Source organism: Amycolatopsis sp. NPDC005961 (assembly GCF_040629235.1).
GTDB lineage: Bacteria > Actinomycetota > Actinomycetes > Mycobacteriales > Pseudonocardiaceae > Amycolatopsis > Amycolatopsis camponoti.
In genome coordinates, this window is sequence record NZ_JBEXVF010000011.1 from 111,634 (window position 1) to 167,602 (window position 55,969).

The window sequence follows — 55,969 nt, forward strand, 5'->3', positions numbered from 1 at the left end:
CCCGAGGAAACGAGCACGCCTTCGTTGACGACTTCGCGCACCAGCGGCGCCAGGTCGCGGCTCATCCACGCCCGCAGCGGCGCGCTGAACAGGCCCTTCGGCCGGTGCACGATCTCGCTGGGCAGGATGTTCAGCGCCGCGTTCTTCAGCGCCACCTTGCCCGCGCGGCCGACGATCTTCTTGTCACCCGGGATCTTGAACGCCGCGCGCACGACCTCGACGTCGACGAACGGGGTCCGCACCTCGGTGGACGCCGCCATCGTCGAACGGTCGGTGTAGGTCAGGTTCAGCCCGGGCAGGAACATCCGCGAGTCGGCCAGGCACATGCGGTTGACGAAGTCGTCGAGCGCCTGGTCGTTGTAGGTGTCCGCGTGCTCGGTCAAAACCGAGTCGACGTCGGCCGCGAAGTCCGGGTTCACCAGCGAGAGCAGCTCGGCCTGGTCGTACATCGTGTAGCTGCGCCGGAACGCCGTCTCCTCGGGCAGGCCCGCGAAGGACAGGAACCGCTTGGCGAACCGCACCGACCGGTACCCGCGCTTGGCCGAGGCCACCGGCAGCCGGTCCACAATGGACTCGACCGGACGCCGGACCGCGCCCGGCACCTTGTGGTAGCGCAGCGCGATCAGGTTCGCGAGGTGCTTGCGATAGCCCGCGAACAGCTCGTCGGCGCCCATCCCGGACAGCATCACCTTGACGCCGGCCTCGCGCGCGGCCGAGCAGATGAGGAACGAGTTGATCGCCGCCGGGTCGCCGATCGGCTCGTCGAGGTGGTAGGTCATCTTCGGCAGCAGGTCGAGCACCTGCGGCGCGATCTCGATCTCGTGCAGGTCGACGCCGAACTGCTGCGCCACGATCCGGGCGTACTTCAGGTCGTCCGGCATGGCCTCGAACTTCGCGTCCTCGGCGCGGAACCCGATGGTGTAGGCGGAGATCCCCGGCTGCGACCGCGCGGCCAGCGCCGTCAGGTAGCTGGAATCCAGGCCGCCCGAAAGGAACGTCGCGACCGGGACGTCGGAGAGCAGGTGCTTGGCGGTCGACTCGGAGATCACCTCGTGCAGGTCGACCTCGCCGTCGAAGGCCGCACCTTCCTCGGCGACCTCGCGCAGTGACCAGAACCGGCCGCGGTCGATCCGGCCGTCCGGGCGGCAGCGCAGCCACGTGCCCGGCTGCAGCTTCTCCGCGCCCTGGTAGGCGCAGCGGCTGTCCGGCACCCAGTAGTAGAGCAGGGACGCGATCAGCGCGGCGTTGTCGACCTGCAGCGACCCGCCCAGCTCACCGGCCAGCGCCTTCAGCTCGGAGGCGAAGGCGACGCCGCCGCCCCGCGGCACGAAGAACAACGGCTTGATGCCCAGCTGGTCGCGGACCAGGAACAGCTCGCCGGTGCCTTCCTCGAACATCGCGAAGGCGAACATCCCGCGCAGCTTCGGCAGGCAGTCCGTGCCCCAGCGCCGCCACGCCTGCAGCAGCACCTCGGTGTCGGACGTCCCCCGGAACCGGACGCCGGCCGCGGAAAGCTCGGCCCGCAGTTCGGGTGCGTTGTACAGCTCGCCGTTGTAGCTCAGCGCGAGCCCGTCGAGGACCATCGGCTGGGCGCCGGTCTCGGACAGGTCGATGATCGAGAGCCGCCGGTGTCCCAAGTGGACGGAGCCGCCGCCGACGGCGTGGTCGTAGCGGCCGGAGCCGTCCGGCCCGCGGTGGGCCAGCGTCTTGGTCAGCCGGTCGGTGAGCGGCCCGCCGTCCGGCCAGAGGTAGGTGCCTGCGATGCCGCACATCTCGAGTGGGTCCCCTTCGTCGCGGCGCGGTGGTCAGGAGACCTCCGCGCTCTTTTCTGACTCGAGCTCGGCGTTCAGTTCGCCTTTGTGCGCCGGTTCGCCGTGGTCGCGCTTGAACGGCGTCGGCCGCTTCGGCGGCTTGACCGGGGCGAACTTCTTCGTCGGTGCGTCCAGGTGGTCCGGCACGCTGACCTTGCCGGGCTCCGGCAGCGGTGCCGCGGGCGGCTTGGCCAGCGACGGCGGCGGGCCGACCGGCCGGACCGGCGCGATCCGCCGCGTCGGCGGTTCCGCGACCGCGACGCGCTCGGCGATGCGGGCGGCCAGTTCGTCGATGCGGTCTTCGTGCTCGACGACCGAGACGCGGTGGACGGACGGCGCCGACTTCGCGCGGCCGCGCAGCGCTGTGTGCAGGCCGTCCCACAGCGTGCCGTCGGACTTGTCGCGCGGGTCCGGGTCGACCAGCACCACGCCGACGATCGGGATCTGCTGGTCGGCGAGCTGCCGGGCCACGGTGTGCAGCCACAGCGTGTTCGCGTGCCCGGCCTTGACGACCAGCACGGTCTCCCGGCCGAGGTGCTCCAGGTCCGTCCACGCCGTGCCCGGCGAGACCGTGCCGACGCCGATCCGCCGCTCGGCCGGCTCGGCGGCCGGATCACCGGCGCCGACGACGGTGATCTCGCTCGACGTCTCACCGGCGAGCCGTCGGACGTCTTCGCCCGGCAGGTCGTCGAGGACGCTCGCCTTGCCGTCGGCGGCGAGCTCGGTGGCGATGTCGAGGGCGAGCGCGGCGGCGACCTTCGGTGCGCCGAGCTCCAGCAGCGACACCCGGGGCTCGTCCTTCTTGATCGCGCGCACCAGCGTGGTCGCGACGCGCTGGCGTTCGGACACCGCGCGCGAGCGCTGCCACAGCCGCGCCGGGCCACGGCGCTTCGACGGCAGCTGCGCTATCACGGACGCGCCGAGGTGCGTGGAGATCTCGCGGCGCAGCACCGGCCGGTCGCGCGACACCGCGCCGATGGCGGCGATCGCGATCCCCAGGACCAGGCCGAGCGCGAAGCCGATGCCGGAGTTCGTCGCGGTGGTCTTGAGGAACGCCTTGGGCAGCGCCCGCGGCGCGTCGACGATCTGGGTGCCCGCGGCGACCTGCGGGCTGCCGATGCCGGCCTGCTGGGCGCGGGAGTCGAAGTCCGACACCTGCGACGCGAGGGCGGCGCGGCGGCCGTACATGCCTTCGAGGGTGCTGGCGTTGGCGTTGCGGCCCTTGCCGGTCTCGTCGGCGATCTGCGAGTCGACCTTCGCCAGCTCGTCCTGGGCGTTCTTCCGCTGGTCGAGGATGGCCTTCGACTCCGCGGCCGCGGCGGCCTGGCTGCGCTGGACGTGGTCGGCGATGAACGCGTCGGCCAGCGCCTGTGCCTGCGCCACGGCCTCTTCGTTGCTCTTCGCCTTGACGGTGATCTGCATGACGTTGTTCGTCACGGGCAGGCCGGCGTAGTTCTTCATGAACTCTTCGGCCGACTCGGTGCTGCCCAGCTTCTTCAGCGCGCCTTCGGCAATCTGCGTCGTGGACAGCACGGCGACGTCGGTGCGCATCAGCGTGCCGCTGTCGGTCGGCGAGTCGTCCTGGTGGACCACGATCACCTTGGTGACCGCGGTCGGCGGCGCGGGCAGCAGGATCGCCACCAGTGCCCCGGCGATCAACCCGAGCAGCGCCGTGGCCAGCCACAACCGCTTGCGACGGCGGATCGCGACGAACAGGCGCTGGAGGTCGACCAGCGGTGCGGCCTGAGTTTCGGAGGTAGTCGTCACGCCGAACCTGCCAGGGCTTTCTCGGGGGCGTCTTCCGCCACGGGTTCGGCTTCCGGCCCGGACGACCGGACGGGATGGGAAAGGACCGCGCCGACGATCTCCTGGCCCGCGTCGGAGCAGGCCTCGGCGAGCCGGACGAGTTCCCACGCGGTGCGGGAGCCGGCGCTGAGCACGACCAGGACACCGGCGTCGGGGCCGGCGTCCGGCACCGTCGGCCGGCCGGCCGCGAACTCGAAGATCCGCAGCGGCACGGACAGCCGGTCGGCCAGCTCGGCGAGCTGCCCGGCGGCCAGCTTGCCGGTTTCGTCGTCCTCGGCGACGAGCGCCAGGACGTCGGCGGGGCCGGTGGCCAGCCGGGCCAGCACCCGGCGGTAGCGGATGTCGCGGTTGACGGCGTCGGCCGACGTCGCGATGGGCGGCAGCACCCACGGCCGGTCGCCGCCGAGCAGCCGCCGCAGCTTGCCGTAGAGGCCGGTCGCCGGGAGGCGGTCGCCCTGCGGCGTCGTGACGTCGACGCCGGCCAGGATCGGCGAGCCGAGCGCCGAGGCGATCTCCGGTTCGCCCCGCAGCCGCCGGTCGGCGCGCGCGGCGAAGAGGTGGCCGAAAACGCCGGCGAGGAAGAACAGGACCGCGCCCCCGGCGACGAGCTGCACCAGCGTCGGCGCGGCCGGCCCGGCCGGGCGCTCGGACGGACCGAGCACCACGGTGTTGCCGACGCCGGTCGCGAGGTCGGCCTGGTTGAGGTCGTTGATCGCCTGCTCCAGCGACGTCCGCAGGCCTTCGAGCTGCGTGCGGACCTGGACGCTCTCCACGGTCAGGTCGCCGCCGACGGTCTTGGCGAGGTCACTGATCTTCTGCGTGGTCAGCTGGACCTGCTGGCGCAGCGACTCGCGCTGTTCCTGGGCCAGCTGCACCGACGCGTCCGCGGAGTTGCTGGCCAGCTGGCCCGAGTACTTCACGAACTGCTGCGCGACCTGGTCGGCGAGCTGCTGGGCGTGCTCGGCGGTGTCGGCCGAGACGGTGATCGTCACGACGTTGCCGTTCGCGACCGACGCGGTGACCTGCTTCTTCAGGTCGGCGCCGCTCGGGTGCCACGGCAGCACGGCCGCGGCGCGGTCGAAGACGACCGAGCTGGTCGCGACCTCGGCCTGGGTGAGCAGCTCGTCCGCCTGCCGCGGTCCTTGGAGCAGGACGCTCGAGGACGTCTGGTAGCCGGGCGAGAAGAGCACCGACGCGCCGGCGCCGACGGCCGCGCCCAGGACGGCGAGGGCGACGAGCAGCCGCCAGCGTCTGCGGAGGACCTGCCCGATCAGGGCCAGGCGCACCGTGTCGTCAGTCAACGGCGGTATCTCCATTCCTGAGACGGGTACGCCGAACGGATCCACATGATCGGCCGGTTACCCGATCCGTCGTCGAGCCGAGTGCTTTGGTTACACGTCCGGTGACTTCTTGACCTAACGGCGATCAGGACTTCACGGCGTGCTCATACGCGGCGAGCAAGTTCTTCGCCGAGTTCTCCCACGAGAGCGTGCCGGCGACCCTGGCCTGCCCGAGCTTGCCCATCCGGACCCGCTCCTCCGGGTCGTCGAGCAGCTGCGAGACGAGCTTCGCGAACGCCGCCTCGTCGTTCGCCGGGGCGTAGACCGCCGCGTCGCCCGCCGAAACGCGCGCCTCGCGCAGCTCGAACGAGACGATCGGCTTGCTCATCGCCATGTACTCCATGACCTTGTTCATCGTGGAGACGTCGTTCAGCGGGTTGAGCGGGTCCGGCGACAGGCAGACGTCGGCGGTGGACAGGTAGCGGACCAGGTCCTCGTCGGGGATCCGGCCGGTGAACTCGACCTGGTTGGCCAGCCCGAGCTTGGCCGAGAGCGCGACCATGTCGTCGAAGGCGTCACCGGAGCCGACGAACACCGCGTGCCAGTCGGTCCGCCCGATCTCGTCCCGCAGCTTCGCGAGCGCGCGCAGGGCGTAGTCGACGCCGTCCTGGGGGCCCATCACGCCGAGGTAGGCGAGCATGAAGGGCTTGCCCTTCTTCAGCTCGGGCTCGACGGGGACCTCGTGGAACCGCTCGACGACCGGGGCGCTGCGCACCACGAAGACATCTTCGGGCTTCTTGCCGCCGCGGATCCGGGCGACCTGCTTGTAGCTCTCGTTCGTCGAGATGACGACGTCGGCGGCGCGGTAGGTGGCGCGTTCGAGGGCGCAGACCCCCCGGTAGAGCAGGTCCTGCCCGCGGTCGAACCGCGAGAGGTACAGCTCCGGGCAGAGGTCGTGCTGGTCGAAGATGAACCGCGCGCCCTGGCGCTTCAGCCCCTTCGCGACCAGGTACAGCAGGTCCGGCGGGTTGCAGGCGTGCACGACGTCGACCGGCCCGACCTTCCGCGCCAGCCGCAGCGTGTGCCACAGCGCGCTGCCGTACTCCTGCAGGTAGCCGGCGGGGCCGCCGGTCGCCGCCTTGAGCGGGTACCGGTGGATGTGGACGCCGTCGACGACGGCCTCGGCCTCGGTGTCGCGCTTGGTGCCCTGCGGGCAGATCACGTGGACTTCCCACCCGGCGTCGCGCAGGGTCGTGGACTCCTGCCAGACCCGCCGGTCGAAGGGGACGGACAGGTTTTCGACGAGGATGAGCGCTTTACCAGGCAAGGCCGGCATATCCCTCTTCAAGGCGACGCGTCTCGGCGTCGGGCAGGCGGACGAGGTCGACGATCTCCCGGTCGCCGCCGTGCGGCAGGGCCGCCAGGACGTCGGGGTCCTTGGTGCCGACGAGCAGGACGTCGGCGTGGTCCATCACTTCTTCGACGGACCCGGCGAGCAGCTGGCCGAGGTGCGGCAGGCGCCCCTCGATGTACTCGCGGTTGGCGCCCATCAGCCGCGAGAGGCTGACGTTGGCGTCGTAGATCTTGAGGTCGAAGCCCTTGCCGAGCAGCTTCTCGGCCAGCTCGACCAGCGGCGACTCGCGCAGGTCGTCGGTGCCCGGCTTGAACGAGAGCCCGAACAGCCCGACCTTGCGCTTGCCGGTGCGCGCGACCAGGTCGAACGCGCGCTGCAGGTGGTCGGCGTTGGACGCGAGCACGTGCGACAGGATCGGCACGCTGACGTCGGCGCGGTGCGCGGCGTAGACCAGCCCGCGCAGGTCCTTCGGCAGGCAGGAGCCGCCGAAGGCGAAGCCGGGCTTGAGGTAGGCCGGGCTGATGTTGAGCTTGGTGTCGGCGAGGAAGACGTCGATCACCTGGTGCGAGTCGAGGCCGAGGGCCCGGCAGACCGCGCCGAGCTCGTTCGCGAACCCGATCTTCAGTCCGTGGAAGGAGTTGTCGGCGTACTTCGTCATCTCCGCCACCGGGATCGGCACGCGGAAGACCGGGCCGGGCAGCCCCTCGTACAGCCCGGCGACGGCGTCCCCGCTGGCCGCGTCGATCTCGCCGATCACGGTCTTCGGCGGGTCGAAGAAGTCGCGGACGCTGGTGCCCTCGCGCAGGAACTCGGGGTTCACCGCGACGCCGAAGTCGACGCCGGCCGTGCGGCCCGAGGACTTCTCCAGGATCGGGATCAGCAGGTCCAGGCAGGTGCCCGGCAGCATCGTGCTGCGGAAGACGACGGTGTGCCGCTCGCTCTTCTTCGCGATCGCCTCGCCGATCTCCTCGGCGACGCGCTCGAGGTAGACGGTCGAGAGGCTGCCGTTCGGCGCCGACGGCGTGCCGACGCAGATCAGCGAGATCTCGCTGTCGGCGACGGCTTCCGCGACGTCGGTCGTGGCTCTCAGCGCGCCACTCGCGACGACCTCGGCGGTCAGCTCGCCGATCCGCTCCTCGACCACCGGGGCCTTGCCCTGGGTGATGAGGTCGATCTTGACCGGGTTGACGTCCACGCCGACCACCCGGTGCCCCTGCCCCGCCAGGCACGCGGCGGAGACACAACCGACATAACCGAGCCCGAAGACACTGATCCTCACGCCAAAACCTCCGCTATTCCGCGCGACCCTCAAGTTGGTCGGCCGGGCCCCCTGGATCGTTACCGGGAGGGCGGCGAACGGGGTAAAGCGTGAGGAGGCCGTTAGGCGTAACGGTTTTCCCGTAAGAATCGGATGTCGAATTGCATCTTGCAGTGGGTGGGCAACGCGGTCGACGCGGTTGTCGTCAGGCGGTGCCGAGAAGGGGCCGATCCGCCGGACGCGGATCGGCCCCCCGGGAAAGCTCGCGTCAGTTGTTGTTCACGAAGGTGGTCGCGAGACTCTGCCCCTTGCTCGTCGCGGCCGAGTGGTTCTCGATCGGCGACACCGTCGAGTTCTTGAAGCAGATGTACGTCACACCGGAGTCGGTGCCGCCGTTGGACGGGTCGGGGTTGATGCCGAGGTCCTTCGCCGTCGCGTAGGAGGCTTCGCCGATGATCTGCGTCGGCCCGGTGTCGCCGATGACCGCGTACTCGACCTTGCCGTTGTAGATCACGGCGCAGGAGCCGCCGCCCTTCAGCTGCGACGACGAGTACTTCCAGATGCTGCTCGAGCTGGGCACCACGATGTAGGGCAGCTTCGCGGCGTTGAGCGGCTTGCCGTCGGACTGGTGGAACGCCGTGTCGTCCTGGTAGCAGCAGTCGGTGTTCTCGTTGCACTGCGAGGAGCGCTGGCCGTCGCAGTCGATGTCCATGTCGGCTTTCCAGAACACGGCGCCGTTGGCGTCGCAGACGGCGACGGTCTTGGCCGAGACGTCTTCGTCGGTCTTGTACTTGCCGTTGGAGATCTGCTTGCAGCTGTTCGTCTTGGCGAGCAGCTGGGCCGCGGTCGGGGCGGCCGCGGTGGTCGCGGGTGCCGCGGCCGGGGCGGGGGCTGGCGCCGCCGACGCGAGGGCCGAGGGCATCACGGCCGCGGCGAGCGCCATGGTCGCGAGCAGGATCAGTTTCCGCATTCCTGGTGCTCCCTTTAGTTAGGAAACTTTCCTTACGGCGGCGAGGCGACCAGGATGCACCCGCGCGAGAGCGCGTACAAGACCCCGCGGTGCGGGAATTTCCCATCAGGTGAGCGAAGTTGACGAAAAGGCTGCTCACCGGAGTCCGGGGCGCGGGACGGGGCCCGGGCGGTGTGCCGATGGCCGGGACCGGCCGACTCAGCGGAATCCGGCTTAACGGACACCGCGCCGGAACACGCGGCTCACCCAGTTCCCGGCCCGCCGCTGCCCGGCGACGAGCACGTCGTCCAGCCAGTCGCCGTCGAGGTCGTGCCGGAGCTCGGTCCGCGCCTGCAGCCACTCGTCGTGGCTCGCCGCGCCGCCATCGCTCGTATACACCCGTGTCGCGCCCGCCTGCCGCAGCCGGCTCAGCACCCGGCGGTCGTACGCACCGAACGGCAGCGAGAACCGGCGCACCTGACGTCCGCACAGGTCGCCGAGCAGATTCGGCGCGTCGGTCAGCTCGCGACGGGCGTGACGCTCGTCGAGGTGGCGCCAGTCGCGTGGCTCCCAGCCGTGCGAGCCGATCTCCATCCCCGCGCGCACGAGTTCGCGCAGGCCGCCGCGCTCGAGGTAGCCGCGCTGGCCGAGGCGGCCGGCGAGCGGGAAGAACTCCGCCGTCAGCCCGCGGTCGACCAGCCTCGGCAGGGCGATCTCGACGTCGGACTCGTTGCCGTCGTCGAACGTGAGGTGGACGTCTTCGCGCTCGGCGACGGCCTCGAGCAGCTGCTCGAACTGCTCGACCGTCACCCAGCGCTCGTTCTCGCCCGGGTCGAGCTGACGCGCCGGCCGCCCGATCCCGTGCAGGGCGAGGTTCACCGTCACCACTCCCACCGCCTGCCACCGCGAGTAGTCGATTTGTTACCTCGATTAATCGCCATGGCAAACGGGTGAGTTACAGGATTCGGCGAAAATCAGCCCTTCCGGATTTCCAGGGTGCAGCACTTGGGTCCGCCGCCGGCTTTCCGCAGCTCGGAGATGTCGACGTAGACCGGCTCGTACCCCCGATCGGCGAGGAGTTCACCCAACCGGGTGGCCTCGACAGGCAGGACGACATTGCGGCCGTCGGAGACGCCGTTGAGGCCGAAACACTCCGCGTCTTCTTTCGTCGCTCGCACGGCGTCGGGGAACAGCCGCTCCAGCACGCGGCGCGAGCCGGCCGAGAACGCCTCCGGGTAGTAGACGATCTGCGCGCGCATCGTGTCCGTCGCTTCGGCGAGCACGAACAACGCCGTGTCGAGGTGGTAGTACAGCGGGTCGACCAGGTGCAGCGAGACGACCGGGACGCCGAGGACCTCCTGGGCTTCGGCGTGCGCGGCCGGGTCGGTGCGGAAGCCGGTGCCGGCCAGCAGCAGGGTGCCGGTCCAGGCGAAGTCGCCCTCGGCCTCGTTGATCTTCTCCGGCATGGTGATGTCGCGGTAGCCGTGCTCGACGAACCAGCGGCGGAAGTGCTCGGCCTCGGCGGCGCGCTGCGGCGCGCGGAACCGCGAGCCGAGCACGCGGCCGTCGACGACCGTGCCGGAGTTCGCGGCGAAGACCATGTCGGGCAGGCCGGGCTGGGCGTCGATCTCCTCGACGGTGTGGCCGAGGCGGCGGTAGGTGTCGCGCAGCTCGGTCCACTGCGCCATCGCGACGTCGGCGCTGACCGGCTGGGTCGGGTCCATCCAGGGGTTGATCACGTAGTCCACCGCGAAGTGGCGCGGGGGGCACATCAGGTATCGACGGGTGGTCGGTACGCGCATCGCCTGCATGATTGCAGGGTAAGGGGCACCTAATATCGCAATCAATCGCTGTTCGCTGCGTGTATCTGTGCTAAGTGTTGCGTGTGAACACCATCGACCAGCGAATCGTTTCGTGCCTCGTGGCGAACGCGCGCTCCAGCTACGCGGAGATCGGCAAAGTGGTCGGCCTGTCCGCCCCGGCGGTGAAGCGGCGGGTCGACCGGCTCCTCGAAACGGGCATCCTGCGGGGCTTCACGGCGGTGGTCGACCCGGAGGCGCTGGGGTGGGGAACGGAGGCGTTCGTCGAGGTCACGTGCCAGGGCAACATCACGCCGGCCCGCATCCGCGCCCGGCTGGAGCCGCTGCCGGAGGTGGTGGCGGCGTACACGGTATCGGGAGCGGCGGACGCGATCGTCCACCTGCGAGCGGCGGACATCCACCACCTGGAGACGGCGCTGGAGCGGCTGCGCGGGCTCGAGATCGTGGACCGGACGGTATCGACGGTGGTGCTTTCCCGGCTACTGGAGCGGCCCCCGACCCCGGAGAGCTGAGCGGGCGCGCGCCTCCGGCCCCCGTCTTCCAGCCTAGCGGCGGGGACCGACAGTTCCGGGCGGATGCGCGCGGGGTGCGCGGGGTCGGTCCCCAGGTCGCGGCACTTGTGGATAGGTCCGCGCGCTTTCACACCGCCCCGCGGCACCTGAGGACAGCCGCCGCTTCTTCCACAGGTCGCGGCACTTGTGGACAGGTCCGCGCCCCGGGTCATCGGGGCCGCCGAACTGTCGGCCGTCGCCGATACGCTGGACACCGGGGGCCGGAGGCCTGCTCAGCTCGCGAGGGCCCGCAGGACCAGGGGTGCCTCGTCCGGGTGCAGGCGCAGCTCGGTGCGGCCGCCCGCCGCGTGGAACGTCACCGCCTGCCGGTCTACCGCCTGCATCGTCAGCTCGCCCGGGTCGAACTCCGCCGCTTCTCCCCCCACCGGGAGCCACCGCACCGGGCCGTCGCCCACCGCCAGCCTGCCTCGGCGTTCGCGACCGGCCGTCAGCTCCTCGGAGCGCAGTACGCACGGGATCTCGACTCGCGCGCCGCGCGCGAAGGCCGCGGCCCGGGAACGGCGACGGCGGCCGCCGAACAGCTCCGTCATGTCGATCATCGTCAGCAGGTTGCCCACCAGCACCACCAGCAATTCCCCCATGCACCACTAATACCCTGACGCGATGACCGACAGCATCGTCAGCGAGCACACCGGAGGCGTCGCGCTGCTGACCGTCGACGCGCCCGGCAGCCGCAACGCGCTCACCCTCGACCTCTCCGCCCAGCTCGCGGCCGCCGTCGAAGCCGCGGAACAGGACGAGTCGATCCACGCCGTCGTCGTCACCGGCACGCCGCCCGCCTTCTGCGCCGGCGCCGACCTCTCCGCGCTCGGCCGCGCCGACGAAGCCGGCCTGCGCGCCATCTACGAGGGCTTCCTCGCCGTCGCGCGGTGCACGCTGCCGACCATCGCCGCGGTCGGGGGCGCCGCCGTCGGGGCCGGGCTGAACCTGGCGCTCGCCGCGGACGTCCGGCTCGCCGGGCCGCGCGCCAAGTTCGTCGCCCGGTTCCTCGAGCTCGGGCTGCACCCCGGCGGCGGGATGACGTGGATGACGCAACGCCTGGCCGGCCCCCAGCAGGCCGCGGCGATGACGTTGTTCGGGCAGCCGCTCGACGCCGAGGCCGCCGTGCGGGCCGGGCTGGCCCTCGAGGTCGTCGAAGGCGACCTCATCGCCGCCGCGATGGAGCTCGCCGCCCCGGCGGTCGCCGCGCCGCGGGAGGCGCTGTTGGCCACCAAGCGCAGCCTCCGGACGACCGCCTCGCTGGCCGCGCACGCCGACGCCGTCGACGTCGAGATCGAGCCGCAGCTCGCGTCGCTGGCTTCGCCGGAGTTCGCCGAACGGCTCGAGGCCATGCGGGCGCGGATCCGTTCCCACTCCTGATCCCAGCAGGTGGACACCCCTACGCGAGACACGAGTCACAGCGAGGACAGGGGTTTACCCGTTACCATCGGTTACACGTATTTGTCGGACCAGCGCAGGAGAACCGGTAGCGCAGCAATGAGGTCGCTCCGGACGCCGGGAGTCTAGGAACATCGTGGTCGGGCGCGAGCTAACCTCGTGGTAGGGCCTGGTGATCCGCGTGTCACTGCACCGGGCAGGCGACCGATGGCCGCAACGTCGGGAGAGAGGGAATCCCTGACCCATGAGCACGAGTGCGAACGGCAACGGCGCTGGTCACGGCTCGCTCGCCGCGACCAGGCCGACCGAGATCAGCAAGCTGGACCGGGTTGTCATCCGGTTCGCCGGCGACTCGGGTGACGGCATGCAGCTGACCGGCGACCGCTTCACGTCCGAGGCCGCCGCGTTCGGCAACGACCTGTCGACGATGCCGAACTTCCCCGCCGAGATCCGCGCGCCGCAGGGCACGATCCCCGGCGTCTCGAGCTTCCAGGTGCACTTCGCCGACTACGACATCCTCACGCCCGGCGACCGCCCGGACGTGCTGGTGGCGATGAACCCGGCCGCGCTCAAGGCGAACCTCGGCGATGTCCCGCGCGGTGGGACGATCATCCTCAACACCGACGACTTCATCAAGCGCAACCTGACCAAGGTCGGCTACGCCACCGACCCGCTCGACGACGACACGCTCGCGCCCTACCAGGTGCACCGGGTCGCCATGTCGACGCTGACCCAGGGCGCGCTCGCCGACACCGGCCTCGGCAAGAAGGACGCCGAGCGCTGCAAGAACATGTTCGCCCTCGGCCTGCTGTCGTGGATGTACCACCGGCCCACCGAGGGCACCGAGCGGTTCCTGCGCGAGAAGTTCGCCAAGAAGCCGGAGATCGCCGAGGCCAACATCCTGGCCTTCCGGGCCGGCTGGAACTACGGCGAGACCACCGAGTCGTTCGCGACGACGTTCCAGGTCGCGCCGGCGAAGCTGGCCCAGGGCACCTACCGGCAAATCACCGGCAACACCGCGCTCGCCTACGGGATCGTGGCCGCCGGGCAGCGCTCCGGCCTGCAGATCCTGCTCGGGACCTACCCGATCACGCCGGCGTCGGACATCCTCCACGAGCTGTCCAAGCACAAGAACTTCGGCATCATCACCTTCCAGGCCGAGGACGAGATCGCCGGCATCGGCGCCGCCCTCGGCGCGTCGTACGGCGGCGCGCTCGGCGTCACCTCGACGTCCGGCCCGGGTGTCGCGCTGAAGTCCGAAGCCGTCGGCCTCGGCGTGATGGTGGAGCTGCCCCTGGTCGTCATCGACGTCCAGCGCGGTGGCCCGTCGACCGGCCTGCCGACCAAGACCGAGCAGGCCGACCTGCTGCAGGCGATGTTCGGCCGCAACGGCGAGTCGCCGGTCCCGATCGTCGCGCCGCTGTCCCCCGCGGACTGCTTCGACGCGGCCGTCGAGGCCACCCGGATCGCGCTCAAGTACCGCACGCCGGTGCTGCTGCTCTCGGACGGCGCGATCGCCAACGGCTCCGAGCCGTGGCTGATCCCGGACGTCGAGACGCTGCCCGACCTGCGCGTCGAGTTCGCGTCCGAGCCGAACGCCGACAACGACTCCGGCGAGTTCTGGCCGTACGTGCGCGACCCCGAGACGCTCGCCCGCGCCTGGGCCATCCCGGGCACCCCCGGGCTGCAGCACCGCATCGGCGGGCTGGAGAAGGCCGACAAGACCGGCCACATCTCCTACGACCCGGACAACCACGACAAGATGGTCCGGCTGCGGCAGGCGAAGATCGACGGCATCGACGTCCCCGACCTGGTCGTCGACGACCCGAGCGGCGGCAAGGCCCGCGTGCTCGCGCTGGGCTGGGGCAGCTCGTTCGGCCCGATCGGCGCGGCGTGCCGGCGGGTGCGCAAGCTCGGGATGCCGATCGCGCAGGCCCACCTGCGCCACCTCAACCCGCTGCCCGCCAACCTCGGCGACGTCCTGCGCAGCTACGACAAGGTCGTGGTGCCGGAGATGAACCTCGGCCAGCTGTCCCTGCTGCTGCGCGCGAAGTACCTGGTGGACGTCCACTCGCACACCAAGGTCGCCGGGATGGCGTTCAAGGCCGAAGAGCTGCAGAACCTGTTCTCGGAGATCATCACGAGCATCACTACGGAGGCGGCGAAGTGACCGCGATCGACATCGGGCTTCCGGCCATCGGTGGCCTCGACCTCGTGCCCACCACCGAAGAGCCCCAGAAGGCCAAGGACTACAAGTCCGACCAGGAAGTCCGCTGGTGCCCGGGCTGCGGCGACTACGTCGTGCTCAACGCGGTGCAGTCCTTCTTGCCCACGCTGGGCCTCAAGCGCGAGAACATCGTGTTCATCTCGGGCATCGGCTGCTCGTCGCGCTTCCCGTACTACCTCAACACCTACGGCATGCACTCGATCCACGGCCGCGCGCCGTCGATCGCGACCGGGCTCGCGACCACGCGCCCGGACCTGTCGGTGTGGGTCGTCACCGGTGACGGCGATGCGTTGTCCATCGGCGGCAACCACCTGATCCACGCGCTGCGCCGCAACGTGAACATCAAGATCCTGCTGTTCAACAACCGGATCTACGGCCTGACCAAGGGTCAGTACTCCCCGACTTCGGGCCAGGGCATGGTCACCAAGTCGACGCCGATGGGGTCGGTGGACACGCCGTTCAACCCGCTCTCGCTGGCGATCGGCGCGGAGGCGTCGTTCGTGGGGCGGGCGATGGACTCCGACCGCAAGGGCCTGACCGAGGTTCTGCAGGCGGCGGCCGAGCACCGCGGGTCGGCGCTGGTGGAGATCTACCAGAACTGCCCGATCTTCAACGACGGCGCGTTCGACGTCCTCAAGGACGCCGACGAGGCCGCCACCCGGCTGATCCCGCTGCGCGCGGGCGAGCCGATCCGCTTCGGCCCCAACCAGGAGTTCGGCGTCAAGCGCGGCGAGTGGGGCGGCCTGGACGTCGCGAAGGTCGCCGACATCGGCGAAGACAACGTCGTGGTGCACGACCCGTCGATCCAGGACACGTCGTACGCGTTCGCGTTGTCGCGCCTCGGCGACCAGAGCCTCAACCACGTCCCGACGGGCATCCTCCGCCAGGTCGAGCGCCCGACGTACGACGACGGCGCCCGCGCCCAGGTCGAGCAGGCCCGCGCGGCCCGCAAGCCCGACCTGCAGGGCCTTCTGCGCGGCAAGGACACCTGGACGGTCGCGTAGCTTTTCGCTTCTCCGAAGGCCGCCACGCCTCGCGCGTGGCGGCCTTCGCCGTTTCGGGGGTTGCCAGACTTAGGACACGTGTCCTAAGTTTTGGGTCATGCGACCTTTCGTATTCTTCGACGTCCGGACGTCCGATGTGGACGGCACCAAGCGGTTCTTCGGCGAGTTGCTCGGCTGGCAGACGTCCGGTGCCCTGCTGACCGACGGCGGTGCGCCGTGGGGCGGCCTGACCGAGCTGGCTGCCGGCGACGACCGCGCGCCGCAGTGGCTGCCCTACGCGCCGGTGTCCGATGTGGACTCCGCGGCGGCGAAAGCCGTGGCACTGGGCGGAAAGGTCGTGCGCGAGCGCACCGACCTCCCGGTCGGCTCCCTGGTCGTCGTCACCGATCCCGGCGGCGCGGCCCTGGTCCTGTTCCAGGCGGCCTGAAACGACGAAGGGCCGCCCGGAGGCGGCCCTTCGTCACGGAAAACTCAGCTGAGCGGCCGGAACCCGACCCGCTCGGCGTCCTCGGCGGTCCGGAACCACACCTCGGCCACCATCTTCGGGAACTGCGCCGATTCGTCGGTGCAGTACCGCAACGCCGTCACGCTCGCCTTCACCTCGAACCCGTCACCCGGCCGGCCGCCACCGGGCCGCGGCATCGCCGAACCAGGGCCGAACGGGCCGGGCGGGACCGCGTCGGCGGGCTGCTGCCGCGCGGGCGGGGGCTCCGGTGCCGCGAGGGCGGCCTGGTTGGGCTGCACCGACGGCTCGAACAGCGAACCGCTGTGCCCGCCGGAGTGGTCGGTCTCGCGCCGCTCGACGGTGCGCATCGACGGCTGGATCGGTTGCGGCGTCTCGAATCCGCCGCGCAGCGCCTCCCGGGGCTGCCGCTTCGGCAGCACCTGCGTCGCCTCGGCCGGGGTCTCCGGCGGCACGTCCGGGTCGCCGTCGTCGCCGGCGAACGCGTACTGCGGCGCCTCCTCCGGCTCGTCCTCGTCGACCTGGTCGCCGCCGACCGACAGGTAGCGCGTGCGCTCCATCGGCTCCTCGAACGCCGAGCGCTCCGACGGCGGCTCGTGGTCGAACCAGTCCGGCGCCGGCGCGTCCTCGCCCGGGGGCTGGAACAGCGATCCGGCGGCGGGCTCCGGGTCGAGCGGCTGCTCCAGCCGGGAGAGCGCCGGCGTCACGGGCTCGAGTTCGTCTTCGGGCGCCAGGTACTCGGTGGCGGCGGCGCGGTACGGGTCCTCGGCCTCCGGGTCGGCGACCGGGGCCATGACCTGGGTCTCCGAGGCCCGGTACGCGGCGTCGTCCTCGCGCTCGAGGTCCGGCTCCGGCCGGAAGGCGTCGTCCGGGTCCGGGTGGCTGCCCGGCGGGACCTGCGAGTCCAGCTCGGCGAAGTCCGCGTCGATGTCGTCGTGGACGTCGTCACGGTTGTACGGCGCCGGGGCGACGAGCGTCCCCGGGTAGGAGGTCTCCTGCCGCACGGGCTCCGGCTCCGGGCGCGGCTCGGGCCGCGGCTCCGGCCGGAAGACCTCGGTGCCCGGCGCGGCCAGCCCGGCGGCGTTCGCGGGCGTGCGCGCGGCGTCGGCGTGGGCCTGCGCCAGCGAACTCTCCAGCTTGCGAACGCTCCTGCGGAGCGGCAGCACCAGCACCAGCCAGGTGAGCAGCACCCCGACGAAGAACGCCGCGAGACTCCACAGCCAAACCTGTCCGAAAATGGACATCTCTTTCCTGCCCCTGTTTAGTGCGTGCGCGCGACCAGGTAGTCGGCGACCGACTCGCACGCGTCCCGGGCGGGTGACGCGGGCAACGCGGCAAGCTCGGCTCGCGCGCGCTGAGCGTAGTCGGAAAGGGTGACACGTGCTCGATCGAGTCCGCTACTCGCCCGGAGCAGCTCCAGGGCTTCCTGGACGACGGCGTCGTCGGCGATCGGGCCCGACAGCAGCTCGATGAGCCGCGGGTCCGTGCCCGGGTCGGCCAGCGCGTACAGCATGGGCAGCGTCCGGACGCCTTCGCGCAGGTCGGTGCCCTGCGCCTTGCCGAGCTCGTCGGACGGCGACGCGATGTCGATGATGTCGTCGGAGATCTGGAACGCGGCGCCGATGATGTCGCCGAAGCGCCGGAGCGCGCCGATGTGCTCGTCGGCGGCGCCGGACATCATCCCGCCGAACCGGCCGGAAGTGGCGATCAGCGAGCCGGTCTTCTGCCCGATCACGGTGAGGTAGTGCGCGACGGCGTCGTCACCCGGTCCGGGGCCGACGGTCTCGCGCATCTGGCCGGTGACCAGCTCGCCGAAGGTCTCCGCGATGATCCGCGCCGCGTCCGTGCCCAGGTCGGCGACCAGGCGGGAGGCGTGGGCGAAGAGGAAGTCGCCGGTGAGGATGGCGATGGTGTTGTCCCAGCGCGAGTTGACGCTCTCGGCGCCGCGGCGCATGTCCGCCTCGTCCATGACGTCGTCGTGGTAGAGCGTGGCGAGGTGCACCAGCTCGACCGCGGCGGCGGCGATCACGACGTGGTCGTCCTGCTTCGGACCGAACTGCGCGGACAGCAGGGTGAACAGCGGACGGAAGCGTTTGCCCCCCGCCTCGACCAGGTGCAACGCGGCGTCGTTGACGGCCTGGACGTCACTGCGGACGACCTCGCGCAACAGCTTCTCGACGTCGGCCAGCCCGGTGGCGATCGTGCGCAGCAGGGTCTCGTCGGCGATCTGCAGGCCGACCGACGCGCGCAGGTCCTCGAGGGCGCCACCCGGCGCAGCGGGGAGGGATCCCGCCCCGGGGGCTGGGGAAGGCACAGACACGTCGGCTCCGCTCTACTCGTGCACCGGTCGGGTTATCGCCTTGAGCGTAGTGGCTACCCCGCGCCGCCGTTTACCCGCTGTCCTGCGGAAACGGTGACGAACATGACACCTCGGCGCCGAGTGCCGTCGTCACCCGGAGCGACGGCGACACGGAAGCTGAAGCCGCCGAGGTGGTGACGGTAGGTGAGTGTGCCTTCCGGGTTGAAGGACTGTCCGTCGAGGTCGTCGGCCTGCGCATCGAGATACAAGGGTGTATCCGGATACCGACGGGATTATCCGAAGGGTGGTTCATGATCCACGAAGGGGTGATCAGCGGTTTCAGGCGCAACGGACGTCTCCGGCGGGCGGATATTCAGCTTCGAGGAAGAGCGTCGCTCTCCCCGATCGTCAAGGAGGACGCGACATGCGCAACACCATCGGCGCACTCACCGGCACAGTGATCTTGGCCGGGTTGGCCCTGGCCGCACCCGCCCAGGCCGCGCCCCAACCGGGCGTCGCCCAGATCGGCTCGGCCGACTTCACCAAGGGCGACACGGCGATCAAGGTGCCGGTCCAGGGCAAGTGCTCGATCGACGGCCCGACGAGCGCAACGGCCCAGAAGGTGACGAAGACGGGCATCGTCTTCGGCGGCGGCACCTCGTCCTGCACGACAACGGTGACGGACCCGGAAACGGACGCGACCTCGACCAAGTCCACGGCGACGGGCAAGGCGTTCGAGCTGTCGGCCCTGGTGAGCGCGGGCGGGCCGCGGATCAAGCTGGCGACGTACACGGTGACGTGCACGGCAACCCAGACGCAGACGAACGCGAACTGGAGCTACGGCGGGATGTCGGGCATCACGAACCCGCCGAGCCCGGTCCCGGTGGGCTACACGACGCCGATCAAGAAGTCCAACGGAACGGTGCTGGCGAACGCGGTGTTCAACATCCAGAACCTCCCGGGCGACGGCAGCATCGGACTGACGATGCTGCGGATCGACTTCCTCCCGGCGTCGGGAATCAGCGGCCAGGTGGTGCTGGGCCACACATCCTGTTCACCGACGCCGTAACAGCGATTTCGGGGGCCGCAGCCGGTATGCGGCCCCCGTTTCTTTCCCGGCTTTCGGGGTGGGGGAACCCTGGTAGTCTGCTGGCCGTCGGATACGCAGGGTGCGCGGGGTGAAGCACACTGCAAGCTAGGGGAGAGCTGATGACGACGGGGTTGAGGGATGCCTGAGGGACCGATTTACGACCCGCGGGGTGGGCCGGGGGTACCGGTGGGTCCGGTGGTGCGTGAGGCTGGGTCTTATGGGGGCGGGGCCGGCGGTGCGGGGTTCAGCTACGACGAGGCGACACTTCGTGAGTTGATGCACGAGTGGAACGACTTGGCCAACGAGTTCAAGCTCGATCAGGAGCACGCGATCGTCCTCGCGCGTACCCAGGGTCCTGGTGCCGAGTACGCGAGCGGCGGTAATGCCGAAAGAATCCAGCTTTCGGGGAATGCGCTGATCCAGACACTCAGCCAGCGCGAAGACTACTGCCGGAGTATGGCTGCCAAGTTCAAGGCTGCTCTGGGAAAGTACGCACGTGCCGAGGACGACCAGGCCGCCGAAATCAAGCAGACCGGAGGCAGTCTCTGATGCGCGGCACCATCCTCGTACTCAGCGCATTGCTACTCGCCCTTGCGGCCTGCTCGACCACGAATCCGGGTACCCCGTCACCTGCAGGCGGTACAGCGAGCACGAACACCTCATCTGAGACTGGAAGCAACGTGCCCGGTCCGGGGGTCCCCAAGGTCCCAAGTCCGATCGATATCACAAGATTCAAGCAGAACCCGTGCAATGCGCTGAACGCCAACCAAGTCGCGGGCCTACTGGGATCCGGAGTATCCGGGAAATCCGACTTGCAAGCACCTGCCGGACCCAGTTGCGCTTGGGACTCACCTGACGTATCCCAGGCCGGCATAGCGGTCATCTTCACGGGAGCGGACCAACTTGGCCTGACCAGCGTCTATGCGGCACAGGGCAAGCAGTACCAGTTTTTCCAACCCCTGACAGCCATCGATGGTTTCCCGATTGTGGCGTACGGCGTGAACGACGAGCGAACGACCCGCGGCCGGTGCGCTGTTGCCCTGGGAGTGAGCGACACGCAGGTTGTGGACATCCATGTTTCACAATCTGAGGGCAATATCGGCAAGAAAGACCCCTGTGAGGCAGCTCATGACATCGCTTCACAGATGCTCGGCAACCTCCGTGGAGCGAACTGATGGCCACCGAAGGCCCACTGACGGCAGCCCAAATCTACGAGCAGATCACCGGCGGCGAAGGTATTCGCTCGCTGGGAGATGCTCATGACAGCGCCACCCACCTGACCAATCGGATGATCGAGCGGGCTCAGCGGATCAACTCTCTGCGCGCCAAGACCATGTCGGGGTGGCAGGGTGACGCGGGGCAATCTGCCGCTGATGCCACTCTTCCTCTCGTTCAAGCCGCCGCTGATGATGCTGTTCATCTTGAGACTGCTCGGACTGCCCTAGGTGCTCAGATGGATGCCTTCGGGACCGCCAAGAACTCCGTCAAGCCCGTTTCCGCTCAACCTCCCGAGATCACCGCGGTGGATGTCCTTCACGCCGTCAACGGAGACGGCATTGGCTCCTACAAAACCAAAGTCGCCGGCTGGCAAGCCGACAGCCAGGCCAACATCGATGCCTTCGGTGCCTATCACTCCGCCAGTGGCACCAATGGTGAGCAGATGCCCGCCCGGTACGCGCAGCTCTCGAACTCCGGTTCCCCCATCGGGATGACCGAGGACACCCAGCGCAAGGCCGGCCCCACCGATACCGGTGAGTGGGCTCGAAACCCGCGGCAGCCGCAAGTCCCCGCGCAGCAGAACCGGCAGACCGTCCAACCCGGACAGAACCAGGTTCGCAACCAGGTGCAAAACCAAGTCCAGAACCAGACGCAAAACCAGAACGTCCGGCTGCCCGGCAGCCACGACCCGGACGGCACCCACGCCGACAGCTACGTCCCCAAGCCCGTCGCCGCTCAGGGTGGGTATCAGTTCGGGCCCACCGGGCAGCCCGGGAGCAACGGCGGCAACCTCGGCGGGAACACCTTCGGACCTGGCACCGGTGGCTACACCGGCGGCGGATTCGGGCCCGGCACCGGCGGCTACGGAAGCGGCACGAGCACCGGCTACCGGCCAGGCGGAGGGTCAGGTACTGGGCCAGGCACCGGATCGGGCACAGGGACAAGCCCGGGCACAGGCATGCGTGGCCCCGGACCGAACACCGGTGCCCGGCTCCCGGAAGAACGCCTCCCCAACTCGGCGCCACCCCGCGGAGCCACCGGGCAACGAGGCGCCAACGGCATGCCCATGACCACCCCCGCCGGCGGGCGCAAAGACGAAGACAAAGAAAAGAAAACCGCCGCCTACCTCCGCAACGCCGACCCCGACGAAACCTTCGGCGGCTTCACCGAAAAGCCGATGCCTCCGGTAATCGGCGAGCACCGGCCCAAGAACTAGACACCATGCTCAAAGCCGAACTCACGCTGACCACCCTGCTCACCGCCCTGCGCAACGCCGGCGGCGGCGACCCGCACCCGGTCTTCGCCCAAGGACTCCGGTACGTCCCGCCCAGCGCCGAACGCGGGGTGAATCGCGAAGCCTTCGAAGAACTCAGCCACCACGGCTTCACCCAGGGCGACGGCTACACCCCTGAATTCGAAGACGTCCTCCGCATCATCGACGACCCGGCACGAGAGTTCTTCGCCTACGCCCGCGACACCGAAGGCCAGATCGGCATCCTCGTCGCCGCGCTGAACCGCTCCGCCGTCAGTGTTGTCTGCCGGGGCGAGATCGTCGAACTCAGCGAGGTCTCCCCCGATACCCACCCCGCCGACGCCCTCGTCGCACGACTGCCACCGTGCCGACCCGCGCCGATCAAGCCCTTCTCGCTTCCGCAAAAGGACTTTCAACCGCACGAAGAAAGCGACATCTTCGACGACGCCCCCGCCCGGAGCCGGGAGGCGCAGGAACTCGATGCCTTCTTCCAGCAGCCCCACTTCGGCCTCGGGCAGCTCTACGCCGGAACCACGACGGTCCACTACCTCGATCTCGACGCCGGGCGCGTCGGGATCTCCCTCGCCGACGGCTACATCAGCGTCCTGCCCGGCGAACCGAAGCAACTGAGCCACAAACTGAAGGCCGCCACTCCCGCGTAGCGAGAGTGGCGGCCCGGAAACGAAACACAGCTCAGGAAGCGAACCCGCCCGCGCCGGCCCAGCCGAGGGCGAAGGCCGGGACCAGGCCCAGGATCAGCGTCACCGCCGTGCCCAGGAAGATCGCCGTTCCCGTGCCGAAGCCCGGGACCGATACCGAGGGGCCGTCGGGCGCCGGCTCGGAGAAGTACATCAGGACGATCACCCTCAGGTAGAAGAACGCCGCCACCGCGCTGAACACCAGCGCCACCACGACCAGGGGGGCCATTCCGTCCGACAGTGCCGCCGAGAACACCACGAACTTGCCGACGAAGCCCGATGTCAACGGAATGCCCGCCAAAGCCAAGAGCAAGAACGTGAAGACGCCCGCCAGCAAGGGTGACCGCTTCGCCAGCCCGGCCCACGCCGAGAGGTGCGTCGCCTCGCCCGAGGAATCGCGGACCAGGCTGATCACGCCGAACGCCGCCAGCGTCGTGAAGCCGTACGCCAGCAGGTAGAACAGCGTGCTCGACAGGCCGTCGCGGGTCATCGCGATCGCGCCGATGAGCAGGAAGCCCGCGTGGGCGATCGACGAGTACGCGATCATGCGCTTGACGTCCGTCTGGGTCAGGCCCAGCACCGCGCCGATCACCATCGAGATGATCGCCACGCCCCAGAGGACGCCGCGCCACTCCCAGCTGGTCGAGCCGAACGCCACCGACAGCACCCGCAGGATCCCGCCGAACGCCGCGACCTTCGTGCACGCCGCCATGAACGCCGTCACCGGCGTCGGGGCTCCCTGGTACACGTCCGGGGTCCAGGTGTGGAACGGGCCGACCGAACCCTTGAACAGCAAGCCGACCACCAGCAGGCCGAGGCCCGCGAACAGCAGCGTGTCCGACCGGTCCGAGCCCGCCGCCGCGGCCGCGATGTCCGCCAGCTTCACGGAGTTCGCGTAGCCGTACAGCAGCGCCAGCCCGTAGAGGAAGAACGCCGAGGAGAACGCGCCGAGCAGGAAGTACTTGACCGCCGACTCCTGCGACAGCAAACGCCGCCGCCGTGCGAGGCCACACATCAGGTACAGCGGCAGCGAAAGCACTTCCAGCGCGATGAACATCGTCAGCAGGTCGTTCGACGCGCAGAACGCCATCATGCCGCCGAGCGCGAACAGCGTCAGCGGGAAGACCTCGGTCTGCATGACCGTCGCCGTCTGGGCGCGGTCCTGAACCGTGCCCGGGCGGATGCCGGCCTGCGCGACCAGCGCGCCGCCCGGCTCGACCACGCGGTCGGAGATCAGCAGCACCGCGCCGACCGCCAGGGCGAGCAGCGTGCCCCAGAGGAACAGCGCCGGCTTGTCGATCGAGATCGCGCCGCTGAACGTCTTGACGCCGCCCGCGGGCGCGTCACCCGTGGCATAGAGGATCAGGCTGACGCCGGCCACGACGATCGCCAGCAGGCTCAGCCCGACCTGCAGGCCGAACCGCGAGCGCTTCGAGGCGAACGCCTCGACCAGCACGCTGAGGCACGCCGCGCCGAAGATGATCAGCATCGGCAGGACCGCCGGGTAGTCCACCGACGGCGTCACGATCGCCGGCTCCGGTGCCTGGGTCAGGAGGATGTCGAGCACGGTTACTTGCCTCCCTGGACCGCGGACAGCGTCTGCTGCACCGTCGGGGTGACTGTGTCGAGCACCGGCTTCGGGTAGAAGCCGAGGAAGAGGACCAGCACGACCAGCGGCGCCAGGATCGCGATCTCGCGGCCGTTCAGGTCGCGGATGGCCTTCTTCGCACCCAGCTCCGGCGCGATGGCGGTGCCAGGCCCGCCGCCGACGCCCACGAGAGCGTCACCGCGGACCGGGCCCTGCATGACGCGCTGGTAGAGCCACAGGACGTACGCCGCGGCGAGGACCATGCCCACCGTCGCGAGGATCGTGTACACCGGCTGGTCGACGAACGCCCCGATCAGCACCAGGAACTCGGAGACGAACGAGTTGGTGCCCGGCAGCGAAAGCGTCGACAGCCCGGCCAGCAGGAACAGGCCCGCCAGCAACGGCGTCACCTTGGCCATGCCGCCGTAGTCCGAAATGCGAGTCGACCCGCCGCGCGCGACGACCAGGCCGATCACCACGATCAGCATGCCGGTCGCGATGCTGTGGTTCAGCATGTACGTCGCCGAGCCGACCATCGCCTGCTCGTTGAACGCGAAGATGCCGAGCGAGATGAAGCCGAAGTGCGCGATCGAGACGTAGGCGATGAACCGCTTCATGTCCCGCTGGCCCGCGGCGAGGATCGATCCGTAGAGGACACCGATCACCGAAAGCACCAGCACCAGCGGCGCCAGGGTCTTGCTCGCGTCCGGGAACATCGGCAGGCAGTAGCGCAGGAACCCGAACGTGCCGACCTTGTCCAGCACGCCGACCAGCAGGACGGCGACGCCGATCGGCGCCTCCCCCGCCGCGTCCGGCAGCCAGGTGTGGAACGGCACCAGCGGCGCCTTGATCGCGAACGCCAGGAAGAACCCGAGGAACAGCCAGATCTGGGTGGACAGCGGCGCGTCGCGGACGACCGTCACCAGCGTGGCCCAGTCGAACGTGCCGTGCCCGAGCTTGTCCTTCGCGAGCGAGTACGCCCCGATCGCCGAGGCCAGCATGATCAGGCCGCCGAGGAACGAGTAGAGGAAGAACTTCACGGCCGCGTACTGCCGGTTCGCGCCGCCGTAGCCGCCGATCAGGAAGTACATCGGGATCAGCATGATCTCGAACAGCACGTAGAACAGGAAGACGTCGGTCGCGGCGAACACGCCGATCGTGAGCGCTTCCTGCAGCAGGATCAGCGAGAGGAACCCGCCCGCGCTGCGGCCCGCCGGCAGCTTGTCCAGCGTGCCGAGGCCGCCGACGACGATCGGCACCAGCAGGGCGATCACCGCGATCATGATCAGCGAGATGCCGTCGGTGCCGAACGCGATGTGCACCCCGAAGCTCGGGATCCAGTCGAAGCTCGACGTCATCTGCAGCCGCGCGCCCGAGGGCGAGTAGCTGAGCCAGAACGGGATGATCAGCAGGAACTCGAGGATCGAGAAGGCGAGCGCGGCCAGCACCGCGGCGCGGTCGTTCCCCTTGAGGAACGCCAGCACCAGGGAGCCGGCGAGCGGCACCAGGATGAGGATCAGCAACCAGGTCATCAGGAGAACCTCACCAGCAGGAGAGCCGCCAGAAGCAGGAACGCGCCGCCCAGCATGGAAAGCGCGTAGGACCGGACGAACCCGGTCTGGAGCCGCCTCAGCCGGCCGGAGCCGCCGCCGAGGGAGGCGGCCAGGCCGTTGACCGCGCCGTCGACGCCGCGGTTGTCGACGAACACCAGCGCCCGCGCGAGCCAGGTGCCCGGACGGGCGACCAGCGTCTCGTTGAGGGCGTTGCCGTAGAGGTCCTTGCGAGCCGCGCGGGTGACGAACGAGACCCGCTCGGGCCGCTCGACCGGGACGTCGCGGCGGAAGATCAGGTACGCGATCAGCACGCCCAGCACGGAGAACACGATCGCCGCGATGGAGATCACCCCGGCGCTCAACGGCGAGTTGTGCGCTTCCTCCAGCTCGCCGACCGAGGGGGTCAGCCAGTGGGCGAAGCGGTCACCTAGGGCGAAGAACGCGCCGGCGCCGACCGAACCGACCGCCAGCACCGCCATCGGGATCCACATGACCGCCTTGGACTCGTGCGGGTGGAAGTCGCGGCCGTCGCTGGACTTGATGTCCTTCCAGCGCTCCTTGCCGAAGAACGTCATCACCATCAGGCGCGTCATGTAGAACGCGGTGAGCCCGGCGCCCAGCAGCGCGGCGCCGCCCATCACCCAGCCGCGCCAGCCGCCCTGGCTGAACGCCGCTTCGATGATCGCGTCCTTGGTGAAGAAGCCCGACAGCGGCGGGATGCCGATCAGGGCCAGGTAGCCGAGGCCGAACGTGATGAACGTGATCGGCATGTGCTTGCGGAGGCCGCCGAACTTCCGCATGTCGACCTCGTCGTTCATGCCGTGCATGACCGACCCGGCCCCGAGGAACAGCCCGGCCTTGAAGAAGCCGTGCGCGACCAGGTGCATGATGCCCAGCGCGTACGCGATCGGCCCGAGGCCGACGGCGAGCATCATGTAGCCGATCTGGCTGACCGTGGAGTACGCGAGGACCTTCTTGATGTCGTCGTACGCGCAGCCGATGATGCACCCGAGCAGCAGCGTCACCGTGCCGACCAGCGTGACGATCAGCCTGCCGTCCTCGGTGGCGTTGAAGATGTCCTTCGAGCGGGCCACCAGGTAGACGCCCGCGGTGACCATCGTCGCCGCGTGGATCAGGGCCGACACCGGCGTCGGGCCCTCCATCGCGTCCGGGAGCCACGCCTGCAGCGGGAACTGGCCGGACTTACCGCAGGCGCCCAGCAGGAGCAGGATCGCCATCGCGGTGATCGCGCCCGGCGAGAACTTGCCGTCGGTGACCGCCTGGAAGACCTGCGCGTAGCCGGTCGAGCCCGCGTACTTGAACATGATGAAGATCGCCAGCGCCAGCCCGACGTCGCCGACGCGGTTCATCAGGAACGCCTTCTTCGCCGCGGTCGCGGCGGACGGGCGGCCCTGGTACCAGCCGATGAGCAGGTAGGACGCGAGACCCACGCCTTCCCAGCCGAGGTACAGCGTCACGAAGCTGTTGCCCAGCACCAGGATCAGCATCGAGGCGACGAAGAGGTTCAGGTACGCGAAGAAGCGGTACCGGCCTTCGTCGTCGGCCATGTAACCGATCGAGTAGAAGTGGATCAGCATGCCGACGCCGGTGATGAGCAGCACGAACGTCAGCGACAGCGCGTCGATCCGGAGCCCGAAGTCGATCTGCAGCGCGCCGGCCGGGATCCACGAGTACAGCTTGGTGTCCGTCGTGGTGCCCGTGTTCGCGGTGAAGAACAGGATCAGGCCGTAGACGAAGGCCAGCGTGACGGTGGCACAGCCGAGCAGATGCCCCCACGCCTTCGCGCGCTTGCCCGCCAGGAGCAGGATCAGGGCGCCGAGGGCAGGAAAGGCCACCAGCAGCCACGATGATGCGGTCACTCGGGGGTCTCCTAGTACTTCAGCAGGTTGGTGTCGTCGACCGAGGCCGAGCGCCGGGTGCGGAAGATGGCCATGATGATCGCCAGGCCGACCACGACCTCGGCGGCCGCGACGACCATGACGAAGAACGCCATGATCTGGCCGTCGAGCCCGCCGTTGATCCGGGCGAACGTGACCAGCGACAGGTTCACGGCGTTGAGCATCAGCTCGATGCACATGAACACGACGATCGCGTTGCGCCGCACCAGCACGCCGACCGCGCCGAGCGCGAACAGCAGCGCCGACAGCAGCAGGTAGTACGTCGGGGTCATGCCTTCTCCCCTTCGGATTCCGAGCTGTCCGAGCCGACGAGCGCGTGCGCGTCCGGGTGCTCGACGTCGTCCGCGACGAGCTTGCGTTCCTTCGCCAGCTCGATCGCCGAGGTGGACTCGATGATCGCCGAGAGCGACTCCGGGGCGATCGAGCCGTCCGGCAGCAGCGCCGGCGTCGCGACGGAGTTGGCCGTGGCGAAGACACCCGGGCCGGGCAGCGGCGAGGGCCGGTCGTGCTCACCGCGGAAGCGCAGCAGCACGAGCTCCTTCTGCGTGAGCTTGCCGCCCTTGGCGTGCCGGTCGGTGAAGGCCAGCACCATCGCGCCGATCGCGGCGGTGATGAGCAGCGCCGACGTCAGCTCGAACGGGAACAGGTAGTCGGTGAAGATCAGCCGGCCCAGGCCCTTCGGCCCGCCGCCCGCCGGGGTGGCGGAGTCGAGCGGGATGGCCGGCGTGACGTTCTCCAAGGCCCGGTAGATGCCGGTGGCCAGCAGCGCCGCCAGGCCGATGCCGAGCACCGTCGCGGCCAGCCGCTGTCCACGGAGGACTTCGACGACGGAGTCCGAGCTTTCCCGGCCGACCAGCATCAGCACGAACAGGAACAGCATCATGATCGCGCCGGTGTAGACGATGATCTGCGTGAAGCCGAGGAACGGCGCCGACTGGATCATGTACAGCGCGCCCAGGCTCAGCATCGTGACCACCAGCCACAGCGCCGAGTGGACGGCGTTGCGGGAGAAGATCATGCCGAGGCCGCCGAGCAGCGAAAGCGGGCCGAGGATCCAGAACGCGATGGCCTCGCCGGTCGAGACGCCGGCCGCGGCGCCCGTCGGGGCCTGGGCCAGGAGGGCGGCGATCACTTGACGCCCTCCCCGCGTGCGAGTTCGGGCCCGTTCACGTAGTAGTCCTGCTCGTTCTCGCCCAGCCGCATCGGGTGCGGCGGCTGCTCCATGCCGGGCAGCAGCGGGGCGAGCAGGTCTTCCTTCGTGTAGATCAGCCGCTGGCGGTCGTCGTCGGCCAGCTCGTAGAAGTTGATCATCGTCAGCGACCGCGTCGGGCACGCCTCGATGCAGAGGCCGCAGCCGATGCAGCGCAGGTAGTTGATCTGGTAGTCCGCGCCGTACCGCTCGCCCGGGGAGAACCGGGCTTCCTCGGTGTTGTCACCGCCCTCGACGAAGATCGCGTCCGCCGGGCACGCCCACGCGCACAGCTCGCAGCCGACGCACTTCTCGAGGCCGTCCGGGTGGCGGTTCAGCTGGTGGCGCCCGTGGTACCGCGGGGCGGCGGGGGCGCCGGCCTCGGGGTACTCCTCGGTGGCGACCTTCTTGAACATCATCCCGAAGGTGACGCCGAAGCCCTTGACGGGATCAAGAAACCCCATCTTGCGCTCCTTCCTTTGCGGTACCGACGGCCGCCGGCTTGCGGCGGGCCGCCTTGGCTTCGGCCTTGGCCAAAGCCTTCTGACGCGGGGTGGTCTGCGGAACCTTGAGGTCCAGCGGCGGGACCGGGAAACCGCCGCCGGTCACCGGGATGGTCTCGCTCTCCTCTTCGCGGCCCGACGCGCGGACGTAGAAGAAGAGCGCGATGACGATGAAGATGGCGACCGCGGCGATGATGATCGACGCGGTGTTCCAGGCGATGACCTTCGCGAAGGTCACCATGACGATCCAGACCAGGTTCAGCGGGACCAGGACCTTCCAGCCCAGGCGCATGAACTGGTCGTAGCGCAGGCGGGGCAGCGTGCCGCGCAGCCAGATGAACCCGAACAGCAGGACGAACATCTTCGCGAAGAACCACAGCACCGGCCACCAGCCGGTGTTGAGGACGTTGTTCCCGATCAGCGACAGCGGCCACGGGGCCATCCAGCCGCCGAGGAACAGCGTCGTCGCGAACGCCGACACGATCACCATGTTGACGTACTCGGCGAGGAAGAACATCGCGAACTTCATCGAGCTGTACTCGGTGTGGAAGCCGCCGACCAGCTCCGACTCGGCCTCGGGGAGGTCGAACGGGGCGCGGTTGGTCTCGCCGACCATCGAGATCAGGTAGATCACGAAGCTCGGGATCAGGTAGAGGAACCACGCCGGCTGCTGCTTGGCGACGATGTCGGCCAAGTCCAGCGAGCCGGACTGCAGGATGACCGCGACGATCGACAGGCCCATCGCGATCTCGTACGAGATCACCTGCGCGGCCGAACGCATGCCGCCGAGCAGCGGGTACGGCGAGCCGGAGGCCCAGCCGGCGAGCACGATGCCGTAGACGCCGATCGAGGAGCAGGCCAGGATCACCAGCGCGCTGACCGGCAGGTCGAGCAGCTGCAGCACGGTCCGCTCACCGAAGATCGACACCACCGGGCCGAACGGGATGGCCGCCAGCGCGATCAGCGGCGGCACCACGCAGATGACCGGGGCGAGGAAGTACACCTTGCGGTCGGCCGTGTCCGGGATGATCTGTTCCTTGAACGGCAGCTTGAGCGCGTCCGCCAGGGACTGCAGGTAGCCGTTCGGGCCGACGCGGTTGGGGCCGGGCCGGTTCTGCATCCGGCCGACGGCCTTGCGCTCCCAGACGATCAGCAGGATCGTCAGGATCGGGCCGATCAGCAGGATGACCACGGACTTCAGCAGGATCATCCACAACGGGTCGTCCGCCAGGAGCGCCGCCCGCGTCGCGGCGTCGGGCACACTCCCGACGGCGACCTCGGTGAGCAACGGTGTCACTGTTCACCCCCAGCGAGGTTCACGACGGCGCCGTGCCCGGCACCGAGCGTCTTGAACACGGCGGAGCCGTCGGAGTTGCCCGGCAGCCACACGACGCCGTCGGGCAGGTCCGCGATCTCCAGCGGCAGCGTGATCGCACCGCGTTCGGTGCTCACCTTCACGGTCGTGCCCAGCCCTTCGGCGGTCTTCGCGGACAGCCGCGCGACCGGCTTGCGCTGGGTGCCCTTCAGGTGCGGCTCGCCGTCCTGCAGCGACCCGTTGTCGATCAGCTGGCGCCAGCTCGACAGGACCGCCTGACCGGCGAGCGGAGCCGCCGTGGCGCCTCCGGTCTCGGCCTCGACGTTGCCCCAGCGCAGGGCCGAAGCCGGGCCGAGCTTCTCGAAGTCGCCGCGGGAGGCGGCCGGCGTCTGCGTGAACAGGTCGGCGTCCATCTCGACGGCGAGGGTGTCGAGCACGCGGCAGTCCGGCAGGGCGCCGGTGCCTTCGAGCGTGACGTCGAACGGGCGGGTGCGGCCCTCCCAGTTGAGGTAGCTGCCCGCCTTCTCGTCGGACGCGGCCACCGGGAGCACGACGTCCGCGCGCTCGGTCACCGCGCTGTGGCGGAGCTCGAGGCTGACGACGAAGCCGGCGTTGTCCAGTGCGCGCAGCGCGAGGTCCGGATCCGGCAGGTCGAACGGGTCGACGCCGCCGACGACCAGGCCGCCGAGCTCGCGGGCCGAAGCCGCCTGCAGGATGCCGGTGGTGTCGCGGCCCGGCACGGCCGGGATCGGGACGCCCCAGGCGTTTTCGACGGCGACGCGGGCCGCGTCGTCGCCCACCCGGTGCCCGCCCGGCAGCAGCGTCGGCACGCAGCCGGTGGCGAGGGCGCCGCGGTCGCCGGCGCGGCGCGGGATCCACGCGAGCCGGACGCCGGTGCGCTCCACCAGGTCGTGCAGCGCGGCGAACAGGCCGGGCACCTGGGCGGCGCGCTCGCCGACCAGGACGACGGCGTTCTCGCCGCGCAGGGCCTCGTCGAGGTCCGGCGCGTGCTTGGCGATGCCGTCGATGGCGGCGGGCTCGGTCCCGGGGACGCAGGCGAGCAGCTCGCCGAACGTCTTGTGCACCGACGAGGTCGTCCACTGTCCCAAGTGGACGACGCGGGTGCGGTTCTTGCGGGCCGCCTTGCGCAGCCGCAGGAACACGATCGGCGCCTCGTCCTCGGGCTCGAACGCCACGCACAGGACCGTGCGGGCCCGCTCGATCTCGCCGAAGGTGACGCCGGACTCCGGCGTCACGCCCACGACGTGCGAGGTGAGGAAGGCCAGCTCCTCGGCCGAGTGCGGGCGGGCGCGGAAGTCGACGTCGTTGGTCTGCAGGGCGACGCGGGCGAACTTCGAGTACGCGTAGGCGTCCTCGACGGTCAGCCGGCCGCCGGTCAGGACGCCGACGCCACCGTTGGAACGGGCCGCGGTGAGGCCCTCGGCGGCGGCGCGCAGCGCGTCGGTCCAGGACGCCTCTTCCAGCTCACCGGTCTCGCGGTTGCGGACCAGCGGGCGCCGGATGCGGTCCTCGGCGCCGGTGTAGCGGAAGGCGAAGCGGCCCTTGTCGCAGATCCACTCTTCGTTGACCTCGGGGTCGTCGCCGGCCAGCTTGCGCTGGACCTTGCCGCGCCGGAAGTCGGTGCGCTCGGCGCAGCCGGACGAGCAGTGCTCGCAGACGCTCGGTGCGGACACCAGGTCGAACGGGCGGGAGCGGAACCGGTAGGCGGCGCTCGTGAGGGCACCGACCGGGCAGATCTGGATGACGTTGCCGGAGAAGTAGCTCTGGAACGGCTGGCCGCTGGTGGTGCGGGAGGCCAGGTCCAGGACGTCCGCCGTCTCCGCGGTGCCGATCTGCTGGTGGGCGCCGCGTTCGAGGAGCTCGATGAACGGGTCGCCGGCGATCTCGCGGGAGAACCGGGTGCAGCGCTGGCAGAGCACGCAGCGTTCGCGGTCCAGCAGCACCTGCGTCGAGATCGGCAGCGGCTTCGGGAACGTCCGCTTGGTGTCGACGAACCGCGACTCCGCGCGGCCGTGGGCCAGCGCCTGGTTCTGCAGCGGGCACTCGCCGCCCTTGTCGCAGATCGGGCAGTCCAGCGGGTGGTTGATGAGCAGCAGCTCCATCACACCCTGCTGGGCCTTGTCCGCGACCGGCGACGTCAGCTGCGTCTTGACGACCATGCCGTCGGCGACGGTCATCGTGCAGGACGCCTGCGGCTTCGGCATCGGCCGGCCGCCCATCTCGACCTCGACCAGGCACTGGCGGCAGGCGCCCGCCGGGTCGAGGAGCGGGTGGTCGCAGAACCGCGGGATGACCGTGCCGAGGCGCTCGGCCGTGCGGATGATCAGCTCGCCCTTGGGGGCGATGACCTCTTCGCCGTCGATGACCAGCTTGACGTGGCCTTCGGGGACCGGCGTCGCGGCCGTTTCGGGCTTGTCGGGCGCGATCGTCATGATGCCTGCGCTCCCACGAGTTCGGGCTTGGTCTGTTCGTGCCGGTTCTTCTCGCACAGCGCGAGGAACTCCTCGCGGAAGTACTTGATGCCGCTCTGGATCGGCGACACCGCGCCGTCACCGAGGGCGCAGAACGACCGGCCGAGGATGTTGTCGCAGACGTCGAGGAGCGTGTCGATGTCCTCTTCGGTGCCGTGGCCCTCGACCATCCGCTCGAGGATCTGCGCCAGCCAGTACGTGCCTTCGCGGCACGGCGTGCACTTGCCGCAGGACTCGTGCTCGTAGAACTGCGTCCACTTCATCACGGCCCAGGGCACCGACACCGTCTCGTTGAAGACCTGCACGGCGGTCGTGCCCAGCATCGACCCGGCTTCCGCCGCGCCTTCGAAGTCCAGGGGAACGTCGAGGTGCTCGGCGGTGAACATCGGGGTGGACGAGCCGCCCGGGGTCCAGAACTTGAGCGGGATGCCGTCCTTCATGCCACCCGCCATGTCGAGCAGCTCGCGCAGCGTGGTGCCGAGCGGGCACTCGTACTGGCCGGGCTTCTCGACGTGGCCGGAGATCGAGTAGATCTTCGGGCCGGGCGACTTCTCGCGGCCCATCTCGCGGAACCAGCTGGAGCCGCCGTTGACGATGAACGGCGCGCTCGCGATGGTCTCGACGTTGTTGACCGTGGTCGGCGCGGCGTACAGCCCGGCGGCCGCGGGGAACGGCGGCTTGAGCCGCGGCTGGCCACGACGGCCTTCCAGCGAGTCGAGCAGCGCCGTCTCCTCACCGCAGATGTACGCGCCGGCGCCGGCGTGGACGGTGATCTTGAGGTCGAAACCGGAGCCGAGGATGTTCTCGCCCAGGTAGCCCGCCGCTTCGGCTTCGCGCACGGCCGCGTTGAGGCGGCGGATGCAGTGCAGCGCCTCGCCGCGGACGTAGATGAAGCAGTGGTTGGAGCGCATCGCGTACGAGGCGATGATGCAGCCCTCGATGAGCGAGTGCGGGTCCGCCATCATCAGCGGGATGTCCTTGCAGGTACCCGGCTCGCCTTCGTCAGCGTTGATCACCAGGTAGTGCGGCTTGTCGAAGTTCGGCGGCATGAAGGACCACTTGATGCCGGCCGGGAAGCCCGCGCCGCCGCGGCCGCGCAGGCCGGAGTCCTTGACCACCTGGACGAGCTGCTCCGGCGTCCCGGCCAGTGCCTTGCGGACGGCGGTGTAGCCCTCGAGTGCTTCGTACGTCCCGATCTGCCAGGAGTTCGGGGACAGCCAGCGCTTCGTGAGGACCGGCGTAATGGGATCTGCCATTACTTCTTCTCCACTTCCGGCAAGGGGACATCGGAAGCCACCGGGGCGACCCAGCCGCGGTCCTGCGCGAGCTTCGCGCCCCGCAGCGTCTCGACGGCCTGCGAAGGACCGTCGACGTCCGCGCGGTACTGGCGCTCGTCCTCCGGGAAGAACCCGGCGAGCTGCAGTTCGGCGCCCTTGAAGCTGGACAGCGGCGCCCCGCGCGTCGGGGCCGGCTTCTTGCCCGCCCGCAGCGCGTCGACCAGCGCGACGGCCTTGTCCTCGGTCTGGTTGTCGAAGTACTCGTAGTTGACCTGGATGACCGGCGCGAGGTCGCAGGCCGCGAGGCACTCGGCGTGCTCGAGGGTGACCGAGCCCGGCTCGTTCGGCGTGCCCGCGGTCTCGTTGTGCCCCAGCGGCTTCTCCTCGGAACCGAGGTGCGTCTGGAGCTTCTTGTAGATCGCGTCGCCGCCCATGGCCGCGCACAGCGTGTTGGTGCAGACGCTCACGAGGTGCTCGCCGCACGGCTTGCGCTTGTACATCGTGTAGAACGTCGCGACCGCGCTGACCTCGGCGTCGGACAGCTCGAGCTGCTTCGCGCAGAACGCGATGCCCTCCTGGCTGACGTAGCCCTGCACCGACTGCACGAGGTGCAGCATCGGCAGCAGCGCCGAGCGGGACATCGGGTAGCGCGCGATCAGGTCCTGGGCCCTGGCCACGACACCTTCGTCGAAGATGTCTTCGAGCGGGGTGTCTTCGATGATCCCGGCGGCGACCGCGGGGTCGGGCGCGATGGCGATCACGTCGGTGTCCGGGCCGGCCGCCGCGTGCGTCGTCACGGCGTCGTTGGGGCCCGGCTCGGGAACAGCTGTGCTCATCGGTCCACTCCCCCCATGACGGGGTCGATCGAGGCGATCGCGGCGATCACGTCCGCGACCAGGCCGCCTTCGGCCATGGCGGGCATCGACTGCAGGTTCACGAAGCTCGGTTCGCGCACGTGGACCCGCAGCGGCCGCGTGCCGCCGTCGGAGACCAGGTGCGCGCTCAGCTCGCCGCGCGGCGACTCGACCGAGGTGTAGACCTGCCCGGCCGGCACCTTGAAGCCCTCGGTGACCAGCTTGAAGTGGTGGATCAGGGACTCCATCGACTGGCCCATGATCTTCTTGACGTGCTCGAGCGAGTTGCCCATGCCGTCGCTGCCGATGGACAGCTGCGCGGGCCAGGCGACCTTCTTGTCCTCGACCATGACCGGGCCCGGCTCGAGCTTCTCCAGGCACTGCTCGATGATCTTGAGGCTCTCGTGCATCTCGTGCACCCGGATCAGGTAGCGCGACCAGCAGTCGGCGCCGTTGTCGACCGGGACGTCGAAGTCGAACTCGTCGTAGCAGGAGTACGGCTCGGTCTTGCGCAGGTCCCACGGGAGGCCCGCCGACCGCAGCACCGGGCCGGTGACGCCGAGCGCGAGGCACGCGTCGACCGGCAGGTACCCGACGCCCTTGAGCCGGTTGCGCCAGATCGGCTGCCCGGTGAAGAGCTTGTCGTACAGCGGAAGGCGTTCCTTCATCGTCTTGACGAATTCGGTGACCTTCTCGCGGTAGTCCTCGGGCATGTCCTGCGCGAGGCCGCCGGGGCGGATGAACGCGTGGTTCATGCGCAGGCCGGTGAGGTGCTCCAGCAGGTGCAGCACGATCTCGCGCTCGCGGAAGCCGAGCGTCATCGCGGTGGTGGCGCCGAGCTCCATGCCGCCGGTGGCGATGTAGACCAGGTGCGAGCCGATGCGGTTGATCTCCAGCAGCATCACGCGCAGCAGCTGCGCGCGGCGCGGGGCCTCGATCTGCAGCAGCTTCTCGACACCGAGGCAGTACGCCATCTCCGTCGAGAGCGGGGCCAGGTAGTCCATGCGCGTCACGAAGGTGACGCCCTGGGTCCAGGTCCGGTACTCGCAGTTCTTCTCGATGCCGGTGTGGAGGTAGCCGATGACCGACCGCAGCTGCGTGACGGTCTCGCCTTCCATCTCCAGCACGAGCCGGAGCACGCCGTGCGTCGACGGGTGCTGCGGGCCCATGTTGATGACCATGCGCTCGTCGTGCGCCGCGTCGGCGATGACGTCGTCCCAGTCGCCGCCGGAGACCGAGTAGACGCGGCCTTCGGTGGTGTCGCGGCTGTCGGCCTCGGGAACTTCGGTGGTGTCTTCGTTAATCGTCACGAGTACGACCTCCGCTGGTCCGGCGGCGGGATCTCCGCGCCCTTGTATTCGACCGGGATCCCGCCGAGCGGGTAGTCCTTGCGCTGGGGGTGGCCGTCCCAGTCGTCCGGCATGAGGATGCGGGTCAGCGCGGGGTGGCCGTCGAAGACGATGCCGAACATGTCCCAGGCTTCGCGCTCCTGCCAGTCGGCGGTCGGGTAGATCCCGACCAGTGACGGCACGTGCGCGTCCTCGACGTCGAGGGTGACCTCGAGGCGGATCCGGCGGCGGTAGGTCAGCGACGTGAAGTGGTAGACCGCGTGCAGCCGCTGCGGGACGTCGACGCCGTAGTCCACGCCGGACACCGAGGACAGCAGCTCGAACCGCAGGCCGCCGTCGTCGCGCAGGACCTTCGCGATCTCCGCCAGCTTCTCGCGGTCGACGTAGAAGGTGATCTCGCCGCGGTCGACCGTCGTCTGCAGGATCGCTTCGGCGGGGATCTTGTTGTCCGACAGCGCGGCGTAGAACTCGTCGGCGAACTGGTCGAACCAGCCGCCGTACGGGCGCTCGGCCGGCGCGGGGCTGTAGGCCGGGAGCCGGACGCCGCCGTAGCCGGAGGTGTCGCCGGTGCCGTGGACGCCGAACATGCCCTGGCGTTCGCGGCCGGTGACGACCGGTTCGGCGGGGCGCGTGCCCCGGGGCTCGAGGCCGCCTTCGGGACGGTCGGCGCTGGACTGCTCGCCGCCGGTCTCTGGGGTTTCAGTCATCGCTCTACTTCTTCGCGTACTTGATCGACGACGCGACGAGCTCGGTGCGGGCCCCGCTGGCGGCGCGGATGGCGGCGCGGCGGGCGTTGATCGGCTCGTCCTGGATCTTGGCGTGCAGCTTGAGGATCGCGTCCAGCAGCATCTCCGGCCGCGGCGGGCAGCCGGGCAGGTACATGTCGACCGGCACGACGTGGTCGACCCCCTGGACGACCGCGTAGTTGTTGAACATGCCGCCGGAGGAGGCGCAGACGCCCATCGCGAGCACCCACTTGGGCTCGGCCATCTGGTCGTAGATCTGACGCAGGACCGGCGCCATCTTCTGCGTGACCCGGCCGGCGACGATCATCAGGTCGGCCTGCCGCGGCGTCGCGCTGAAGCGCTCCATGCCGAAGCGGGCGATGTCGTAGCGGGAGCCGCCGACGGTCATCATCTCGATCGCGCAGCAGGCGAGCCCGAAGGTGGCCGGCCACATCGAGTTCTTCCGCGACCAGTTGACGAGACCTTCGAGGCTGGCCAGCAGGATGCCGTTGGGGAGTTTCTCTTCGAGGCCCATGGGTCTAGTTCCAATCCAGGCCGCCGCGCCGCCACACGTAGGCGTACGCGAAGCCGACCGTCGCGATGAACAGCAGGATCTCCACCAGGCCGAACGTGCCCAGCGCGTCCGCCTGCACGGCGAACGGGTAGAGGAAGACCATCTCGATGTCGAACAGGATGAACAGCATCGCGGTGATGTAGTAGGCCACCGGCATCCGTCCGGCGCCGACGAGCGGCTGCGGGGACGGTTCGATGCCGCACTCGTAGGCCTCGAGCTTGGCCTTGTTGTAGCGGCTGGGGCCGACGAGCGGGCCCAGCAGCACCGACAACACGGCGAACGCGAGCGCCAGCACGAACAACAGGACCAGGGGCAGGTAGGGCTTCAGGCTCGGGGCCTCTTGCGCCAGCTGCACCGTGTCGGTTCGGGTCAGCAACGTCAGCACGGGGTCTTCGCCATCCTTTCCGCGCCGATGCGGTTGTGCTTGTGGTGGGGAACCGCTTGGCCTCGTCGGCACCCTAAGGGACCTGGGTCACACCGCCGAGGGTCAGGGTCTCCTTACGGCCCGTGGCTGGACCGGGAGGGAAAACACAGCTCGCTTGTGAAATAGTTCACAAGCCACTCGTCGTGGATGTGAAGGGATTCACAAAGCATGGGGGGAGTCTAGGACGCGACTCACACTCTTGTCCCTAGGCCCCCGTGTTATAAGGGTCGCCTAACTTTTCCCGCCATCGTTGTCACGGCCCGATGACGACGCGCGCACGACCTGCACGAAGACCGGTCAAGATCGGTTGGCGGCCGGACAATCCGGACGTCAGCGTGTGAGCTATCCCACTGGCCGCACGGCCAACTTGCTGGGCCACTCGTGTGTCCGCGCGTGCGAAGGCCCCGGCACGGAAGTCGTGCCGGGGCCCGTGGATCCGGGTCAGCGCGGGGTGGGGGTCACCTTCGCCAGCGCCGAGATCAGGCGGTCGACGCCGTCGCCGCCCTTGGCGTCGTAGCAGCCCGACAGGCCCTTGTAGACCAGCGGCAGGAGCTTGTTGATGCGCAGCCCGTACTTCGTGCACGCGTGCATGATCTTCGGCTTGCCGATGATCTTCGCGAACACGTTCCCCAGCTGGTAGTAGCCGCCCATCAGCTCGCCGACCGCGCGCGGGTACGCCTCCAGCGCCCGCTCGCGCGAAGGCCCTTCGCGGCGGGCCAGCGCCTGCACGACGACCTCCGCGGCGATCTGCGCGGACTCCATCGCCGCCGAGATGCCTTCGCCGTTGAACGGGCTGACCATGCCGCCCGCGTCGCCCAGCAGCAGGAGGCCGTCGCGGTAGTGCGGGGTGCGGTTGAAGCCCATCGGCAGCCCGGCGCCGCCGACCTTGCCGATCGCGTTCTCCTCGCGGTAGCCCCACTCCTCCGGCGTCCCGTCGAGCCACTGGCGCAGCAGCGCGCGGTAGTCGGTGTTCCGGAACGACGCCGACGTCGACAGCATGCCGAGGCCGACGTTCACCGTGCCGTCGCCGAGCGGGAACGCCCAGCCGTAGCCCGGCAGCAGCTTCGGGTCGCGCGGATCCGACTTGTCCCACAGCTCGAGGTGCCCCTCGATGAACGGGTCGTCGTGGCGCGGGCTCTTGTAGTACTGGCGCACCGCCACGCCCATCGGGCGCTTCTCGTTCTTCTGGATGCCGACGCTCAGCGCGAGCCGCGCGGACACGCCGTCGCAGGCCAGGACCAGCGGCGCGCGGTAGTTGACCGGCGTCCGTTCCGGGCCGACCTTCGCCTCGACGCCGACCACGCGCCCGCTCGCGCTGGTGATCGCACCGGTGACGGTCGTGCGCTCGTACAGCCGGGCGCCCGCCTTCACCGCGAGCTTCGCGAGCAGGTCGTCGAAGTCGTGGCGGGTGCGGGAAACGCCGTACGGCGGGTAGCTCGTCAGGTTCGGCCAGTCGAGCTCCAGCGTCAGGTCGCCGGTGAGGATCCGCAGGCCGCGGCTGTGCACCCAGCCCGCGTCCTCGCTGGTGTCGATGCCCAGGTCGATCAGCTGCTTGACGCCGCGCGGGGTCAGGCCGTCCCCGCAGACCTTCTCGCGGGGGAACTCGGTCTTCTCCAGCAGGAGGACGTCGACGCCCGCGCGGGCCAGGTAGGTGGCCACGGTCGATCCAGCGGGTCCGGCGCCGACGACGATGACTTCGGCGTCCTGGTCTGCGGTGCGTCGCGTCATGAACGCGAGTTTATGCAGGCTTGCGCGCGCGGTGGATCGCCACGACGCCGAATGTGAGGTTCAACCACTCGACGTCGGCCCAGCCCGCGCTCGCGATGATCTCGCCGAGCGTGCGCTGGTCCGGCCAGGCCAGCATCGATTCGGCCAGGTAGGAGTAGGCCTCGGGGTTCGACGACGTGCGCTTGCCGACCCAGGTCAGCAGCTTGAGCATGAACCGCCGGTGGATGAACCGGATCGGGGCGAACGGCGGGGTCGAGACCTCGCAGATCACCAGCCGGCCGCCCGGCTTGACCACGCGGGCGATCTCGGTCAGCGCGGCCTTCGTGTCGACGAAGTTGCGCAGCGCCAGCGAGATCGTCACGGCGTCGAAGCTCTCGTCGGCGAACGGCAGGTTGAGCGCGTCCGCCGCGACCATCGGGACGTTGCGGTGCAGCCCGGCGCGCAGCATGCCGAAGGAGAAGTCCGCGGCCAGGCACCAGGCACCGCCACGGGCGTACTCGACGGTGGACACCCCGGTGCCGGCGGCGAGGTCCAGGACCTTCTCGCCGCTTCGGGCGTCGAGCACGCGGGCGGTGGTGGTGCGCCAGCGGCGGTCGAAGCCGAAGGTCATGAACGAGTTCGCCCGGTCGTACCCGTCCGCGACACCGTCGAACATGGCGGCGACTTCGTGCGGGTCCTTGTCCAGGCTTGCGCGTGACATGGCTTGAGATTAGTCGGGCCGTCGGACGAACGTCGCCAGCACCAGCCGGCGAGGTGAAGGCGCGGGAAAAGATTCAGGCCCTAAATGATTACACTGGTGTAATCGATCGTCGCCGATTACCGTCCCGGCCATGGAAGCTCCCCCGTCCGGCAGCGCGTTCCTGCTCGCGCAGGTCGGCGCGCACGCCGCGATGCGGTTCACCGAGCGGATCGGTGCGCTGGACCTGACGCCGCCGCAGGTCGGGCTGCTGCGGCTGGTCGCGTCGCGGCCCGGGCAGAGCCAGCAGGCGCTGGCCAAGCAGCTCGGCACGCCGGCGACGCGGCTCGTCCCGCTCGTCGACGGCCTGGAGAAGCGCGGCCTGATCGAGCGTCGCCGCAACGCCGAAGACCGGCGGCTCTACGCCCTGGAGCTGAGTGAGGACGGTCGTGCCCTGATGGGCCAGGTCGCCCGGGCGGCGGCGTCCCACGACCGCACGATCACCGCGGTGCTCACCGAGGACGAGCGCGCGACCCTCCACGCCCTCCTGACGAAGATCGCCGACGACCAGGGCCTCACCCCCGGCGACGCGCGGGGCCGGCTCAGCTGAACGCCGCCAGCATCCCGGCGACCGACGCGGGCCAGGTGAACTCCTCCGCCCGGGCCCGGGCCGCCGCGCGGCGCAGGTCCTCGGGGCTCTCCAGCAGGTCCGTCACCGCCGTGGCGAACGCGGGCGCGTGGTCGTCCACCGCCGCGCCGCAGCCCGGCCGCACGATCTCGCGCAGCGCCGACGACGCCGACACCACCACCGGCGTCCCGGACGCCAGGGCCTCCAGCGCGGCCAGCCCGAACGTCTCGTGGGGGCCGGGCGCCAGGGAGACGTCCGCGCTGGCCAGCAGCCGTGCGACGTCGCCGCGGCCGGACAGGAACCCCAGGAACGTCACCGGCAGACCCCGCGCCCGCCTCTCCAGCGCACGCCGTCGTGGCCCGTCCCCGGCGACGACCAGCCGGACCCGCGCGCCGGCCTCGGTCAGCTCGGCGACGGTGTCCACGCTGCGCTCCACGTGCTTCTCCGGCGACAGGCGTCCACAGTGGACGAGCAGCGCGTCCGCTCCCCCGGCGAGGCCGGCGCGCCAGCCGTCGTCGCGCATGGCGGGCCGGAACGTCGCCAGGTCGACGCCGAGCGGCACGCGGTGGACGTTCGGCGCCTCGATCCGGTCGAACTCCGCGCGCGCGAACGCCGTCGTGCAGACGACCGTGTCGTAGCTCGCGGCCATCCGGCGGTTCGCGACGTCGGCGACGCGCCGCGCCACCGGCTCGGGCAGCAGGAACTGCTCCAGCAGCCGGTCGAGGCGCTCGTGGGAGATGACCGTGCTCGGGACACCGTGGCGCCGCGCCCAGCCGCCCATCCCCCGCAGCGTCAGCCGGTCCGACACCTCGAGCCGGTCGGGTTCGAGTCTTCGCAGGACCGAGCGGACGCGGTGCGGGTCGACGGCGCGGTAGCCGCCGGTGCCCGGGATCTTCGGCGCCGGCAGGGAAAAGCGGCGTACGCCGGTCGGCAGGACCTCGTCGGCGTACCGGGTGCCGGGCACCACGAGCGTCACCTCGTGCCCGCTCGCGACGTACCCGGCGCCGAGGTGGTGCAACGCCGTGCGCAGCCCGCCCGAGCGCGGCCCGTAGAAGTTCGCGAGCTGAACGATGTGCATGTCAGGCCGCGCGGGCGGCCCGGCCCTGCACGGCTTCGTAGTGCCCCATCAGCTCGCGGCAGATGGCGGGCCAGGTGCGGCCCAGCACCACCTTGCGCGCCTTCTCGCCGAGCCGCGCCCGCAACGCCGGGTCGCGCAGGGCATCGACCTTCTCGACGAGCGCCGGGCCGAACCCCTCGCGGTCCGCGGGCAGCAGGTAGCCGGTGCGGCCGGGCAGGACGAGGTCCTTGGGGCCGCCCGCGTCCGGCGCGAGCACCGGCAGCCCGGACGCCATCGCCTCCTGCACCGCCTGGCAAAAGGTCTCGTGCGGACCGGTGTGGACGAAGACGTCGAAGCTCGCGTACGCCTTCGAGAGCTCGTCGCCGTACTTCGCGCCGAGGAAGGCGGCGCCGGGCAGCTGCTCCCTGAGGTTTTCCAGTTCGGGCCCGTCGCCGACGACGACCAGGCGGACCCCCGGCATCCCGGCGAGCGCGGCGAGGCGGTCGACCTCCTTCTCGGGCGCGAGCCGTCCGACGAACCCGACGAGCAGCTCGCCGTCGGGTGCCAGCTCGGCCCGCAGCGCCGGGTCGGCGTGCTCCGGGGAGAACCGCTCGATGTCGACGCCCCGCGCCCAGCGGTGCACGCGCGGGACGCCGTGCAGCTCCAGCTGCTCGACCGCGTCGCTGGACGGCGCCAGCGTCCGGTCGGCGCGGGAGTGCAGCCGGCGCACCCAGCGCCACGCGGCCCGCGCGGCGATGCCGAAGCCGTACGCGGCGGCGAACCCGGCGATGTCGGTCTGGTAGACGGCGATCGACGGGACGCGCAGGCGTCTCGCGGCGGCCAGCCCGCGCGCCCCGACGACGAACGGCGAGGCCAGGTGCACGACGTCCGGGCCGAACGCGGCGAGCGCGTTGAGCACCGTGCGCGTCGGCACGCCGATCGGCAGGGAGTTGACGCCGGGGAAGTCCAGCGCGGGGATCCGGACGACCGGGGCGCCGCGGTAGGAGTCCGGGCCGGGACCGGGGGCGATGATCAGCACGTCGTGGGCGCGTTCGCGCAGGTGCTCGACGACCCGCAGGACGGAGTTGGTCACGCCGTTCACCTGGGGCAGGAAACTTTCGGTGACTATGGCGACTCGCACGTCTTGGACGATCGCACCCGATCCTGGCGGCGGCGTGACGTGTGAGCCAACGCTGCCGGAACAGATCCGCCACGACATGTCATCTCAAGGTCGTGTCCCGGAAACCAGGGTGACCCAGACTAAGCAGGCATGACCCTCTTGTCCTCCCGGCCGCCGCGGCCCGTCGAGCCCGGCCTGCTGTCGAGGGCGCTCGAAGTGGCCGGACGGCTGGCCAACGACGCCACCGACGTGATCACCGCGACCGCCGGCCGCGGCGCCCACCCGTCGACGCTGGACTCGCCCTTCGACTGGGTCACCGACACCGACCGCATCCTGGAGCGCCACACACGGCGCGTCCTGACGGCGGAGTTCCCGGGCATCCCGGTGGTCGGCCACGAGTTCGGCGCGGACCACGGCGCGGACGTCGCCGAGTACCGCTGGGTGGTGGACTCGGTGGACGGCACGGCGAACTACGTGGCGGGGGTGCCGTGGTGCGCGTACAGCCTGGCACTGGTGGACGCGGCGGGGCCGGTGGTGGGAGTGGTGGCGGACCCGTACCGAGCCCAGATCTACGCGGCGGCGCGCGGACGAGGGGCCCGCGCGAACGGCAAGCCGGTCAAGCTGGTGGACCGCTGCGTGACAGCGGGGGCGCTGGTGTGCACGGAGTTCGCACGGAGGGGCCCCTGGCCGGGAATGGGCGGCTTCATCGAGCGCGCGGCGGCGGCGCACGCGGGGGTGCGGGTACTGGGATCGGCGGCGTTGTCGATCGCCCAGGTGGCGCTGGGCCACGCGGCGGCGGCGGTGCTGCACAGCTACCACGAGTGGGACGTGGCCGGCTCGGTGGCGATGGCGATCGAGGCGGGAGCGGTGGTGCTGGACAAGCACGGAGAGGACACGGCGTTGCCCACGGACGGGCTGCTGGTGGCGGCCCCGGGGGTGGCGGACGAGGTACTGGGCTGGTGGCAGGAGACAGCCGGGACGAGCTGAGTTGTCCACATCGGGTCCGGCTATCCACAGATTCGCCGCATCACCCGTTCGTGAAGCCCTCCACCGATAGACTGGAGCAGGGCACGCCCCCCAGGGTGTGGCGGGGGATTGCCTGGTCAGCAGCGCCCCGACCGCGACCGCCCTAGACCTCCCCCGCCCCTCGTCCCAGCCGCGATCAGCACCGGAGACCCGGGGTCAAGGGTGAGCGAAGCTCATCGCGAAGCGACGCCGAAGGCGCCCTTGAGGCCGGGTATCCGGTGTTGAACAATCGAAGACGAGGAGCGGGAGAACCCCGGAAACCTCCGATCACCCCCGCAAAATCGGCTTGCGACCGCTGTGAGGATCGGAAGATGCCGACCCTCCACACCCAGCGGCTCACCCTCGTACCCCTCGCCGACGAGCACCTCGACCTGGAACACGAACTCGACTCCGACCCCGAAGTCATGCGCTACCTCACCGCCCGGGCCGCAACCCGCGCCGAGACCGAACGAGCCCACCGGCGCCGGATAGCCACCGCGCCCGGGTTCGGCTTCTGGATGGGCTTCGCCGGCACCGACTTCGCCGGCTGGTGGATCCTGCGCCCACCCCAGGGCCCGGACCAGCCGTACGGCGAGGGCGAAGCCGAACTCGGCTACCGCCTGCTACGCCGCCAATGGCGAAAGGGCTACGCCCGCGAAGGCTCACTCGAACTGATCCGCTACGGCTTCGAAGAACTGGGCCTGGACCGCATCTACGCCCAGACAATGGCCGTCAACACCCCGTCCCGCGCGACGATGATCTCAGCCGGGCTCACGTTCAAGAGGGCGTTCACCTCGGCCGCCGACTACGACGACCCGGTCGAAGGCTCCGAGCAGGGCGAAGTCGAATACGAGATCACGCGGGAACGCTGGCTCGCTTGTCCACCCGGCGGATCCACCACAGCACCGGCCCCGCCACCAGCCACGTGAACAACACGAAGCTCCCCAGCGGCAGCAACGTCAACGCCGCCGACCGGCCGGCCACCCGCGCCAGCTCGGGATCGGAAGCGTCGTACTCGATCCGCACCAGCTGACCGGCCGCCAGCCCGTCCGGGTACAGCACTCCGTTCGCCGGGCTGTGGACAATCCCGTCCGGGGTCTCGAAGTGGATGATCGTGCGGTCGAACGCCACCGAGTCCACCGTCGCGTTCGCCGTCCCGAGTTGAGCCTCGATAGCCCCGTCGTTGCGGATCGCCGCGAACAGGAGGCAGACGCACATCACGGTGAGGAGCGAGGCGACGCCGAGGGTGACCCACCACCCGACGCGCCTCACCCGCTCACCTCTCGTGCTCACGCCGCGAGCGTAGCGGTCCCGCTCAGTGCGCGTGTTCGGCGGCGAGATTCCGGTGGTTCGCCTGGATCTGGTCGTACGACTTCGGCTTCACGGACGCCGAACGCGCCGTGAACGCGGCGGGCGAAGCGCCGTTCGGGCCGACCGCCGGCTTGCCCGCCGTGTACAGCCACGTCTGGAACAGGTCGTACAGCGGCTTGCCCGAAACCTTCTCGGCCAGCGCGATGAACTCCTGGATGCGCCCGTGCGACCCGCCCTTCTGGACCTGCCAGGTCTGCAGGATCTTGAAGAACGCTTCGTCGCCGACGGCCGTCCGCAGCGCCTGCAGCGTCAGCGCGCCGCGGTCGTACACGGCGTTGTCGAACTGGTTGTCCGCGCCCGGGTCGGCCGGGACGAGCTTCCACAGGTCGCCGTCGGCCGGGTTGGAGTCGTACGTGTACTGCGCGAGCTCGGCGACCGAACCCTCGCCCTCGTGCTCCGACCAGAGCCACTCGGCGTACGACGCGAAGCCCTCGTTCAGCCAGATGTCGCTCCAGCGGTCGAGCGAGACGTTGTCGCCGAACCACTGGTGGGCGTTCTCGTGCGCGATCAGCGTCGTGTTGGAGCCCGCGCGGAAGTTGCGCGCGCCGTAGGTCGGCCGGGTCTGGTTCTCCAGCGAGAACGTGATGCCGCTGGTCACGACGCCGCCCTCGGCCTCGAACGGGTACGGCCCGAACTGCGTCGCCAGGAACGCGTCGATCTCCGGCGTCCGCTCGACGCTGGCCTTCGCCGCGTACAGCGAGTCGCCCAGGTCGGACCCGTACGCCGTGATGAACGGCTTGCCGTCCGGCGTCGTCGACTGGTTCAGCTCGTACTTGCCGACGATGAACGACGTCAGGTACGTGGCCTGCGGCTTCGTGCTGCGCCACTGCCAGCGGGTCCAGCCGGCGCGTTGCTTCGTGGTGCGGACCAGCGTGCCGTTGGTGACGGCGACGTTGTCGTCCGGAGCCTCGATGGTGACGTCGTAGGTCGCCTTGTCGGTCGGGTGGTCGTTGGCCGGGAACCACCACGCGGAGCTCTGCGGCTCGTCGACGCCGAGCGCGCCGAAGGAGCCCTTCTTCCACGCGTTGAGCCCGTCGACCTTTTCGGTGGACGGGGTGTCCGAGTAGGCGACGACGACGGTCGCGGTCTGGCCCTTGAGCAGCGGCTGCGCCGGCGTGACGACGAGTTCGCCGTTGCCGTTCTGGTTCGCGAACTGCGCGGGGCGGTTGTTGACCAGGACGCTCGACGCCTTGAGCGCGAAGTCCAGGTCGAACCGCGAAAGGTCCTGCGTGGCGGTGAGCAGCAGCGTGGTGGTGCCGGCGAGGACGTCGGTCGCGGGCTGGTAGGTCAGCCGGATGTCGTAGTGCAGCACGTCCGTCCCGCCGTTGCCGGCGTTCGGGTAGTACGAGTCACCGACGCCGGGAGCACCGGGCGTCGGGGCCGCACTGGCGGTACCGGCGAGCAGCACCGAGGCGACCCCGGCCGCGAGCACACCGAGGCCGGTGCGAGTTCTTGCACGCATTCGAATCCCTCCAACGGGTGAGGATCAGCGCGCTCGAACGTAGCCAGCCAAGGAGGTGCCAGGTACAGCCAAAGGAAGGTTCTTGCCTACTGGGATCAAGATCGGAAACCGCTTGACGTGCCGTTTTCCACCGAGACGGCCGTGTCGATCCGTCAGACCGCCGAAACCGCGCTCGACACCGCCGCCCGCAGGCGTCCGTGCAGGTCGCGGTGCCGGGAGCGGTCCACCCGGACCTCGACGACCCGCAGCCCCGGCGCCGGCCGCAGGGCCGCGCGGAACTCCGTCAGCGTCTCCGCCCCCACGTGCGGCACCCGGTAGCCCGCGCACAACGCGCCCAGGTCCGCCCCGTGCGGGGTCCCGAACACCCGCTCGAAGCTCGCCGCGTGCTCCGGCGCGCCCTGCTCCAGCAGGGAAAAGATGCCGCCGCCGTCGTCGTTGCACACCACGATCGTCAGGTCCGGGCGCTGCTCCGCCGGGCCCGTCAGCAGACCCGACGCGTCGTGCAGGAACGTCAGGTCGCCCAGCAGCGCGTACGACGGCCCGCGGTGGACGTACGCCGCGCCGATCGCCGTCGAGACCGTGCCGTCGATGCCCGCCACCCCGCGGTTGCGGTGCACCAGGACGTCCGCGCGCAGCCTGCCGGCCAGCGCCACGTCCCGCGTCGGGTTCGACGAACCCACCACCAGCAGCGAGTCCGGCGGCAGCGCGTCGACCAGCTCGGACGCGACCCGCAGCCCCGACGGCCACGGCTCCGAATCCAGCACCGACGTCACCGCCGACGACGCCGCCGCGTCCGCCCGGCGCCAGCTCGCCAGCCACTCCGGGTCGGCCGGCTTGGTCGGCTCGTCGAACCACTGCCCGACCTGCCGGACGTTGTGCGCGGGCGCCGGCCAGTCCGAGTCCGGGCGCACCAGCAGGACCTCGACCGACGGGTCCGAGATCACCTTCTGGATCTGCCGGAACACCGTCGGCCGGCCGAGGCAGAGCACCTGCTCCGGCTTGTGCTTCGCGATGAACTCCTCGACGCCCAGCAGCCACGCGCCGGACGAGATCGCCGTGCCGCCGGACAGGCCGAGCCCGCCGGTCTCCGACACCACCGGCCAGCCGTGCTGCTCGGCCCACTCGCTGGCCGCCTGGACGCCGGTGTCGCACGCGATCACCAGGCCGTGGCGCGCCGAGGGCACCACGAACGACGGCAGCGCGCCGAAGTCCGGCAGCTCGGTCCAGCGGGAGCCGTCGGGGCGGCCGTCCAGGGACTCGTACCACTCGCCGTCGTCGTCGAGATCCGGCACCAAGGGCTCGCGGAAGGGGATGTTCAGGTGCACCGGCCCGCAGCGCCACTCGCCGTAGGCGGCGTTCCACGCCCGGCAGATCTGGCTGCGCCAGTACGAGTTCTGGCCGGCGCGCCGCTCGGCGACGGCCAGCTCGTCGAAGTAGCGGGCGGCGGCGCCGTAGAGCTGGTGCTGGTCGATGACCTGCGACGCACCGGCCGCGCGCAGCTCGGGCGGCCGGTCGGCGGTCATGACGATCAGCGGGACGCCGGCGCGGTCGGCCTCGAGAACGGCGGGGTGGAAGTTCGCGGCCGCGGTGCCGGACGTGCAGAGCACGGCCACCGGACGGCCGGTGCGGGCGGCGATGCCGAGCGCGAGGAAGGCGGCCCCGCGCTCGTCGATGCGGACGTGGAGCTGGAGCTTCCCGGCCGCCGCCGCGTCGTAGAGCGCGATCGACAGCGGCGCGTTGCGGGAGCCCGGGCAGAGGACGACGTGCGAAACGGTGTTGCGGACGAGCTCGTCGACGATGACCCTGGCCTGCGCGGTGGAAGGGTTCACCGGCAGGCTCCAGACTGATCGCAAATGTCCACAGGTCCTATTCTCCCAAACGTGGATGACGCCCGAGTTTCCGAGCTGTTCGACCCCGCCGCGTGGACCGAGGTCGACGGTTTCGCCTTCACCGACATCACCTACCACCGTTCCGCTGAGGACCGCGGTGGCAAACGCGTGGTGCGCATCGCGTTCGACCGTCCGGAGGTCCGCAACGCCTTCCGGCCGCACACCGTCGACGAGCTCTACCGGGCGCTGGACCACGCCCGGATGAGCTCGGACGTCGGCTGCGTCCTGCTCACCGGCAACGGCCCCTCGCCCAAGGACGGCGGGTGGGCGTTCTGCTCCGGTGGTGACCAGCGTATTCGCGGACGCTCCGGGTATCAGTACGCGAGCGGCGAGACCTCCGACACGGTGGACCCCGCGCGGGCCGGCCGGCTGCACATCCTCGAGGTCCAGCGGCTGATCCGGTTCCTGCCGAAACCGGTGATCGCGGTCGTGCCGGGCTGGGCCGCGGGCGGCGGGCACTCCCTGCACGTCGTGTGCGATCTCACGCTCGCCTCGGCCGAGCACGCGAAGTTCAAGCAGACCGACGCCGACGTCGGCTCGTTCGACGGCGGCTACGGCTCGGCCTACCTGGCGAAGATGGTCGGGCAGAAGTTCGCCCGCGAGATCTTCTTCCTCGGCCGCGAGTACTCCGCCCAGCAGATGCACGAGATGGGCGCGGTCAACGCCGTCGTGCCGCACGCGGATCTCGAAAAAGAGGCGCTGACCTGGGCCTGGGAGATCACCCGCAAGTCGCCGACGGCGCAGCGGATGCTCAAGTACGCGTTCAACCTCACCGACGACGGCATGGTCGGCCAGCAGCTGTTCGCCGGCGAGACCACCCGGCTGGCGTACATGCAGGACGAAGCCGTCGAAGGCCGTGACGCCTTCCTCCAGAAGCGCGACCCCGACTTCAAGGACGTCCCCTATTACTACTGAGCTGCTCCCCGTCCCCCTCGACGGCTCCCCCGAGGCGCTCGAGGCGTTGAAGACGGCCATCGCGGACGCGCTGGGCGGCGGCCCGGCCGTGCTGCCCTTCACCGACCCCGCGCTGCGCGACGCGATGACGCCGGACGAGCCCGTCGAGCCGGACACCGCCGTGATCATCGCCACCTCGGGCTCGACCGGCGCGCCCAAGGGCGTGCTGCTCTCCGCCCGCGCGCTGACCGCGTCCGCCGAGGCCACGCACACGCGGCTCGGCGGTCCGGGGCACTGGCTGCTCGCCACCCCGGCGCACTACATCGGCGGCCTGCAGGTGCTGGTCCGGTCGCTGCTGGCGGGCACCGAGCCCGCTTTCCTGACCGGCGCCGGCTTCCGGCCGGACGACTTCGCGGCCGCGGCGGCGAAGCTGACGGGCGGCCCGCGGTACACGGCGTTGGTGCCGACCCAGCTGGTCCGGCTGCTCGACGACGGCGGCGCCGGGCTGGCCGCGGCGAAGACGTTCGACGCGATCGTGGTCGGCGCGGCGGCGACGTCGGCGGCCCTGCGCGAGCGCGCGGCCGACGCGGGCGTGGCGATCGTGCCCGCGTACGGGATGAGCGAGACGGCCAGTGGCTGCGTCTACGACGGCTTCCCGCTCGACGGCGTCCGCGTCGACGTCGACGGGGACCGGATCCGCATCGCCGGCGACGTCCTGGCCCACGGCTACCGGCTGCGGCCCGACCTGACCGCGGAGTCGTTCGGCGGCGGCTGGTTCACGACGTCCGACCGTGGGGTTCGTCACGACGACGGCCGGATCGAGGTACTCGGCCGGGCCGACGACATGATCAACACCGGCGGCGTGAAGGTGTCCGCGAACGCGATCGAGCGGCTCCTCGGCGAGCAGCCCGGCGTGCGGGACGCGTGCGTCGTCGGGCTGCCGGACGCGGAGTGGGGCGAGGCCGTCGTGGCGCTGGTCGTCCCGGATGGTGAACCTCCCGAAGCGGACGAACTGCGCGCCGCCGTCCGGGCCGATCTGGGCGCGCCGGCCACGCCGAAACGCGTCGAATACGCCGCTGAGCTGCCCCTTCGCGGTCCCGGCAAGATCGACCGCGCGGCGGTGAGAGCGCGACTTCTGTCGGGTTTGCGCGGCTGAATGGCCGCACTTCGTTGACATGTACGGCGTGCACCCGCTTGGCTACTCACCATGACGCGCTGGATCAGAATCGCCTTGGCAGGCACGGCGGTCACGCTGGGGCTCCTGCTCCCCGCGGGCGCCGCGCTGGCCGACCCGCCCGCCGCGGATCCCAACAGCGGCACGCTCACCTGGCAGTTGCCGACCACGGACTGACCGCCGCCCGCTGATCCACATGGCGTTGAATGACGCCATGGCGAGTGTGAGCGAGTGGATCGAGGGGGCCCGGCCCCGGACGCTGCCGAACGCGGTGGCGCCGGTGGTGGCGGGCGTCGGCGCGGCGGTCGCGCTGGACGCGTTTTCGTGGTGGCGCTCAGCCCTCGCGCTGCTGGTCTCCCTCTCGCTGATCGTCGGCGTCAACTACGCCAACGACTATTCCGACGGCATCCGCGGCACCGACGAGAACCGCGTCGGCCCGCTGCGGCTGGTGGGTTCGGGTGTTGCCGCGCCGAAGGCCGTGCTGACCGCGGCGCTGGTCGCGCTGGGCCTCGCCGGGGTGCTGGGCCTGGTGCTCGTCGCCCTCAGCGGGCTCTGGTGGCTGCTCGCGATGGGCGCGGTCTGCATCCTCGGCGCGTGGTTCTACACCGGTGGCAAGAAGCCCTACGGCTACTACGGTTTCGGCGAGATCGCCGTGTTCGTGTTCTTCGGGCTGGCCGGCGTCCTCGGCACGGTGTACGTCCAGGCCGGCCGGGTCAGCTGGGCCGCGCTGGCGGGTGCGGTCGCGGTCGGCAGCTTCTCGACGGCGGTGCTGACGGCCAACAACCTGCGCGACATCCCGACCGACGTCGAGTCCGGCAAGCGCACGCTGGCGACCCGACTCGGCGACGGCGGAACGCGGCGGCTGTACCTGACGCTGATCGCGGTGCCGTACGTACTGAGCGTCGTGCTCGGGATCTTCCACCCGCTGGTGCTGATCACCCTGCTGACGGCGCCGATGCTGCTGAAGTCGGTCCGCGCGGTCGCCGGCGGCGCCCACGGGCGCGAGCTGATCCCGGCGTTGCGGGACACGGGCCTGGCGATGCTTGCCTGGGCGGTGCTGGCCGCCGTCGCGCTGAGCTTCTAGACCTCGATCAGCCGCAGGTCGTGGGCGGCGACGAGGGCCGCCGTGCGCGTGTGCACCCGCAGCTTGCGGAACAGCGCGCCTTGCAGGTTTTCCACGGTCCGCGCCGAGATCCCCAGCTCCGACGCCGTCTGCCGGGTCGTGTGGCCGGCGCCGATGGCCGCCAGGATCTCGCGCTCCCGCCGCGTCAGCGACAACGGGTACGGCCCCGGCAGCTCGGCCGGCGCACCGACCAGGCCGAGCCGGACGGCGTGGGCGACCGCGTGCGCCTGGCTGTGGACGTCGAGCTTCGCGAAGATCTGCTGCTTGTGGTTCTCGACGGTCCGCGGGCTGATCCCCAGCACCGCCGCGGCCTGCCGCGGGGTGTGACCGGCGCCGATGAGGCACAGCACCTGCCGCTCCCGCGTGGTCAGCGCCGGCGTCCGGGCGCCGGCCTGCTTGATGACGTCGAGCAGGACCCGCAGCCCGCTGCCGTACGGCACGACGGCGGCCGTCCCCGCGCTCCTGGGTCCGCCGTCGCCCAGGCCGACCAGCCGGACCGGCGCGGGCAAGGGATCCGAGCCGCCCGCGTCGGCTTCGAAGACGGCGACGTCCGGGATCCGGCCCGCGCACACTTCGGCCAGCCGGGTCCGGGACGGCACGGTCCCCACGACGGCGACACCGGGGACGCGCGCCAGGTTCTCCGCGAGCAGCTCGCGGAACAGGCGGTTGCCGTGCTGCACCACGACGCGTACGGCGGGCTTCGTCGCCATGCCCTACCTCGATCCGGTCGGCTCCCCTCGCGAACCGCCCGTTCGACAGTTTCGCACACCCGCCCGCGAAAGGGTCTGGACCAAATGGTGGTTCTGTCGCCTCAGGTCAGCTCGACGAGCGGGAACGCGCGGTGCCGCCGCGGGGGAACCAGGTAGTTCTGCCGCCGGGTCGCCGTGATGAAACGTTCCAGGCCGTGGTCCTCCTCCTCGAGGCCGAATTCGTCCAGCAGATCGACGGAAGCCTGGCTGCGCCGGAGATCCGCGAAGAAGTCGGCGCTCGGGAAGAACCCGGAGAACTGCAGCTTCGGTGTGTTGCGGCCGCCGCGGACGTCCATCGCGTCGAAGCCGGGGCCGTCGATCCGGAGGTGGATCGGGCGGCCTTCGGCGGTCCGGCCGGTGCGGTGCAGCTGCGAGACGTGCCCGATGCGGGCGAACCGCTCGGCGCTCGTGCGCGCGTAGTCCCGGCCGTTGAACAGGTTCCGCAGCACCGCGCCGCGCATGCCGAGGCTGCGCGGGCCACCGCCGTCGAGGAACGGGTCGGCCGGGTCCTCGGGCACCTGTGCCGGTGACTGGAACATGTACTGCAGCCGCTCGCCGAAGTTCTCGCGGTGGTCGACGTCCTCTTCGGGGTCGCGGCCGTCCACGTAGTACTGCTGGAGGTCGAGCAGGACGTGCGAAAGGTGTTGCACCGCACCGTTGTCGAAGTACCCGCCGGGTTGCGCGTTCGTCAGCCGGATCCCGTGGCCGCCGACGAAGGTGACGTCCTGCGGCGGCGCGCTCGCGTCCACCTGCTGGTCGGCGAACCCCATCCACATCGGGGAGAACGGGTTGACGAACGAGGCGAACGGGAGCCGGTTGGCGTCGGCGAGGTACCGCGGCAGGCCCATCTGCACGAACATCGCGCGGGACGAGGTGATCGTCATCCCCGCGTCGAACCGCGGCGACGCGATCGGGCGGCCGACGAGCCGGCCGCTGCCGCCCAGCCACGCGACGACGTCGGCCACGTAGCTCCAGTCGTCGCCGCGGACGGTGAACAGGACGTCGTTGTTCTCCAGCACGAGCGGCACGGTGAACTCGGGCCGCCGCAGTTCGAGCGCGTGCGCGCCGGGCGCGACGTCCGTGGGGCCCGCGACGGCCCGCTTCAGCACCGGCTGGTTCCCGGCGAGCGTGCGCGGCAGGTTCGCGTTCACGAGCGCCGCGGGGAACCGCGCGAAGTAGGTGTCGCTGTAGGCGACGTGGGTGAACACGCCACCGGGCGCGTACGGGTAGTTGCCTTCGATGGTGCGCAAGGCGGTTTCCATCCGGCCCGCGTCCACTTTGGACGGTGCCCGGCCCAGCCGCGCGGTGACGAAGGTGGTGTGGATCGGCGGCATCCCGACCAGGACGCCGTCCAGCGTCTGCGCGGGCGGCATGAACGGGCCGAGGTCGAACTGGACGTCGGGGAAGGCGGCGTCGCCGTCCGCCCAGGCCATCCGCACCGGCACCCTGGCGAAGCCGGAGACCAGCTCGAGCGTGCCGAGCGCGGCCATCGCGCCGGCGACGACGCCGGTGCGGCGCAGGGCCGTCCGGCGGTCGACCGGCCGGGACCGGATCGGGACGATGCTGACCCCCGCGTCACCGGCAGCACGGCCGGCGTGGTGGGCGAGCGGGCACTTCGACACGGGACGTTCGGGGACAGCGGACACGGCGACCTCCGGGGACCCGCCGCCCCTCGTCGGCGCCCGGCCACGGTAGATCTTCACGCGCGGCGGCCACCATGACGAGAAGAACCTAGGTATGCGCGGAAAACCCTAGGTACTCCACTGTCCACAAGGGATCAGCTCTCCGGGACGAACTTCCCGGTCGTCAGGAACTCCTCGAACAACGCCGCGTGCGGCGCCAGGTCGAGGTCCTGCTGCGCCACCCAGTCGTCGTTGTAGTACGTGTGCGCGTACCGCTCGCCGCCGTCGCACAGCAGCGTCACGACGCTGCCCGCCTGGCCGTCCTCGACCATCCGCGAGATGAGCCGGAACGCGCCGTAGAGGTTCGTGCCCGTCGAGCCGCCCGCCCAGTGCCCGGTGCGCTCGCGCAGCAGCCGGATCGCCGCCAGGGAGCCGGCGTCGGGGATCTGGAACATCTCGTCGATGACGCCCGGTACGAACGACGGCTCGCAGCGCGGCCGGCCGATCCCCTCGATCCGCGACGGCATACCGGTCGCGTAGTCGAGCGCTCCGGTTTCCCAGGCGCCGAAGAACGACGAGTTCTCCGGGTCGACGACGCAGATCTTCGTCGTGTGGCGCTTGTAGCGGACGTACCGGCCGAAGGTCGCGCTCGTGCCGCCGGTGCCCGCGCCGACGACGATCCACGCCGGGACCGGGTGGCGTTCCGAGCGCATCTGCGCGAACACCGACTCGGCGATGTTGTTGTTGCCGCGCCAGTCCGTCGCCCGCTCGGCGTAGGTGAACTGGTCGAGGTAGTGCCCGTCGCACTCGGCCGCGAGCCGCTCCGCCTCGGGGTACATCGCCGGCGCCTCGTCGACGTAGTGGCACTCACCGCCGTAGAACTCGATGAGCGCGATCTTCTCCTTCGACGTGCGCCGCGGCACGACGGTGATGAAGCGCAGGCCGAGCATGCGGGCGAAGTAGGCCTCGGACACGGCGGTCGAGCCGCTGGAGGCCTCGACGAGCACGGTGTCCGGCCCGATCTGGCCGTTGACGAGCCCGTAGAGGAACAGCGACCGCGCGAGTCGGTGCTTCAGCGAGCCGGTCGGGTGGACGGACTCGTCCTTGAGGTACAGGTCGATGCCCCACTCCGGGGGCAGCGGGAAGACGTGCAGGTGGGTGTCGGCGCTGCGGTTCGCGTCGGCTTCGATGATCCGGACGGCCTCGCGGACCCAGCTGCGGGCGTGCAGGC

The 55,969-nt window shown here is 70.3% G+C and carries 53 protein-coding genes (2 of these 53 running past the window's edge); 17 read left to right on the top strand and 36 right to left on the bottom strand.

Annotated features, from left to right (window positions below):
* From asnB to ddaH, 8 genes are all read right to left on the bottom strand, one after another.
* Positions 1-1,772: the 5' portion of an asparagine synthase (glutamine-hydrolyzing) gene (gene asnB / locus ABZ342_RS12890; protein ID WP_360472097.1), read on the bottom strand. It extends 139 nt beyond the left edge of the window; the window shows 1,772 of its 1,911 coding nt (coding positions 1-1,772); its start codon is at positions 1,770-1,772; its stop codon lies beyond the left edge, outside the window.
* 33 nt (positions 1,773-1,805) lie between these two features.
* Positions 1,806-3,578, bottom strand: a complete 1,773-nt coding sequence (locus tag ABZ342_RS12895; protein ID WP_360472099.1) for a Wzz/FepE/Etk N-terminal domain-containing protein — start codon at positions 3,576-3,578, stop codon at positions 1,806-1,808.
* Positions 3,575-4,933: an exopolysaccharide biosynthesis protein gene (locus tag ABZ342_RS12900; protein ID WP_196425866.1), complete on the bottom strand. Its 1,359-nt coding sequence runs from the start codon at positions 4,931-4,933 to the stop codon at positions 3,575-3,577. The genes ABZ342_RS12895 and ABZ342_RS12900 overlap by 4 nt, the downstream gene beginning before the upstream one ends.
* 109 nt (positions 4,934-5,042) lie before the next feature.
* Positions 5,043-6,233, bottom strand: a complete 1,191-nt coding sequence (locus ABZ342_RS12905; protein ID WP_360472102.1) for a glycosyltransferase family 4 protein — start codon at positions 6,231-6,233, stop codon at positions 5,043-5,045.
* Entirely contained in the window at positions 6,214-7,530 is a 1,317-nt protein-coding gene (locus ABZ342_RS12910) for a nucleotide sugar dehydrogenase (RefSeq protein WP_155548796.1), read from the bottom strand. The genes ABZ342_RS12905 and ABZ342_RS12910 overlap by 20 nt, the downstream gene beginning before the upstream one ends.
* Positions 7,531-7,777: 247 nt before the next feature.
* Entirely contained in the window at positions 7,778-8,479 is a 702-nt protein-coding gene (locus ABZ342_RS12915) for a glycoside hydrolase family 75 protein (protein ID WP_360472107.1), read from the bottom strand.
* Between the two features lie 213 nt (positions 8,480-8,692).
* A complete protein-coding gene (locus ABZ342_RS12920) occupies positions 8,693-9,352 on the bottom strand; it encodes a polysaccharide deacetylase family protein (RefSeq protein ID WP_155548794.1) in 660 nt (219 codons plus the stop codon).
* A gap of 80 nt (positions 9,353-9,432) precedes the next feature.
* Complete coding sequence (ddaH, locus tag ABZ342_RS12925) at positions 9,433-10,269, bottom strand: dimethylargininase (protein ID WP_360472111.1); 837 nt, start codon at positions 10,267-10,269, stop codon at positions 9,433-9,435.
* Positions 10,270-10,343: 74 nt separating this feature from the next.
* Between ddaH and ABZ342_RS12930 the strand changes: the two genes are divergently transcribed.
* On the top strand, positions 10,344-10,790 hold the full coding sequence (locus ABZ342_RS12930) for an Lrp/AsnC family transcriptional regulator (protein WP_155548792.1): 447 nt from the start codon (positions 10,344-10,346) through the stop codon (positions 10,788-10,790).
* Between the two features lie 272 nt (positions 10,791-11,062).
* Here the strand turns inward: ABZ342_RS12930 and ABZ342_RS12935 are convergent, their stop codons facing one another.
* A complete protein-coding gene (locus ABZ342_RS12935) occupies positions 11,063-11,431 on the bottom strand; it encodes a hypothetical protein (protein WP_360472113.1) in 369 nt (122 codons plus the stop codon).
* 22 nt (positions 11,432-11,453) lie between these two features.
* On the opposite strand from ABZ342_RS12935, the gene ABZ342_RS12940 reads away from it, so the two are divergent.
* From ABZ342_RS12940 to ABZ342_RS12955, 4 genes are all read left to right on the top strand, one after another.
* Complete coding sequence (locus ABZ342_RS12940) at positions 11,454-12,209, top strand: enoyl-CoA hydratase (RefSeq protein ID WP_360472116.1); 756 nt, start codon at positions 11,454-11,456, stop codon at positions 12,207-12,209.
* Between the two features lie 262 nt (positions 12,210-12,471).
* Entirely contained in the window at positions 12,472-14,397 is a 1,926-nt protein-coding gene (locus tag ABZ342_RS12945) for a 2-oxoacid:acceptor oxidoreductase subunit alpha (protein WP_360472118.1), read from the top strand.
* A complete protein-coding gene (locus tag ABZ342_RS12950; RefSeq protein WP_155548788.1) occupies positions 14,394-15,458 on the top strand; it encodes a 2-oxoacid:ferredoxin oxidoreductase subunit beta in 1,065 nt (354 codons plus the stop codon). Before ABZ342_RS12945 ends, ABZ342_RS12950 begins: the two co-directional genes overlap by 4 nt.
* Before the next feature lie 97 nt (positions 15,459-15,555).
* A complete protein-coding gene (locus ABZ342_RS12955) occupies positions 15,556-15,885 on the top strand; it encodes a VOC family protein (RefSeq protein WP_360472121.1) in 330 nt (109 codons plus the stop codon).
* 44 nt (positions 15,886-15,929) lie between these two features.
* Here ABZ342_RS12955 and ABZ342_RS12960 read toward each other — a convergent pair whose 3' ends face one another.
* Genes ABZ342_RS12960 through ABZ342_RS12970 form a run of 3 tightly spaced genes read right to left on the bottom strand, consistent with a single transcriptional unit; the run spans position 15,930 to position 18,489 of the window.
* Positions 15,930-17,165, bottom strand: coding sequence for a hypothetical protein (locus ABZ342_RS12960; protein ID WP_360472124.1), 1,236 nt, complete (start codon positions 17,163-17,165; stop codon positions 15,930-15,932).
* Positions 17,166-17,182: 17 nt separating this feature from the next.
* The gene (locus ABZ342_RS12965; RefSeq protein ID WP_155549456.1) at positions 17,183-18,235 is read right to left on the bottom strand and encodes a polyprenyl synthetase family protein; all 1,053 of its coding nucleotides are present in this window, start codon (positions 18,233-18,235) and stop codon (positions 17,183-17,185) included.
* Between the two features lie 59 nt (positions 18,236-18,294).
* Positions 18,295-18,489 carry a hypothetical protein gene (locus ABZ342_RS12970; protein ID WP_360472126.1) on the bottom strand — a complete coding sequence of 65 codons (195 nt, stop codon included), beginning with the start codon at positions 18,487-18,489 and terminating at the stop codon, positions 18,295-18,297.
* Between the two features lie 155 nt (positions 18,490-18,644).
* On the opposite strand from ABZ342_RS12970, the gene ABZ342_RS12975 reads away from it, so the two are divergent.
* From ABZ342_RS12975 to ABZ342_RS12995, 5 genes are all read left to right on the top strand, one after another.
* Positions 18,645-19,289: a hypothetical protein gene (locus tag ABZ342_RS12975; protein ID WP_360472129.1), complete on the top strand. Its 645-nt coding sequence runs from the start codon at positions 18,645-18,647 to the stop codon at positions 19,287-19,289.
* 207 nt (positions 19,290-19,496) lie between these two features.
* Positions 19,497-19,859: a hypothetical protein gene (locus ABZ342_RS12980; RefSeq protein WP_360472132.1), complete on the top strand. Its 363-nt coding sequence runs from the start codon at positions 19,497-19,499 to the stop codon at positions 19,857-19,859.
* Positions 19,859-20,485 carry a DUF3558 domain-containing protein gene (locus tag ABZ342_RS12985; protein ID WP_360472135.1) on the top strand — a complete coding sequence of 209 codons (627 nt, stop codon included), beginning with the start codon at positions 19,859-19,861 and terminating at the stop codon, positions 20,483-20,485. The genes ABZ342_RS12980 and ABZ342_RS12985 overlap by 1 nt, the downstream gene beginning before the upstream one ends.
* Entirely contained in the window at positions 20,485-21,744 is a 1,260-nt protein-coding gene (locus tag ABZ342_RS12990; RefSeq protein ID WP_360472138.1) for a hypothetical protein, read from the top strand. Before ABZ342_RS12985 ends, ABZ342_RS12990 begins: the two co-directional genes overlap by 1 nt.
* Positions 21,745-21,749: 5 nt before the next feature.
* Positions 21,750-22,442, top strand: a complete 693-nt coding sequence (locus ABZ342_RS12995) for an ESX secretion-associated protein EspG (protein ID WP_360472140.1) — start codon at positions 21,750-21,752, stop codon at positions 22,440-22,442.
* Positions 22,443-22,473: 31 nt separating this feature from the next.
* Here ABZ342_RS12995 and nuoN read toward each other — a convergent pair whose 3' ends face one another.
* The 16 genes from nuoN to ABZ342_RS13075 form a co-directional block, all read right to left on the bottom strand.
* A complete protein-coding gene (gene nuoN, locus ABZ342_RS13000) occupies positions 22,474-24,045 on the bottom strand; it encodes an NADH-quinone oxidoreductase subunit NuoN (RefSeq protein ID WP_360472143.1) in 1,572 nt (523 codons plus the stop codon).
* 2 nt (positions 24,046-24,047) lie between these two features.
* Positions 24,048-25,598, bottom strand: coding sequence for an NADH-quinone oxidoreductase subunit M (locus ABZ342_RS13005; protein WP_155548780.1), 1,551 nt, complete (start codon positions 25,596-25,598; stop codon positions 24,048-24,050).
* Positions 25,598-27,499 (bottom strand): NADH-quinone oxidoreductase subunit L, encoded by a 1,902-nt coding sequence (nuoL, locus tag ABZ342_RS13010; protein WP_360472146.1) that lies wholly within the window; start codon positions 27,497-27,499, stop codon positions 25,598-25,600. Before nuoL ends, ABZ342_RS13005 begins: the two co-directional genes overlap by 1 nt.
* 11 nt (positions 27,500-27,510) lie before the next feature.
* Positions 27,511-27,810 carry an NADH-quinone oxidoreductase subunit NuoK gene (gene nuoK, locus ABZ342_RS13015; RefSeq protein ID WP_003081840.1) on the bottom strand — a complete coding sequence of 100 codons (300 nt, stop codon included), beginning with the start codon at positions 27,808-27,810 and terminating at the stop codon, positions 27,511-27,513.
* Positions 27,807-28,670 carry an NADH-quinone oxidoreductase subunit J gene (locus tag ABZ342_RS13020; protein WP_360472149.1) on the bottom strand — a complete coding sequence of 288 codons (864 nt, stop codon included), beginning with the start codon at positions 28,668-28,670 and terminating at the stop codon, positions 27,807-27,809. Before ABZ342_RS13020 ends, nuoK begins: the two co-directional genes overlap by 4 nt.
* On the bottom strand, positions 28,667-29,191 hold the full coding sequence (nuoI, locus tag ABZ342_RS13025) for an NADH-quinone oxidoreductase subunit NuoI (RefSeq protein ID WP_086678351.1): 525 nt from the start codon (positions 29,189-29,191) through the stop codon (positions 28,667-28,669). Before nuoI ends, ABZ342_RS13020 begins: the two co-directional genes overlap by 4 nt.
* Positions 29,178-30,527 (bottom strand): NADH-quinone oxidoreductase subunit NuoH, encoded by a 1,350-nt coding sequence (gene nuoH / locus ABZ342_RS13030; RefSeq protein ID WP_155548777.1) that lies wholly within the window; start codon positions 30,525-30,527, stop codon positions 29,178-29,180. The genes nuoI and nuoH overlap by 14 nt, the downstream gene beginning before the upstream one ends.
* Positions 30,524-32,998 carry an NADH-quinone oxidoreductase subunit G gene (locus ABZ342_RS13035; protein WP_360472151.1) on the bottom strand — a complete coding sequence of 825 codons (2,475 nt, stop codon included), beginning with the start codon at positions 32,996-32,998 and terminating at the stop codon, positions 30,524-30,526. The genes nuoH and ABZ342_RS13035 overlap by 4 nt, the downstream gene beginning before the upstream one ends.
* A complete protein-coding gene (gene nuoF / locus ABZ342_RS13040) occupies positions 32,995-34,293 on the bottom strand; it encodes an NADH-quinone oxidoreductase subunit NuoF (protein WP_155548775.1) in 1,299 nt (432 codons plus the stop codon). The genes ABZ342_RS13035 and nuoF overlap by 4 nt, the downstream gene beginning before the upstream one ends.
* Positions 34,293-35,150, bottom strand: a complete 858-nt coding sequence (nuoE, locus tag ABZ342_RS13045; RefSeq protein ID WP_360472154.1) for an NADH-quinone oxidoreductase subunit NuoE — start codon at positions 35,148-35,150, stop codon at positions 34,293-34,295. Before nuoE ends, nuoF begins: the two co-directional genes overlap by 1 nt.
* On the bottom strand, positions 35,147-36,478 hold the full coding sequence (locus tag ABZ342_RS13050; RefSeq protein ID WP_155548773.1) for an NADH-quinone oxidoreductase subunit D: 1,332 nt from the start codon (positions 36,476-36,478) through the stop codon (positions 35,147-35,149). The genes nuoE and ABZ342_RS13050 overlap by 4 nt, the downstream gene beginning before the upstream one ends.
* Positions 36,475-37,224, bottom strand: a complete 750-nt coding sequence (locus ABZ342_RS13055) for an NADH-quinone oxidoreductase subunit C (RefSeq protein WP_360472156.1) — start codon at positions 37,222-37,224, stop codon at positions 36,475-36,477. Before ABZ342_RS13055 ends, ABZ342_RS13050 begins: the two co-directional genes overlap by 4 nt.
* A gap of 4 nt (positions 37,225-37,228) precedes the next feature.
* Complete coding sequence (locus ABZ342_RS13060; RefSeq protein WP_155548771.1) at positions 37,229-37,777, bottom strand: NADH-quinone oxidoreductase subunit B; 549 nt, start codon at positions 37,775-37,777, stop codon at positions 37,229-37,231.
* A gap of 4 nt (positions 37,778-37,781) precedes the next feature.
* A complete protein-coding gene (locus tag ABZ342_RS13065) occupies positions 37,782-38,201 on the bottom strand; it encodes an NADH-quinone oxidoreductase subunit A (RefSeq protein ID WP_155548770.1) in 420 nt (139 codons plus the stop codon).
* 480 nt (positions 38,202-38,681) lie between these two features.
* Entirely contained in the window at positions 38,682-39,968 is a 1,287-nt protein-coding gene (locus ABZ342_RS13070) for a geranylgeranyl reductase family protein (RefSeq protein ID WP_360472160.1), read from the bottom strand.
* Positions 39,969-39,978: 10 nt separating this feature from the next.
* Positions 39,979-40,668 (bottom strand): demethylmenaquinone methyltransferase, encoded by a 690-nt coding sequence (locus ABZ342_RS13075; RefSeq protein WP_155548769.1) that lies wholly within the window; start codon positions 40,666-40,668, stop codon positions 39,979-39,981.
* 130 nt (positions 40,669-40,798) lie between these two features.
* On the opposite strand from ABZ342_RS13075, the gene ABZ342_RS13080 reads away from it, so the two are divergent.
* Positions 40,799-41,254 (top strand): MarR family transcriptional regulator, encoded by a 456-nt coding sequence (locus ABZ342_RS13080; RefSeq protein WP_155548768.1) that lies wholly within the window; start codon positions 40,799-40,801, stop codon positions 41,252-41,254.
* Here the strand turns inward: ABZ342_RS13080 and ABZ342_RS13085 are convergent.
* Positions 41,247-42,350: a glycosyltransferase family 1 protein gene (locus ABZ342_RS13085; protein WP_155548767.1), complete on the bottom strand. Its 1,104-nt coding sequence runs from the start codon at positions 42,348-42,350 to the stop codon at positions 41,247-41,249. The genes ABZ342_RS13080 and ABZ342_RS13085 overlap by 8 nt on opposite strands.
* Position 42,351: 1 nt before the next feature.
* Positions 42,352-43,422, bottom strand: coding sequence for a glycosyltransferase family 1 protein (locus ABZ342_RS13090; protein WP_360472165.1), 1,071 nt, complete (start codon positions 43,420-43,422; stop codon positions 42,352-42,354).
* Between the two features lie 177 nt (positions 43,423-43,599).
* Between ABZ342_RS13090 and ABZ342_RS13095 the strand changes: the two genes are divergently transcribed.
* Positions 43,600-44,436: an inositol monophosphatase gene (locus ABZ342_RS13095; protein WP_360472168.1), complete on the top strand. Its 837-nt coding sequence runs from the start codon at positions 43,600-43,602 to the stop codon at positions 44,434-44,436.
* Between the two features lie 350 nt (positions 44,437-44,786).
* On the top strand, positions 44,787-45,383 hold the full coding sequence (locus ABZ342_RS13100; protein ID WP_360472170.1) for a GNAT family N-acetyltransferase: 597 nt from the start codon (positions 44,787-44,789) through the stop codon (positions 45,381-45,383).
* On the opposite strand, the gene ABZ342_RS13105 is transcribed toward ABZ342_RS13100, so the two are convergent.
* The 3 genes from ABZ342_RS13105 to menD all read right to left on the bottom strand — a co-directional run bounded on the left by ABZ342_RS13105 (position 45,310) and on the right by menD (position 49,116).
* Positions 45,310-45,747, bottom strand: a complete 438-nt coding sequence (locus ABZ342_RS13105; protein WP_360472173.1) for a DUF3592 domain-containing protein — start codon at positions 45,745-45,747, stop codon at positions 45,310-45,312. The two genes, ABZ342_RS13100 and ABZ342_RS13105, sit on opposite strands and share 74 nt — an antisense overlap.
* Before the next feature lie 22 nt (positions 45,748-45,769).
* Complete coding sequence (locus tag ABZ342_RS13110; RefSeq protein WP_360472176.1) at positions 45,770-47,287, bottom strand: M1 family metallopeptidase; 1,518 nt, start codon at positions 47,285-47,287, stop codon at positions 45,770-45,772.
* A gap of 152 nt (positions 47,288-47,439) precedes the next feature.
* Positions 47,440-49,116 carry a 2-succinyl-5-enolpyruvyl-6-hydroxy-3-cyclohexene-1-carboxylic-acid synthase gene (gene menD, locus ABZ342_RS13115; RefSeq protein ID WP_360472178.1) on the bottom strand — a complete coding sequence of 559 codons (1,677 nt, stop codon included), beginning with the start codon at positions 49,114-49,116 and terminating at the stop codon, positions 47,440-47,442.
* Positions 49,117-49,167: 51 nt separating this feature from the next.
* On the opposite strand from menD, the gene ABZ342_RS13120 reads away from it, so the two are divergent.
* From ABZ342_RS13120 to ABZ342_RS13135, 4 genes are read left to right on the top strand one after another with little or no spacing between them, the layout of a single operon-like run.
* Positions 49,168-50,091 carry a 1,4-dihydroxy-2-naphthoyl-CoA synthase gene (locus tag ABZ342_RS13120; protein WP_360472181.1) on the top strand — a complete coding sequence of 308 codons (924 nt, stop codon included), beginning with the start codon at positions 49,168-49,170 and terminating at the stop codon, positions 50,089-50,091.
* Position 50,092: 1 nt separating this feature from the next.
* On the top strand, positions 50,093-51,226 hold the full coding sequence (gene menE, locus ABZ342_RS13125; protein WP_360472264.1) for an o-succinylbenzoate--CoA ligase: 1,134 nt from the start codon (positions 50,093-50,095) through the stop codon (positions 51,224-51,226).
* A gap of 51 nt (positions 51,227-51,277) precedes the next feature.
* Entirely contained in the window at positions 51,278-51,421 is a 144-nt protein-coding gene (locus tag ABZ342_RS13130; protein ID WP_360472184.1) for a hypothetical protein, read from the top strand.
* A gap of 37 nt (positions 51,422-51,458) precedes the next feature.
* A complete protein-coding gene (locus ABZ342_RS13135) occupies positions 51,459-52,328 on the top strand; it encodes a 1,4-dihydroxy-2-naphthoate polyprenyltransferase (RefSeq protein WP_360472187.1) in 870 nt (289 codons plus the stop codon).
* Here ABZ342_RS13135 and ABZ342_RS13140 read toward each other — a convergent pair.
* From ABZ342_RS13140 to ABZ342_RS13150, 3 genes are all read right to left on the bottom strand, one after another.
* On the bottom strand, positions 52,325-53,077 hold the full coding sequence (locus ABZ342_RS13140) for a LuxR C-terminal-related transcriptional regulator (RefSeq protein WP_360472189.1): 753 nt from the start codon (positions 53,075-53,077) through the stop codon (positions 52,325-52,327). The two genes, ABZ342_RS13135 and ABZ342_RS13140, sit on opposite strands and share 4 nt — an antisense overlap.
* A gap of 101 nt (positions 53,078-53,178) precedes the next feature.
* Positions 53,179-54,819 (bottom strand): hypothetical protein, encoded by a 1,641-nt coding sequence (locus tag ABZ342_RS13145; protein WP_360472191.1) that lies wholly within the window; start codon positions 54,817-54,819, stop codon positions 53,179-53,181.
* Between the two features lie 74 nt (positions 54,820-54,893).
* Positions 54,894-55,969, bottom strand: the 3' portion of a protein-coding gene (locus tag ABZ342_RS13150; RefSeq protein WP_155548757.1) for a PLP-dependent cysteine synthase family protein. Its footprint extends 7 nt past the window's final position; the window shows 1,076 of its 1,083 coding nt (coding positions 8-1,083); its start codon lies beyond the right edge, outside the window; the stop codon is at positions 54,894-54,896.

What these genes read in the sequence shown, in the direction of transcription:
- ABZ342_RS12900 (WP_196425866.1), bottom strand. Translation starts at nt 4,933, where the DNA reads ATGGAGATACCGCCGTTGACTGACGACACGGTGCGCCTGGCCCTGATC.
- ABZ342_RS12905 (WP_360472102.1), bottom strand. Translation starts at nt 6,233, where the DNA reads ATGCCGGCCTTGCCTGGTAAAGCGCTCATCCTCGTCGAAAACCTGTCC.
- ABZ342_RS12915 (WP_360472107.1), bottom strand. Translation starts at nt 8,479, where the DNA reads ATGCGGAAACTGATCCTGCTCGCGACCATGGCGCTCGCCGCGGCCGTG.
- ddaH (WP_360472111.1), bottom strand. Translation starts at nt 10,269, where the DNA reads ATGCAGGCGATGCGCGTACCGACCACCCGTCGATACCTGATGTGCCCC.
- ABZ342_RS12935 (WP_360472113.1), bottom strand. Translation starts at nt 11,431, where the DNA reads ATGGGGGAATTGCTGGTGGTGCTGGTGGGCAACCTGCTGACGATGATC.
- ABZ342_RS12940 (WP_360472116.1), top strand. Translation starts at nt 11,454, where the DNA reads ATGACCGACAGCATCGTCAGCGAGCACACCGGAGGCGTCGCGCTGCTG.
- ABZ342_RS12945 (WP_360472118.1), top strand. Translation starts at nt 12,472, where the DNA reads ATGAGCACGAGTGCGAACGGCAACGGCGCTGGTCACGGCTCGCTCGCC.
- ABZ342_RS12955 (WP_360472121.1), top strand. Translation starts at nt 15,556, where the DNA reads ATGCGACCTTTCGTATTCTTCGACGTCCGGACGTCCGATGTGGACGGC.
- ABZ342_RS12960 (WP_360472124.1), bottom strand. Translation starts at nt 17,165, where the DNA reads ATGTCCATTTTCGGACAGGTTTGGCTGTGGAGTCTCGCGGCGTTCTTC.
- ABZ342_RS12975 (WP_360472129.1), top strand. Translation starts at nt 18,645, where the DNA reads ATGCGCAACACCATCGGCGCACTCACCGGCACAGTGATCTTGGCCGGG.
- ABZ342_RS12985 (WP_360472135.1), top strand. Translation starts at nt 19,859, where the DNA reads ATGCGCGGCACCATCCTCGTACTCAGCGCATTGCTACTCGCCCTTGCG.
- ABZ342_RS12990 (WP_360472138.1), top strand. Translation starts at nt 20,485, where the DNA reads ATGGCCACCGAAGGCCCACTGACGGCAGCCCAAATCTACGAGCAGATC.
- ABZ342_RS12995 (WP_360472140.1), top strand. Translation starts at nt 21,750, where the DNA reads ATGCTCAAAGCCGAACTCACGCTGACCACCCTGCTCACCGCCCTGCGC.
- ABZ342_RS13005 (WP_155548780.1), bottom strand. Translation starts at nt 25,598, where the DNA reads ATGACCTGGTTGCTGATCCTCATCCTGGTGCCGCTCGCCGGCTCCCTG.
- nuoK (WP_003081840.1), bottom strand. Translation starts at nt 27,810, where the DNA reads ATGACCCCGACGTACTACCTGCTGCTGTCGGCGCTGCTGTTCGCGCTC.
- nuoI (WP_086678351.1), bottom strand. Translation starts at nt 29,191, where the DNA reads ATGGGGTTTCTTGATCCCGTCAAGGGCTTCGGCGTCACCTTCGGGATG.
- ABZ342_RS13035 (WP_360472151.1), bottom strand. Translation starts at nt 32,998, where the DNA reads ATGACGATCGCGCCCGACAAGCCCGAAACGGCCGCGACGCCGGTCCCC.
- nuoF (WP_155548775.1), bottom strand. Translation starts at nt 34,293, where the DNA reads ATGGCAGATCCCATTACGCCGGTCCTCACGAAGCGCTGGCTGTCCCCG.
- nuoE (WP_360472154.1), bottom strand. Translation starts at nt 35,150, where the DNA reads ATGAGCACAGCTGTTCCCGAGCCGGGCCCCAACGACGCCGTGACGACG.
- ABZ342_RS13055 (WP_360472156.1), bottom strand. Translation starts at nt 37,224, where the DNA reads ATGACTGAAACCCCAGAGACCGGCGGCGAGCAGTCCAGCGCCGACCGT.
- ABZ342_RS13060 (WP_155548771.1), bottom strand. Translation starts at nt 37,777, where the DNA reads ATGGGCCTCGAAGAGAAACTCCCCAACGGCATCCTGCTGGCCAGCCTC.
- ABZ342_RS13070 (WP_360472160.1), bottom strand. Translation starts at nt 39,968, where the DNA reads ATGACGCGACGCACCGCAGACCAGGACGCCGAAGTCATCGTCGTCGGC.
- ABZ342_RS13075 (WP_155548769.1), bottom strand. Translation starts at nt 40,668, where the DNA reads ATGTCACGCGCAAGCCTGGACAAGGACCCGCACGAAGTCGCCGCCATG.
- ABZ342_RS13080 (WP_155548768.1), top strand. Translation starts at nt 40,799, where the DNA reads ATGGAAGCTCCCCCGTCCGGCAGCGCGTTCCTGCTCGCGCAGGTCGGC.
- ABZ342_RS13085 (WP_155548767.1), bottom strand. Translation starts at nt 42,350, where the DNA reads ATGCACATCGTTCAGCTCGCGAACTTCTACGGGCCGCGCTCGGGCGGG.
- ABZ342_RS13095 (WP_360472168.1), top strand. Translation starts at nt 43,600, where the DNA reads ATGACCCTCTTGTCCTCCCGGCCGCCGCGGCCCGTCGAGCCCGGCCTG.
- ABZ342_RS13100 (WP_360472170.1), top strand. Translation starts at nt 44,787, where the DNA reads ATGCCGACCCTCCACACCCAGCGGCTCACCCTCGTACCCCTCGCCGAC.
- ABZ342_RS13110 (WP_360472176.1), bottom strand. Translation starts at nt 47,287, where the DNA reads ATGCGTGCAAGAACTCGCACCGGCCTCGGTGTGCTCGCGGCCGGGGTC.
- ABZ342_RS13130 (WP_360472184.1), top strand. Translation starts at nt 51,278, where the DNA reads ATGACGCGCTGGATCAGAATCGCCTTGGCAGGCACGGCGGTCACGCTG.
- ABZ342_RS13135 (WP_360472187.1), top strand. Translation starts at nt 51,459, where the DNA reads ATGGCGAGTGTGAGCGAGTGGATCGAGGGGGCCCGGCCCCGGACGCTG.
- ABZ342_RS13140 (WP_360472189.1), bottom strand. Translation starts at nt 53,077, where the DNA reads ATGGCGACGAAGCCCGCCGTACGCGTCGTGGTGCAGCACGGCAACCGC.